At 73.7% G+C, this 56,603-nt stretch carries 50 protein-coding genes (1 of these 50 cut by a window edge); 15 read left to right on the top strand and 35 right to left on the bottom strand.

The genetic code is table 11. The features are described 5' to 3' along the window. Positions 1 to 4: 4 nt before the first annotated feature. A complete protein-coding gene (locus IE331_RS00515) occupies positions 5 to 1,228 on the top strand; it encodes an arginine deiminase (protein WP_192139469.1) in 1,224 nt (407 codons plus the stop codon). A gap of 170 nt (positions 1,229 to 1,398) precedes the next feature. Here the strand turns inward: IE331_RS00515 and IE331_RS00510 are convergent, their stop codons facing one another. Together IE331_RS00510 and IE331_RS00505 are read right to left on the bottom strand one after the other, a co-directional pair. Beyond that, positions 1,399 to 2,337: a DUF5926 family protein gene (locus tag IE331_RS00510; RefSeq protein ID WP_192139467.1), complete on the bottom strand. Its 939-nt coding sequence runs from the start codon at positions 2,335 to 2,337 to the stop codon at positions 1,399 to 1,401. 10 nt (positions 2,338 to 2,347) lie between these two features. Continuing rightward, positions 2,348 to 3,115: a glycerophosphodiester phosphodiesterase gene (locus IE331_RS00505; protein WP_192139465.1), complete on the bottom strand. Its 768-nt coding sequence runs from the start codon at positions 3,113 to 3,115 to the stop codon at positions 2,348 to 2,350. Between the two features lie 94 nt (positions 3,116 to 3,209). Here IE331_RS00505 and IE331_RS00500 point away from each other — a divergent pair, with 94 nt between their 5' ends. Then, entirely contained in the window at positions 3,210 to 3,863 is a 654-nt protein-coding gene (locus IE331_RS00500) for a hypothetical protein (protein ID WP_192139463.1), read from the top strand. Between the two features lie 50 nt (positions 3,864 to 3,913). Here the strand turns inward: IE331_RS00500 and IE331_RS00495 are convergent, their stop codons facing one another. After that, positions 3,914 to 5,128: an ATP-binding protein gene (locus IE331_RS00495; protein WP_192139461.1), complete on the bottom strand. Its 1,215-nt coding sequence runs from the start codon at positions 5,126 to 5,128 to the stop codon at positions 3,914 to 3,916. Positions 5,129 to 5,220: 92 nt separating this feature from the next. After that, on the bottom strand, positions 5,221 to 5,460 hold the full coding sequence (locus tag IE331_RS00490) for a hypothetical protein (RefSeq protein ID WP_192139459.1): 240 nt from the start codon (positions 5,458 to 5,460) through the stop codon (positions 5,221 to 5,223). An 88-nt stretch (positions 5,461 to 5,548) separates the two neighbouring features. On the opposite strand from IE331_RS00490, the gene IE331_RS00485 reads away from it, so the two are divergent. Then, on the top strand, positions 5,549 to 6,415 hold the full coding sequence (locus IE331_RS00485; RefSeq protein WP_192139457.1) for an Fpg/Nei family DNA glycosylase: 867 nt from the start codon (positions 5,549 to 5,551) through the stop codon (positions 6,413 to 6,415). Positions 6,416 to 6,431: 16 nt separating this feature from the next. Then, on the top strand, positions 6,432 to 6,764 hold the full coding sequence (locus tag IE331_RS00480) for a rhodanese-like domain-containing protein (protein ID WP_192139455.1): 333 nt from the start codon (positions 6,432 to 6,434) through the stop codon (positions 6,762 to 6,764). Between the two features lie 9 nt (positions 6,765 to 6,773). Here IE331_RS00480 and IE331_RS00475 read toward each other — a convergent pair whose 3' ends face one another. From IE331_RS00475 to aat, 4 genes are read right to left on the bottom strand one after another with little or no spacing between them, the layout of a single operon-like run. After that, positions 6,774 to 7,211, bottom strand: coding sequence for a hypothetical protein (locus tag IE331_RS00475; RefSeq protein WP_192139453.1), 438 nt, complete (start codon positions 7,209 to 7,211; stop codon positions 6,774 to 6,776). Between the two features lie 4 nt (positions 7,212 to 7,215). Continuing rightward, positions 7,216 to 7,659, bottom strand: coding sequence for a hypothetical protein (locus IE331_RS00470; protein ID WP_192139451.1), 444 nt, complete (start codon positions 7,657 to 7,659; stop codon positions 7,216 to 7,218). 52 nt (positions 7,660 to 7,711) lie between these two features. Beyond that, a complete protein-coding gene (locus IE331_RS00465) occupies positions 7,712 to 8,290 on the bottom strand; it encodes a hypothetical protein (protein WP_192139449.1) in 579 nt (192 codons plus the stop codon). Further along, entirely contained in the window at positions 8,287 to 8,973 is a 687-nt protein-coding gene (aat, locus tag IE331_RS00460; protein WP_192139447.1) for a leucyl/phenylalanyl-tRNA--protein transferase, read from the bottom strand. Before aat ends, IE331_RS00465 begins: the two co-directional genes overlap by 4 nt. A gap of 99 nt (positions 8,974 to 9,072) precedes the next feature. Between aat and IE331_RS00455 the strand changes: the two genes are divergently transcribed. After that, positions 9,073 to 9,765 carry an EcsC family protein gene (locus IE331_RS00455; RefSeq protein WP_192139445.1) on the top strand — a complete coding sequence of 231 codons (693 nt, stop codon included), beginning with the start codon at positions 9,073 to 9,075 and terminating at the stop codon, positions 9,763 to 9,765. Here the strand turns inward: IE331_RS00455 and IE331_RS00450 are convergent. Genes IE331_RS00450 through IE331_RS00420 form a run of 7 tightly spaced genes read right to left on the bottom strand, consistent with a single transcriptional unit; the run spans position 9,726 to position 19,654 of the window. Next, a complete protein-coding gene (locus IE331_RS00450) occupies positions 9,726 to 10,940 on the bottom strand; it encodes a hypothetical protein (RefSeq protein WP_201930815.1) in 1,215 nt (404 codons plus the stop codon). The genes IE331_RS00455 and IE331_RS00450 overlap by 40 nt on opposite strands. Next, on the bottom strand, positions 10,937 to 12,349 hold the full coding sequence (locus tag IE331_RS00445; RefSeq protein WP_192139443.1) for a serine/threonine-protein kinase: 1,413 nt from the start codon (positions 12,347 to 12,349) through the stop codon (positions 10,937 to 10,939). The genes IE331_RS00450 and IE331_RS00445 overlap by 4 nt, the downstream gene beginning before the upstream one ends. A gap of 10 nt (positions 12,350 to 12,359) precedes the next feature. Further along, a complete protein-coding gene (locus IE331_RS00440) occupies positions 12,360 to 13,448 on the bottom strand; it encodes a hypothetical protein (protein ID WP_192139441.1) in 1,089 nt (362 codons plus the stop codon). Continuing rightward, entirely contained in the window at positions 13,445 to 14,386 is a 942-nt protein-coding gene (locus IE331_RS00435) for a hydroxymethylglutaryl-CoA lyase (protein WP_192139439.1), read from the bottom strand. Before IE331_RS00435 ends, IE331_RS00440 begins: the two co-directional genes overlap by 4 nt. Beyond that, positions 14,383 to 16,329 (bottom strand): acetyl/propionyl/methylcrotonyl-CoA carboxylase subunit alpha, encoded by a 1,947-nt coding sequence (locus IE331_RS00430; RefSeq protein ID WP_192139438.1) that lies wholly within the window; start codon positions 16,327 to 16,329, stop codon positions 14,383 to 14,385. Before IE331_RS00430 ends, IE331_RS00435 begins: the two co-directional genes overlap by 4 nt. 5 nt (positions 16,330 to 16,334) lie before the next feature. Then, positions 16,335 to 17,948 carry a carboxyl transferase domain-containing protein gene (locus tag IE331_RS00425; RefSeq protein ID WP_192139436.1) on the bottom strand — a complete coding sequence of 538 codons (1,614 nt, stop codon included), beginning with the start codon at positions 17,946 to 17,948 and terminating at the stop codon, positions 16,335 to 16,337. Between the two features lie 59 nt (positions 17,949 to 18,007). Next, the gene (locus tag IE331_RS00420) at positions 18,008 to 19,654 is read right to left on the bottom strand and encodes an amidohydrolase (protein ID WP_192139434.1); all 1,647 of its coding nucleotides are present in this window, start codon (positions 19,652 to 19,654) and stop codon (positions 18,008 to 18,010) included. Positions 19,655 to 19,710: 56 nt separating this feature from the next. Here IE331_RS00420 and IE331_RS00415 point away from each other — a divergent pair, with 56 nt between their 5' ends. Both IE331_RS00415 and IE331_RS00410 read left to right on the top strand, forming a co-directional pair. Further along, on the top strand, positions 19,711 to 20,274 hold the full coding sequence (locus tag IE331_RS00415) for a TetR/AcrR family transcriptional regulator (protein WP_192139432.1): 564 nt from the start codon (positions 19,711 to 19,713) through the stop codon (positions 20,272 to 20,274). Next, on the top strand, positions 20,271 to 20,846 hold the full coding sequence (locus IE331_RS00410) for a class I SAM-dependent methyltransferase (protein WP_192139430.1): 576 nt from the start codon (positions 20,271 to 20,273) through the stop codon (positions 20,844 to 20,846). Before IE331_RS00415 ends, IE331_RS00410 begins: the two co-directional genes overlap by 4 nt. A 69-nt stretch (positions 20,847 to 20,915) precedes the next feature. On the opposite strand, the gene IE331_RS00405 is transcribed toward IE331_RS00410, so the two are convergent. Both IE331_RS00405 and IE331_RS00400 read right to left on the bottom strand, forming a co-directional pair. Then, the gene (locus IE331_RS00405; RefSeq protein ID WP_201930814.1) at positions 20,916 to 21,617 is read right to left on the bottom strand and encodes an SWIM zinc finger family protein; all 702 of its coding nucleotides are present in this window, start codon (positions 21,615 to 21,617) and stop codon (positions 20,916 to 20,918) included. Next, a complete protein-coding gene (locus IE331_RS00400; RefSeq protein WP_192139428.1) occupies positions 21,614 to 24,391 on the bottom strand; it encodes a DEAD/DEAH box helicase in 2,778 nt (925 codons plus the stop codon). The genes IE331_RS00405 and IE331_RS00400 overlap by 4 nt, the downstream gene beginning before the upstream one ends. A gap of 68 nt (positions 24,392 to 24,459) precedes the next feature. On the opposite strand from IE331_RS00400, the gene IE331_RS00395 reads away from it, so the two are divergent. Then, complete coding sequence (locus tag IE331_RS00395) at positions 24,460 to 24,945, top strand: glutathione peroxidase (protein ID WP_192139426.1); 486 nt, start codon at positions 24,460 to 24,462, stop codon at positions 24,943 to 24,945. An 88-nt stretch (positions 24,946 to 25,033) separates the two neighbouring features. Here IE331_RS00395 and IE331_RS00390 read toward each other — a convergent pair whose 3' ends face one another. From IE331_RS00390 to IE331_RS00360, 7 genes are all read right to left on the bottom strand, one after another. Beyond that, positions 25,034 to 26,920 carry a CocE/NonD family hydrolase gene (locus IE331_RS00390; RefSeq protein ID WP_192139424.1) on the bottom strand — a complete coding sequence of 629 codons (1,887 nt, stop codon included), beginning with the start codon at positions 26,918 to 26,920 and terminating at the stop codon, positions 25,034 to 25,036. A gap of 207 nt (positions 26,921 to 27,127) precedes the next feature. Then, positions 27,128 to 29,269, bottom strand: coding sequence for a DEAD/DEAH box helicase (locus IE331_RS00385; protein ID WP_192139422.1), 2,142 nt, complete (start codon positions 29,267 to 29,269; stop codon positions 27,128 to 27,130). Between the two features lie 262 nt (positions 29,270 to 29,531). Continuing rightward, positions 29,532 to 30,191, bottom strand: a complete 660-nt coding sequence (locus IE331_RS00380; RefSeq protein ID WP_201930812.1) for a 2-phosphosulfolactate phosphatase — start codon at positions 30,189 to 30,191, stop codon at positions 29,532 to 29,534. Between the two features lie 229 nt (positions 30,192 to 30,420). After that, positions 30,421 to 32,382, bottom strand: coding sequence for a M13 family metallopeptidase (locus IE331_RS00375; protein WP_318646747.1), 1,962 nt, complete (start codon positions 32,380 to 32,382; stop codon positions 30,421 to 30,423). 212 nt (positions 32,383 to 32,594) lie between these two features. Beyond that, entirely contained in the window at positions 32,595 to 34,349 is a 1,755-nt protein-coding gene (locus IE331_RS00370; RefSeq protein ID WP_201930810.1) for a BCCT family transporter, read from the bottom strand. A 149-nt stretch (positions 34,350 to 34,498) separates the two neighbouring features. Then, positions 34,499 to 36,553 (bottom strand): hypothetical protein, encoded by a 2,055-nt coding sequence (locus IE331_RS00365; RefSeq protein ID WP_192139418.1) that lies wholly within the window; start codon positions 36,551 to 36,553, stop codon positions 34,499 to 34,501. Positions 36,554 to 36,664: 111 nt separating this feature from the next. Then, on the bottom strand, positions 36,665 to 37,642 hold the full coding sequence (locus tag IE331_RS00360; protein WP_192139416.1) for an NADPH:quinone oxidoreductase family protein: 978 nt from the start codon (positions 37,640 to 37,642) through the stop codon (positions 36,665 to 36,667). 276 nt (positions 37,643 to 37,918) lie between these two features. On the opposite strand from IE331_RS00360, the gene IE331_RS00355 reads away from it, so the two are divergent. Further along, positions 37,919 to 38,818: an alpha/beta hydrolase fold domain-containing protein gene (locus IE331_RS00355; RefSeq protein WP_192139414.1), complete on the top strand. Its 900-nt coding sequence runs from the start codon at positions 37,919 to 37,921 to the stop codon at positions 38,816 to 38,818. Positions 38,819 to 38,841: 23 nt separating this feature from the next. On the opposite strand, the gene IE331_RS00350 is transcribed toward IE331_RS00355, so the two are convergent. The 6 genes from IE331_RS00350 to IE331_RS00325 all read right to left on the bottom strand — a co-directional run bounded on the left by IE331_RS00350 (position 38,842) and on the right by IE331_RS00325 (position 44,099). Then, positions 38,842 to 40,107, bottom strand: a complete 1,266-nt coding sequence (locus IE331_RS00350) for a M15 family metallopeptidase (protein ID WP_192139412.1) — start codon at positions 40,105 to 40,107, stop codon at positions 38,842 to 38,844. Positions 40,108 to 40,163: 56 nt separating this feature from the next. Next, complete coding sequence (locus IE331_RS00345) at positions 40,164 to 40,748, bottom strand: TetR family transcriptional regulator (protein ID WP_192139410.1); 585 nt, start codon at positions 40,746 to 40,748, stop codon at positions 40,164 to 40,166. Positions 40,749 to 40,793: 45 nt separating this feature from the next. After that, positions 40,794 to 40,985, bottom strand: coding sequence for a ferredoxin (locus IE331_RS00340; RefSeq protein WP_192139408.1), 192 nt, complete (start codon positions 40,983 to 40,985; stop codon positions 40,794 to 40,796). Continuing rightward, positions 40,982 to 42,436, bottom strand: coding sequence for a fatty acid desaturase (locus IE331_RS00335; RefSeq protein WP_192139406.1), 1,455 nt, complete (start codon positions 42,434 to 42,436; stop codon positions 40,982 to 40,984). Before IE331_RS00335 ends, IE331_RS00340 begins: the two co-directional genes overlap by 4 nt. 95 nt (positions 42,437 to 42,531) lie before the next feature. Next, entirely contained in the window at positions 42,532 to 43,143 is a 612-nt protein-coding gene (locus IE331_RS00330) for a hypothetical protein (protein WP_192139404.1), read from the bottom strand. A gap of 185 nt (positions 43,144 to 43,328) precedes the next feature. Continuing rightward, complete coding sequence (locus tag IE331_RS00325) at positions 43,329 to 44,099, bottom strand: maleylpyruvate isomerase N-terminal domain-containing protein (RefSeq protein WP_201930808.1); 771 nt, start codon at positions 44,097 to 44,099, stop codon at positions 43,329 to 43,331. Positions 44,100 to 44,369: 270 nt separating this feature from the next. Here IE331_RS00325 and IE331_RS00320 point away from each other — a divergent pair, with 270 nt between their 5' ends. From IE331_RS00320 to IE331_RS00310, 3 genes are all read left to right on the top strand, one after another. Next, on the top strand, positions 44,370 to 45,965 hold the full coding sequence (locus IE331_RS00320; RefSeq protein WP_192139402.1) for a M28 family metallopeptidase: 1,596 nt from the start codon (positions 44,370 to 44,372) through the stop codon (positions 45,963 to 45,965). 190 nt (positions 45,966 to 46,155) lie between these two features. Then, on the top strand, positions 46,156 to 47,712 hold the full coding sequence (locus IE331_RS00315) for a sodium-dependent transporter (protein ID WP_192139400.1): 1,557 nt from the start codon (positions 46,156 to 46,158) through the stop codon (positions 47,710 to 47,712). Position 47,713: 1 nt separating this feature from the next. Beyond that, on the top strand, positions 47,714 to 47,839 hold the full coding sequence (locus tag IE331_RS00310) for a methionine/alanine import family NSS transporter small subunit (protein ID WP_192139398.1): 126 nt from the start codon (positions 47,714 to 47,716) through the stop codon (positions 47,837 to 47,839). 233 nt (positions 47,840 to 48,072) lie between these two features. On the opposite strand, the gene IE331_RS00305 is transcribed toward IE331_RS00310, so the two are convergent. Together IE331_RS00305 and IE331_RS00300 are read right to left on the bottom strand one after the other, a co-directional pair. Continuing rightward, complete coding sequence (locus IE331_RS00305) at positions 48,073 to 49,455, bottom strand: NAD-dependent malic enzyme (protein WP_192139396.1); 1,383 nt, start codon at positions 49,453 to 49,455, stop codon at positions 48,073 to 48,075. A gap of 63 nt (positions 49,456 to 49,518) precedes the next feature. Next, complete coding sequence (locus tag IE331_RS00300) at positions 49,519 to 50,535, bottom strand: Gfo/Idh/MocA family protein (protein ID WP_192139394.1); 1,017 nt, start codon at positions 50,533 to 50,535, stop codon at positions 49,519 to 49,521. A 106-nt stretch (positions 50,536 to 50,641) separates the two neighbouring features. Here IE331_RS00300 and IE331_RS00295 point away from each other — a divergent pair, with 106 nt between their 5' ends. The 3 genes from IE331_RS00295 to IE331_RS16865 all read left to right on the top strand — a co-directional run bounded on the left by IE331_RS00295 (position 50,642) and on the right by IE331_RS16865 (position 54,485). Continuing rightward, on the top strand, positions 50,642 to 51,235 hold the full coding sequence (locus IE331_RS00295; RefSeq protein WP_192139392.1) for a TetR/AcrR family transcriptional regulator: 594 nt from the start codon (positions 50,642 to 50,644) through the stop codon (positions 51,233 to 51,235). 44 nt (positions 51,236 to 51,279) lie between these two features. Next, positions 51,280 to 53,589 carry an MMPL family transporter gene (locus tag IE331_RS00290; RefSeq protein WP_192139390.1) on the top strand — a complete coding sequence of 770 codons (2,310 nt, stop codon included), beginning with the start codon at positions 51,280 to 51,282 and terminating at the stop codon, positions 53,587 to 53,589. Positions 53,590 to 53,675: 86 nt separating this feature from the next. After that, a complete protein-coding gene (locus tag IE331_RS16865) occupies positions 53,676 to 54,485 on the top strand; it encodes a lipase family alpha/beta hydrolase (protein ID WP_192139388.1) in 810 nt (269 codons plus the stop codon). On the opposite strand, the gene IE331_RS00280 is transcribed toward IE331_RS16865, so the two are convergent. The 3 genes in view from IE331_RS00280 to IE331_RS00270 are tightly spaced (each overlapping or abutting the next) and all read right to left on the bottom strand, a layout consistent with a single transcriptional unit that may run on beyond the window. Then, positions 54,475 to 55,290 carry an ABC transporter permease gene (locus IE331_RS00280; RefSeq protein ID WP_192139386.1) on the bottom strand — a complete coding sequence of 272 codons (816 nt, stop codon included), beginning with the start codon at positions 55,288 to 55,290 and terminating at the stop codon, positions 54,475 to 54,477. The two genes, IE331_RS16865 and IE331_RS00280, sit on opposite strands and share 11 nt — an antisense overlap. Further along, the gene (locus IE331_RS00275) at positions 55,287 to 56,231 is read right to left on the bottom strand and encodes an ABC transporter ATP-binding protein (protein WP_192139385.1); all 945 of its coding nucleotides are present in this window, start codon (positions 56,229 to 56,231) and stop codon (positions 55,287 to 55,289) included. The genes IE331_RS00280 and IE331_RS00275 overlap by 4 nt, the downstream gene beginning before the upstream one ends. Beyond that, positions 56,228 to 56,603 carry the 3' end of a LolA-like protein gene (locus IE331_RS00270; protein ID WP_192139383.1) on the bottom strand. The gene runs 719 nt beyond the window's last position, so only the last 376 of its 1,095 coding nucleotides appear in the window; the start codon falls outside the window, past its right edge — the gene reads right to left on this strand; its stop codon occupies positions 56,228 to 56,230. Before IE331_RS00270 ends, IE331_RS00275 begins: the two co-directional genes overlap by 4 nt.

The raw sequence follows: 56,603 nt of genomic DNA, 5'->3' as shown, positions 1-56,603 counted from the left end.
CGGCATGGCAACGCACGGCGCCGACAGCGAGGTCGGCCAGCTCCAGACGGTCATGCTCCACCGCCCCGGACCGGAGCTGAAGCGGCTCACCCCGCGCAACAACGACAAGCTGCTCTTCGACGGCATCCCCTGGGTGAGTCGTGCCCAGGAGGAGCACGACGCCTTCGCCGAGGCGCTCAGCACCCGCGGGGTGGAGGTGCTCTACCTCACCGACCTGCTCACCGAGACCCTGCAGAGCGAGGTCGCCCGCAACCACGCCATCACCACCGCCCTGGCCGGGCTGCACCTGGGTGACACGCTCCGCGCCTACCTCGCCACCGCGCTGCGGGACCACTCCGCCGAGGAGCTGACGGAGTACCTGACCGCCGGCATCCGCAACGACGAGGTCCGCGGCGGGCACGGCCTGGTCACCTCGCTGCTCGCCCACGACGACTTCCTCATCGACCCGCTGCCGAACCTGCTCTTCACCCGCGACTCCAGCGTCTGGGTCCGGGACCGGGTCGCGGTGACCTCGCTGGCGATGCCGGCCCGGGCCCGGGAGACCCAGCTGACCGAGCTGATCTACACCGAGCACCCGCGCTTCCGCGGCACCCGCAAGATCCACGGCTGGCACCACGAGCACGTCGAGGGCGGCGACGTACTGCTGCTGGCCCCCGGCGTGATCGCGGTCGGTGTCGGCGAGCGGACCACGCCGGCCGGCGTCGAGCGGCTGGCCCGGCAGGTCTTCCACGCCCAGCTGGCGCACACCGTCCTGGCGGTGCCGATCGCGCAGGAGCGGGCGACCATGCACCTCGACACCGTCTGCACGATGGTCGACGTCGACAAGATCGTGATGTACCCGGCGGTCGCCGACTCGCTGCAGGCGTACGCCGTGACCGTGCCCGAGGCGACCGAGACCGAGGACTCGCTGCACCTCGACGTCTCCCCCGCCGAGCCGTTCCTGGTGGCCGCGGCCAAGGCCATGGGCATCGACACGCTGCACCAGATCGACACCGGACTCGATCCAGTCACCGCTGAGCGCGAGCAGTGGGACGACGGCAACAACACGCTGGCCCTAGCGCCGCGCGTGGCGGTCGCCTACGAGCGCAACGACGAGACCAACGACCGGCTCGAGGAGGCCGGCATCGAGGTGGTCCGGATCGCCGGCTCCGAGCTCGGCTCGGGCCGGGGCGGCCCGCGGTGCATGTCCTGCCCGATCAGCCGGGAGCCGCTGCCGACCGACGGCTGACCCGGGGGCCCCGACCGGGGCCGGGAAATGAAAAGAGCCCGGCCGCTGTTGACGGGGGATACAACAACGACCGGGCGAGGAAGAACCTACGGGATCGCGGGGGCGAACTCAACTGCAGAGGGCAAACTCGCGGGTCTGATTTGTCCCATTCTCCCCACCGGCCCCCCTGGTCAGCGAATCGTGACCTGACGGTTGGCCAGACCGGACCGCGCGGCCCGCTCCTGAGGCCCCAGATCGCCGCCTGCCGCCAGGGCGTCGGCCAGGGCGGCCGCGAACCTCCGGGCCGGCTCCTCGAGCACCTCGGCACCGGTCCCGACGGGCAGGTCCCACACCGGGGCCAGCAGCCCGTGCGCCCGGAACATGCCCACGAGCCGTCCGTCGTCGACCAGCGCGTCCTGGCCCGCGGCGTGCAGCCTGGCCAGGGCGGTGAGCAGGTCGTCCTCCGGCTCCGGCATCACCCAGCGCAGGTGCTCCTTGGGACCGACGTCGGTCCAGTACGCCGCCTCGACGCCGGCCAGCTTCGCGGTCGGGTTGATCGAGCCGTCGGCCTGCTCGAGCGCGGCGACCAGGTCGGGGTCCCGGGCCTGGTCGTCGTCGAGCCAGTAGGTGAACCCGTCGTGCACGGTCACCTCGAGCGGGGCGTCCACGACCAGGTCCTGCAGGCGGGGGCCCTCGCCGGGCGGGTCGGTCAGCCCGACCGTGCCCTCGTCGGCCGCGAGGGCGGCGGTCAGCACCGCCCCGAGGTCGCGGGAGGGGTCGCCGAAGCTGTGCAGGACCTGCAGCCCGAGCCACACCGACCCGTCGGCGCGCACCTGCGCCGGCGCCGCGCCGGGCAGCAGGCTGGCCAGGCGCACCTCCCGGTCCGGGGAGTCGCGCACCGTGATCGGGGCGGTCGCGGCGGGGACCAGCTCGCGCAGGGCGACCAGGTCGCACTCGCCTGCGAGGCCGGCGAACGGGCGGGCGACGTACACCGGGGGCGGACCGTCGGCGGCGCCGTGGCAGGCCTTGTAGCGGCGACCCGAGCCGCACGGGCAGGGCTGGCGCGGGCCGACCTCACCGGGTGCGGTGGTGGCGGCCTCGCGGCCCTTCGTGCGTGAGCGCTTTCCCATGTCGGGCAGGCTACCGACCGAGCTGCTCGAGGATGTACGCCGGGCGGTCGGTGATCACGGCCTCGACCCCCAGCGACTGGCACAGCTGGAGGTCCTCGGCGGTGTTCACGGTCCACACGTGCACCCGCCAGCCCTTGAGGTGCCGGCCGAGGCCGGGGTGCTCGCGGAGCTCGCCGATGCCGGGTCCGATGATCCAGTCCGGCTCGACCATCCGGCGCAGCATCGGCCAGTGGTGCGCCTTGTCGACGAGCTGGACGACCGGCACCTCCGGGGCCAGCCGGCGGGCCCTCTGCAGCGCCGTGTGCGAGAAGCTCATCACCCGCACCGGCGACCCGGCGCGATCCCAGCCGAACTCGCGCAGCAGCTGGATCAGGCGGCGCTCCACCAGGCCGCCGTACCGGGTGGGGTGCTTGGTCTCGATCGCCACCTCGACCCGGCGGTCCAGGCCGGCAGCGGTCTCCAGGAGCTTGCGCAGGGTCAGCACCTTGCCGTGCTCGGGGTCGACGTCGGGCGCCTCGTCGTCGAGCTCGGCCCAGGGGTTCTTCCAGATCGAGAAGTCGAGCTCGTTGAGCTCCTCGAGCTCCATGGTCGAGACCGTGCCGCGGTTCGCGGCGGTGCGCCGCAAGGTCCGGTCGTGGACGCAGACGAGGTGACCGTCGGCGGTCAGCCGGACGTCGCACTCGAGGCCGTCGGCGCCGTGCTCCAGTGCGGCCAGATAGGCCCCCAGGGTGTGCTCGGCCTGCTCGTGGCTGGCACCGCGGTGAGCGACGACCTGCATGGGTCCATCCTGCGCAGATCCGGTGCCCGTTCGCCAGCAGGCGTCCCGGGCGCCGTGGCACGATCGTGGGCACCACCTCGGGAAGGAGCCGCGCATGGCGGCCACACAGGACACCGGGCCGACCGCCGCCCGGACCGAGGACGCCGCAGTGGCGGCGAGGCCGTGGCACCGCCGACGTGGCCTGTGGCTGGTCCTGCTGTCGGCGCTGGTGCTCGGTGTGGCGGCGAGTGGCTGGGTGCTCGCCGGAGCCAGGGCCCGCTCGGCGGTGGAGATCGTCCCCGTGCGCGAGGTGCGGTGCGAGGACTCCTCGGTGCGGGTACGGCGCTTCGCCGGCAGGCGGATCCCGACCATGGCGATGCGACCGGGGATGCGCTGCCGGTGGAGGCTGAGCGTCGAGAACGCCTCGTTCGCAACGGTCACGGTCACCGAGGTGATCCTCCCGTTCATGGGCCCGGGCGGGGGTGCCGCCGTGCGGGTCCGTGAGCTCGACGGCGAGGAGCCTGTCCTCGGCCCGGACGGCGACGGCATCGACGCCCGGTTCCCGGTCGACCACCGGCTGGCCCCGGGTGCGGACCTCCTGATCGACGTGGAGTTCAGGTTCCGGCCGCGCGGCTGCTCGGGGGCCGATCTGACGACCGTCTGGGGGTTCCCGACCCTCACCGTGGACTCGCTGCTCACGTCGGGGTCCGTCGTCGCCGACCTCGGCGTCGGCTTCCGCGGCACCCCGGAGGGCACCTGCGACACCTGACCTCGACGCGACTCCGCGTCCTGGTCCGCCCGCCGGCCCTAGGTGCGCCCTCAGCCCTGGTCGCGCAGGTAGCGGCCGAAGTGCGGCACGGTGAAGGCGATCCGCCCCCGCTCGCCGGAGTAGATCAGCCCCTTCTTCAGCAGGGCGTCCCGGGCCGGTGAGAGCGACTGCGGCTTCTTGCCGAGCACCGCGGCCACGTCGGCGGTCGGCACCGAGCCGATGTCGTCGACCTCCTCCTCGCCACGCTCGGCGATCGCCACCGCGGCGTCGGCCATCGCCCGCAGGTAGTCCCGCTCCCCCGGCGTGGCCCGCTCGTAGCGGCTGCCGAAGAAGCCGACCGCCAGCTCTGCCTCCGCCTCGGGTGCGGCCACGGCGACGTCCTCCGCGGTGATCGGGGACCGTGGGGCCAGGTCCCACACCGCCTTGCCGTAGGCCTGGATGAAGTACGGGTAGCCGCCGGTCGCCGCGTGCATCGCCCGCAGGGCGTCCTCGGCGAAGGCCGCGTCCTCGTCCTCGGCCGGCGCGGTGAGGGCACGGTCCGCCTCGGGCCGGGCCAGGCGGTCGATCCGCTGGTAGCGGAACAGCCGCTCGGAGTAGGACTTGCTGGCCGAGAGCACCGCCGGCAGGTGCGGCAGCCCGGCGCCGACCACGATCACCGGGAGGCCGGACTGGCTGATCTCGTGGCAGGCCGCGCAGAGCGCGGAGACGTCGTCGGGGCCCAGGTCCTGCATCTCGTCGAGGAACACCGCCACCCCCTTGCCGACGTCCGCGGCCAGGCCGCCGAGGTCGGTGAACAGCTCGACCAGGTCGATCTCGATGTCGCCCGAGTCGGCCCGGCCCTTCACCGCGGGGGCGTCGATGCCGGGGTTCCACTGGTCGCGCAGCCTCGCCCCGGTCCCGGCCTCGCGCTGGGCGAAGGCCTTGAGCACCCCCAGCACGTGGTCGACGTCGTCGGGCTGCGGGTGCCCGAGCTCGCGGACCGCCTGGTGCAGGGCGCCGGCGAGCGGGCGGCGCAGCCCCTGGTCCGGACGGGCCTCCAGCTTGCCGGTCCCCCACCCGCGGCGTACGGCCGCCGAGCGCAGCGCGTTGAGCAGCACGGTCTTGCCGACCCCGCGCAGGCCGGTCAGCACCAGCGAGCGCTCGGGGCGGCCACGGGCGATCCGCTCGAGCACCACGTCGAAGGCCCGCAGCTGCTCGTCGCGACCGGCCAGCTCGGGCGGGCGCTGCCCGGCGCCGGGGGCGTAGGGGTTCCGGATCGGGTCCACGATCGCAGCGTATCGGGGGATCTAGTCGATCCCGTAGATTTGCGTATCCCCGCCGAGCCGAGGCGAGCCGCCGGGCCGAGCCCTGCGGGCCGTCAGGACGCCGGCGACCGGGTCGCGTCGTACGTCGCGCCCAGGCCGGCGCGCAGCGCGTCGATCAGGTCCGGCACCTCGTCCACCGCGAGTCGGAAGCTGCCGGTGCAGACGTTCTCGCGCCACAGGGACAGGACGACCAGGTCCGCCTCGTGGTGCCAGGTCACGCGCAGGGCGCGGTCGTCGCCGCGGGCGTCGAGGACGATGACGCCGCCTCGAGGGAGCCGCGGGACGGACTGCACGCCTTCCATCATGCTCCGGGCCCCCTGATCTGTCACCCGGCCCGACGAACCCGCGCACCCCGGCCGGTGGCGGTCTAGTCTGGGCGGCGTGCCGGAGCTGCCCGAGGTGCAGGCGCTCGTCCAGGACCTGGGCGGCCGCCTCGACGGTCGCGCGATCGTGCGGGTCGACCTGGCCGCGTTCAGCGCGCTGAAGACCTACGACCCGCCGCTCTCCGCCCTCGAGGGGACCTTCGTCGACGGCGTCTCGCGGCACGGCAAGTTCCTCGACATCGAGGCCGGGGGGCTGCACCTGGTCCTCCACCTGGCCCGGGCCGGCTGGATCCGGTGGCGCGACGAGGTGCCGCGGCTCCCGCCCAAGCCCAGCAACCGGTCGCCGATCGCGGCCCGGGTCGTGCTCGACGACGACTCCGGGCTGGACATCACCGAGGCCGGCACCAAGAAGTCGCTCGCGATGTACGTCGTCCGGTCGCCGTCGGACGTGGAGGGCATCGCCCGGCTCGGCCCCGACCCGCTCGCCGACGCCTTCACGCCGGAGACCCTCGCGGAGATCCTCGCAGCCGCCGGCCGAGCGCAGGTCAAGGGCGTCCTGCGCCACCAGGGCACGATCGCCGGCATCGGCAACGCCTACTCCGACGAGGTGCTCCACGCCGCGCGCATGTCGCCGTTCAAGCCGGCCAGCGGCCTGACCCCCCAGGACGTGGCGACGCTGTACGCCGCCATCCGCGACGTCCTCGGCGCGGCGGTGGCCCGCTCGAGCGGTCTGGCCGCGAGCGAGCTGAAGGGTGAGAAGAAGTCACACCTGGCCGTCCACGGGCGGGCCGGGCAGGCGTGCCCCGTGTGCGGAGACACCGTGCGGGAGGTCTCGTTCGCCGACTCGAGCCTGCAGTACTGCCCCACCTGCCAGACCGGCGGCAAGCCGCTGGCGGACCGCAGGATGAGCAAGTTGCTCAAGTAGTTGTAACTTGGAACACATGCAGGTCCCCACCGTGAGCATCGCCGGCCTTCCCGACCCGGTGCCAGACCACCTCGCCGTGCTCGACGTCCGCGAGCAGGCCGAGTGGGACCACGGGCACATCGAGGGCGCCCTGCACGTGCCGTTGTGGGAGCTGCCCGGGAGGGTCTCGGAGATCCCACGGGGACAGGTGCTGGTCGTGTGCCGGGTCGGCGGCCGCTCCGCCCAGGCCGTGGCCTGGCTCGCCGAGCGGGGTCACGACGCCGTGAACCTCGCCGGGGGCATGCTCGACTGGGCCGGCGCGGGGCGACCGATGGTCAGTGCCACCGGCCGCCCACCGCAGGTGGTGTGACGGCCCGACTCAGGGCGCGGGAGGCGTCAGGCAGGTCTCGCTGCCGTACTGGAAGAAGGAGGCCACCTTCGCCTGCTTCTTCGCGGGCACCTTCTTGCCCAGCCTGTTGAGGTCCTTCTCGTCCTCGGACTTCGCCAGCACGTCGACGAAGATCCGCAGGCCGTCGGCCGCCCCGGCCGGCGCGCCGTCCGGCACCCCTATGGAGACCAGCTCGTCGAAGGGGCGCTGCATGCCCTCGAACTCATCGACGTCGCCGACCGACACGAACGCCTCGCAGAACGCGGCCGACTCGGGGTCGCCGGGCGCCGAGCCCTCGGGCTCGGCGGCGGTCGGCGACTCGCTCTCGGCGGCGGTGGCCGGGTCGGCCGCGGTCTCCTCACCCTCGTCACTCCCGCACCCGGCCACGAGGGCGGCCACCAGCAGGGGCGCGGCGATCCTGGTCAGCACCGGATCACTCGGTGGGCTCGTCGGTGGGCTCGTCGGCGGGCGACTCGCCGTCCTCGGGTGCGGGCTCCTCGGCGCAGGTGGTGGCCGAGTACTCGAAGAACGCCTGGACCGACGCCTGGCCCTCGGCGTCGATGTCCTCGCCGAGCTTGTTGGCCTCCTTCTCGTCGTCGGCCTCCGCGGCGAGGTCGGTCAGCACCTCGAAGCCGGCGACCGCCTCCTCCGGGGCCTCCTCCGGAAGACCCTGGTCGGCCATCTCGCCGATGGCGGACTTGGTCGACTCGAAGTCCTCGGTGGTCTCGATCGCGGTGAAGGAGTCGCAGAACTGCTCGGAGGTGACGCCCTCGTCACCCGAGGCGGACTCGCTCCCACCGTCGCCGCCACCGTCGCCGCCGCAGCCGACCGCGAGGGCGGTGAGCAGGACGAGGGGTGCTGCCAGTCGTGTGCGCATGGCACGGTCTCCTTGTCTGCCGGACCGTCGGACCGGCGGGGGGATCAGAGCACTACTCCGACGGAGCGAGCTCGGTCGGCAGCTCCGAAGGAAACCCTGACGGTAGCTCGGAGAGCAACTCGGACGGGAATCCTGGGGGCAGCCCACTGGGCAGCACAGTGGGCAGCACAGTGGGGAACCCGCTCGGAAATTCGCTCGGCAGCTCGGTCGGCAGCTCGGAGCGGAACCCGGACCCGAGGTCCCCCGGCAGGCCTGAGATCGCGGTGCACGTGGTCACCGTCCAGGCCAGGAAGGAGCCGAAGAGCCGGGTCTCCTCGGCGCTGAGCGCCTCGACCAGCCGCGTCGCCTCGGCCGCGTCCTCGGCCCGATGGGCCAGGTCGACGGCCAGCTCGAAGCCCCGCCGGGCGTCGTGGGTCATGTCCATCGGAGTGCCCACCGCCGCCAGGTCGGCGAAGACCTGCTTGCTGTGGGCGATGTCACCCTCGGAGACGACCAGCCGCTGGAAGACCGCGCAGTACGCCTCCGTGTCGGCGTCGTTCTGCGCCTCCTCCGACGCGCCGCCTCCGCAGCCGCAGGCGAGCCCCCCGAGCAGGGCCAGGCCGGGTGCCAGCCCGGCCAGGGAGCACCTCATCGCACGGCCCCCGACTCGCGCCGATCCCCGATCGGCGCCGCGGGGAGTGCCAGCGCGGCCGCGAGCCGGGTGAGGTACGCCGGTCGCGGGAGCTCGACCACCCCGAGCGAGGCCAGGTGGTGGGTGCGCCACTGCACGTCGAGCAGCCGCCGGTCGCGGTGCTCGTCGGAGAGCAGGTCGACGAGCGCGCAGAGCGCCACCTTGGACGCGTCGGTCTCGTGGTGGAACATCGACTCGCCCGCGAAGAGGCCGCCGATCGCCACGCCGTACAGCCCGCCGACCAGGCACCCGTCCCGCCACGCCTCGACCGAGTGCGCCCACCCGGCCTCGTGCAGGCGCAGGTAGGCGGCGGCCATCTCCGCGTCGATCCACGCCCCGCCGTCGCGGTCCGGGGCACCGCAGGCGGCGACCACGTCGGCGAAGGCGGTGTCCACGCGCACCTCGAAGCGCCGACGGGAGCGCCGCAGTGACCGCGAGACCCGCAGCCCGTCCAGGGGCAGGACGCCGCGGTGCCGCGGGGACCACCAGCCGAGCTCCCCCTCGACCGGCATCGGGAAGTAGCCGCCGCGGTAGGCCGCCAGCAGGGTGCCGGGCTCGAGGTCGGCACCGAACGCCACCAGGTCGTCGGGCGCGGCGGTGGGATCCGGGAACTCCCAGGGGCTCGCGGGCGGCTCGGTGGGCACCCCCTCACGATAGGCCGGTCCTGCCCGCGCGACCACGGTGCGGGCCGTCGTCCCGGGCGGCCCTGGGGTCGGCAACCCGGGCCCTCCTAGGATGGCGACATGGGATTCGGCAGCAGCGTCGGCAAGCGGCTCGCGCCGAAGCTCGCCCCCCGGATCACGGCGGCGGCGCCGGAGCTGACCACCGGGTTCGTCCGGCAGGCCCTGGACCGCGCCATCCGCGGGGTGGGGCCGCTGCCCGCCGCCGACGTGGCCGCCCGCAAGGCGCTCGAGGCCGAGGGCGGTGACGTCGAGGCGGCGATCAGCCAGATCGTCGAGACCCACGTCCGGTACGCCGGGGCGCAGGGCTTCGCCACCAACCTCGGCGGACTGGTGACGGCCACGGTGACGATCCCCGCGAACATCACCGGTCTGGCCCTGATCCAGTGCCGGATGGTCGCCGCCATCGCCTCCCTGCGCGGCCACGACCTGGCCGACCCGAGGGTCCGCAACGCCGTGCTGGTCTGCGTGGTCGGCGAGGACGCGGTCACCGAGCTGGTCCGCCGGAAGAAACTGCCGGCACCCCCGATGGCGCTGGCCACCGCACCGGTCCACGACCCCGACCTCGACAAGGTCGTGGCCGCCGAGGTCGCCTCCGAGCTGATCACGAAGGTCGCCGGCAAGCGGCTGGCCACGACGATCGGGCGCCGGGTGCCGGTCGTCGGGGGACTCGTCGGACTGGGCGCGGACGGCATCGCCACCTGGCGGATCGGGCGCTACGCCGGGCGCGAGCTCCTGCCCCGCAGCCGCCGGTAGAGCCGCATCAGGCGGCGCCCGGCGCCCCGGCCCTCGGCCGAGCGGACGATCCGCTCCCGCGCCTTGTAGCTCGGCCGGAGGTACGCGCGCTCCAGCGCCCGGTGCGCCTCGTCCAGCTCGGCCCGCAGGTCGGACTCGACCCGGCGGAGGCGGGCGGCCTCCCGCACCAGGGCCCGGATCGCGTCGAGCGCCGCCCGGTTGACCAGCCGCTCCCGCGGCCGGTCGGGGTCGCTGAACTCCACGCTCCCGGGCTCGGGCAGCAGCTCGCCGAGGTCCCCGACCACGTCGTACCCGCGGGCCCCAAGGTCGGCGACCCAGGCCTTGGAGAGCTCCTCGGCCCACGCGTGCGCCTCCGGCGGCAGCGACAGTCGTGGCGACCGGGTGCGACGGGAGAGCGTCTGGTGGGCCAGCAGCTCGCGGACCAGCGGCCGGTAGTCGGCCGGGGGCACGGTCTTGTTGACGGCGCGGTTGACCCGCCGCAGCAGGGCGGTCTCCGGCGCACCGAGCGAGGGGTTGGCCCGCTCGTCGTGCAGATCGAGCTCGACCTCGCCGAGGCCGAAGGCCTCGACGAAGCGCTCCCACAGCAGCGTCGGCGCCGCCCCGGCATGGGGGACGGTGACCAAGTGCACGCGGCCGGGGTCGAGTCGGTCGCCCCAGCGGTGCAGGATGTCGGGGATCTCCTGGACGCCCCAGAACCAGGTGGCGATCGCCCCCGAGCGCTCCGGGTCCCGGATCTGGTCGAGGAACGCGTGGTAGCGGATCGTGCGCCGGTGCTTGACGTTCTCCTGCCACTCGGCGGGGATCTGGCGCACCAGGTCGCGGGCCGAGACGAGCACGTGCACCTCGGTGTCGGGGTGGCCCAGCGAGCGCATCGCCCGGCGGACCTGCGCCCGGGTGGCGGTGGCCAGGATCTCGTGGCTGATGATCACCGTGCCGTCCCAGGCGCGGACCTGCTCGGCGAGCGCGTCCCAGGCGCCCACGGCCTCGGTCTCCAGCCCGCCCCAGGGCAGCCGCATCAGGTCGAGCGCGGCGAGGAAGTGCGCGTCGAACCGGTCGGCCGGGTAGAGGATGCCCTGTCGGGCCAGCACCTCGCGGTTGCGGAACAGGACGTCCTGGAGGTACGACGTGCCGGTCTTGGGTGTGCCCACGTGGATCAGCACCCGCTTCGGGCTCACCGACCGGCCTCCTTCGCGCTCAGCAGCGTCCGTAGCGCCACGTCGAGAACCGCCTCGTCCATGGATCCGCCCCCGGCAGGCCCGCCTGCGGGCCCACCGGGCCCACCGGGTCCGGCGGGCCCACCAGGATCGTCGACGGCCCTCGGCAGGAGCGCGTCGGGATCGCCGTGCACAGGGTAGCGAGCAGCGGCGATCTGGGAGCGCATTCGCTCGGCCCGCGCGCGCACCCACTCGCGGACCTCGTCCGGCAGGGCCGGCGGAGGCCCGGTCTCGGCCGCCAGCCAGGTCGCGGTGACCCGGCCCAGCACCTGCTGGTGACGTGCCGGCGGCACCAGCACCCGCAGCACGCGGTTGAGCTGGCGGACCAGCTCGACGGCGGCGGCCGAGAGCCCCTGGTCCGCCTGGTCCGCCGAGTACGCCCGGTCGGCCGAGTCCGCCCGGTCCGCACGGGAGGACAGGCCCGACGGGGCGAGCGGGCCGCGGTGGCCGAGGAGCCGGCCCGCGTCCGCGAGGGGGTCCGGTCCGACCAGCAGGTGCACCCGGCCCGGGCCGACCCGTGCGGCCCACCGGTCGGCGATCGCGGTCAGGTCGGCGCGCGGTGGCAGCTGGTCCCGGGCCGCCCAGTGCCGGACCCACCAGTCCCAGGTGGGCGTCACCCCCCGGCTGGTGACCCGCCAGCGCCACACGTCGGCCAGGACGCGGGACAGGTCGTCGCCGAGCACCAGCACCACGGGCGGCCGCAGGCCGCGCCGGTGGCCGGCGACCTCCAGCGCCGAACCGGTCACCCGGGCCAGGTGCGGGTCTCCGGCGAGCCGGTGGTCGCGACGCCACGGGACCGGCCGCCGCCCCGGCACCGGGTCGGTGCCCGGGCCGGAGCCCGGGCCGGAGCCCGGGCCGGAGCCCGGGCCAACATCCGGGACAGAGTCCGGGTCGGCATGCACGTCGGCATCCATCTCGGGGCAGGCCCCGGCGGCGACCTCGGCGAGCACGCCGGCCGCCAGCCGCACCAGCTCGGCGGCCGGCACGGCGGTCGGGTCCGCGGGCGGCGGGCCGAACCGGGTGCCGTCGCCGACACCGACCAGGGCACGGTCGGGGAGTCCGCGGCCGGGGGCGCTCGTGGCCAGCACCCGGTCCACCAGCGGCCCCGGGAGCGGTCCGGCTCCGGTCGGCCGAGCGGCGTTCAGACGGCGCACCAGCTCGAGCTGCCCGGCCGCGGGCAGCCCGGCCGGACCGGTCGGCCACTCCCCGGTCGGCCACTCCCCGGACGTCCTGCCCCCCGTGGCCCCATCCCCGGGCGGCCACTCCCCGGGCGGGCCTCCCGGGGAGCCGGACCCGAAGTCACCCCACGGGGTCGTTCCCCCGGCCCGCAGGTGGGCGACCCAGGCGGTGGCCAGCGCACGCTCGGTCATCCGGTGCGGCTCATCGACTGCGCCACTCCTGCGCACGTCTCTTGATCCGCGCCCCCAGCTCGCGCTCGGGATCGGGCCGCTTGGCGGCCTCCTTGGTCATCACCGCGAGCGCCTGGAGCGCGGCTCGGGAGAGCGCCTTGTTCGAGACCGTGTCCGGGTTGCGCCACCGGACGCCCTCGCCCCGGGGGCGGGGACGCAGGTCGTCCACGTCGCCGATGACGTGCACGCCCGACCCGCGCACCCAGTCGATCCACCGCTCGGCCTGCTCGGCGGCCCAGGCCTCCCGCTCGGGTGGCAGCTCCACCCGGCGGGAGCTCGTCGAGACCAGCTCGTTGGACGCGAGCAGCCGGCCGATCAGCTGGTCGTGCGGGGCCGAGCGCCGGGTGCGGCGGTCGATGCGTCGGTTGAGCTGGCGCAGCAGCTGGGTCTCGGCGATCCCGAGCGACTCGTTGGCCCGCTCGCTGTCCAGCGGAGCCCAGGCCGGGTCGATGCCGAACACGGTGCAGAAGCGCTCCCAGAGCTCGGTGGGCGCCGAGCCGGACGGGGGCACGGTCACGACGTGCACCCGCTCAGGGGGCAGGTTCCTCGTCCACGTGTTCAGCACCGTGGGCAGGTCGAAGGCCCGCATGAACCAGGCGTCGCCCTTCTCGGCCTTGTCGAGGAAGGTCCGGAACTTCCACCGTCGGCCCTGCTTGATGCTCTCCTGCCAGGCGGCCGGCAGCTGCCGCGCGAGGTCGCGGGCGCTGTAGACGATGTGCACCTCGGAGCCCTGCAGGTCGTTCATGAGCTTGGCGATCTTCGTCGCCGGCGCGGGAGCGAAGATCTCGTGGCTGACCACGACCGTGCCGCTGCGGCGGCGTACCTGCTTGACCAGGGCCGGCCAGGCACCCTCGGCGTGGCCGGGAGCACCGCCCCAGTCCTGGTCGAGCAGGTCGAGCGCGGCGCGGAACTGGAACAGCGCCGGCGAGACGAACATCGACCCGGTCGGGACGTGGACGTCGTGCTGGGCCAGGGTCCGCACGTTGCGGCTCAGCCGGTCCTGCAGGTACGTCGTCCCGGTCTTGGGAGCGCCGATGTGCAGGTAGACGGTGCGACTCATGCGCCAGATTGTGCCTGAACCACCCGCGAGGGACTCGGGCGACCGAGCCGACCGGCCATCCACACGCTGGCCTCGGTCAGTGCCGCGAGGTCGACGCCGGTCCCGATGCCCAGTCCGTGCAGCATCCAGACCAGGTCCTCGGTGGCGAGGTTGCCGGTGGCGCTCTCGGCGTACGGGCAGCCACCGAGCCCGCCGGCACTGGCGTCGAACGTGGTGACGCCCTCCTCGAGGGCGGCGTAGGCGTTGGCGAGGGCCTGCCCGTAGGTGTCGTGGAAGTGCACCGCCAGGTGCTCGACGCCGAGTCCGGCGGTGGTGAACGCCCGGAGCAGCGAGCGGACGTGACCGGCGGTGCCGACGCCGATCGTGTCGCCGAGACTCAACTGGCTGGCGCCCAGGTCGAAGAGCCGCCGGCCCACCTCCACCACCTGCTCCACCGGGACCGCCCCCTCCCAGGGGTCGCCGAAGCACATCGAGACGTAGGCGCGGACGTCCATCCCGGCCTCCCGGGCCCGGCGCACGGTCGGCTCGAACATCGCGAACTGCTCGTCCAGGCTCCGGTTGAGGTTGCGCTGCGCGAAGGTCTCGGTGGCCGACCCGAAGATCGCCACGTGTCGCAGGCCGAGCTCGAGCGCCCGGTCCAGGCCGCGCTCGTTGGGCACCAGCACCGGCAGCTCGCGCGCGGCGTCGCCGAGGTCGGCGACCAGGCTCGTCATCAGCTCGGCGGCATCGGCCAGCTGCGGCACCCAGCGCGGGTGCACGAAGCTGGTGGCCTCGACGATCGGCAGCCCGGCGGCCAGCAGCCGGCGGACGAACGCCGCCTTGTCCTCGGTCGCGACCGTGCCCTGCTCGTTCTGCAGCCCGTCCCGCGGGCCGACCTCCCAGATCGTCACCCGCTCGGGCAGGTCCGCCCGGTCGGGGACGACGTGCGGCTCCCTCATGACGTCTCCTCCTCGGGCGGGTCGACGACGAACAGCGCGGCCCCGAGGGCGACCTGGTCCCCGGTGCCCGCCCCGACACTGGCCACGACCCCGGCGAACGGCGCCTTCAGGGACAGCTCCATCTTCATGGCCTCCAGGACCCCCAGCAGCTCCCCCTCCGCGACCGACTGTCCCTCGGTCACCGCCACGTCGAGCACGGTGCCCGGCATCGGCGCCAGCACGGTGCCGTCCCCGGCGACGGCGGAGCTGTCGGCGAACGGGTCCGGGCGTCCGAAGACGTGCCGGTGCCCCTCGAGGACGACCTCGATGGCGTGCCCGCCGAGCGCGACCACGGCACGGTGCCGGCGGCCCTCGACCTCGAGCACCACGAGGTGGTCCGCGCAGCTGAGCTCGCGCACCGGCACCCCGTCGACCTCGCCGCGCGCACGGTCCACCCGGACCGGCCGGTCCAGCTCCACGATCGTCGCGGCCGGGTCGGCTCCCAGCCGCCAGCCGTCCGGGACGAAGGGGTGTGGCTCGCCGGCGGTCAGGGTGCGGACCGCGACGTCGGTCCAGGCCGCGACCAGCCGGGCCAAGTCTGCTCCCGGCGGGTCGATCGTGGCGCCGTCCAGCCAGGCGGTGTCGATCGTGGCGTCGCGGAACTCCTCGGAGGCGACCAGCGTCCGCAGGAACCCGGCGTTGGTGGTGAGGCCGAGGATCGCGGTGTCGTCCAGGGCCGCCACCAGCGCCCGGCGAGCGGTCTCCCGGTCCGGGCCGTGCACGATCACCTTGCCCAGCATCGGGTCGTAGGCCGTCGAGACGACCTGACCGGTCTCCAGCGCCGCGTCGACCCGGGCGTGCTCGGGCCAGCGCACCAGCGTGGCGGTGCCGGCCTGCGGCAGGAACCCGGCGAACGAGTCCTCGGCGTAGACCCGCGCCTCGATGGCGTGCCCGTGCAGCGCGACGTCCTGCTGGGCGAAGTCGAGCCGGTGCCCGCCGGTGACCCGCAGCTGCAGCTGCACCAGGTCCAGCGGCTGGCCCGCGACCCGGACCGCCAGCTCGGTGACCGGGTGCTCCACCTGGAGCCGGGTGTTCATCTCGAGGAAGTAGGCCTCGCCGGTGTCGGTGTCGAGCAGGAACTCGACGGTGCCGGCGTTGACGTAGCCGACGTGCTCGGCCAGGGCGACCGCCGCCCCGGTCACCCGGTCCCGGACCTCCTGGCCGATGGTCGGCGCGGGGGCCTCCTCGAGCACCTTCTGGTGCCGACGCTGGGTCGAGCAGTCCCGCTCGAAGAAGTGCCGGACGTTGCCGTGGCCGTCGGCGAGCACCTGCACCTCGATGTGCCGCCCGTGCTCGACGTACTTCTCCACGAGCAGGGTGTCGTCGCCGAACGACGAGGCCGCCTCGCGACGCGCCGAGGTGACCGCGGCGTCGTACTCCTCGGCGGTGCGCACGATCCGCATGCCCTTGCCGCCGCCGCCGGCGGCGGCCTTGACCAGCACCGGCAGGCTCATCGAGGAGACCGGGTCCTCGACGGAGTAGGACGGCACGACCGGCACCCCCGCCGCGACCGCGATCTCGCGGGCCGCGTCCTTGCGGCCCATCTGCTCCATGACCCGGGCCGAGGGCCCGACCAGCCGGAGCCCCGCGGCCTCGACGGCGGCCGCGAACGCCGCGCGCTCGGAGAGGAAGCCGTAGCCCGGGTGGATCGCGTCGGCGCCGGCACCGACGGCGGCGGCCACGACGGCGTCGATGTCGAGGTAGCTCGGCACCGGCACAGAGTCGTCGGCGGCGATCACATGCGGCGCGTGCGCGTCCAGCTCGGAGTGGATCGCGACGCTGCGCAGGCCGAGGGCGCGGCAGCCACGCACGATCCGCAGCGCGATCTCGCCGCGGTTGGCGACCAGCACGCAGCCCAGCCCCCGGTGGTCCCTGATCTCGTGGTCCCTGATCTCGTGGTCCATCGTCATCACATCCGGAAGATGCCGTAGGAGGGGCCGGGGATCGGCGCGTCGGCCGCGGCGGCCAGGCCCATGCCGAGGACCCGCCGGGTGTCGGCCGGGTCGATCACGCCGTCGTCCCAGAGCCGGGCCGTGGAGTAGTACGGCGAGCCCTGGGCCTCGTAGGTGTCCCGGATCGGCGCCCGGAACTGCTCCTCCTCCTCGGCCGACCAGGACCCGCCCCGGGCCTCGATGCCGTCGCGGCGCACGGTGGCGAGCACGGCCGCGGCCTGCTCCCCGCCCATCACCGAGATCCGGGCGTTGGGCCACATCCAGAGGAAGCGCGGGTCGTAGGCACGCCCGCACATGCCGTAGTTGCCGGCCCCGAACGAGCCGCCGATGACCACGGTGAACTTCGGTACGACGCTGCACGCGACGGCGGTGACCAGCTTGGCACCGTCCCGGGCGATGCCGCGGTTCTCGTACTCCCGGCCGACCATGAAGCCGGTGATGTTCTGCAGGAACACCAGCGGGATGCCGCGCTGGTTGCACAGCTCGATGAAGTGCGCGCCCTTGAGCGCGGACTCGCTGAACAGGATGCCGTTGTTGGCGACGATCCCGACCGGGTGGCCGTGGATCCGCGCGAAGCCGCAGACCAGTGTCTCGCCGTAGAGCTCCTTGAACTCCTGGAGCCGGCTGCCGTCGACGATCCGCCGGATCACCTCGCGCACGTCGTACGGCGTGCGGGTGTCGGCCGGCACCACGTCGTAGAGCCCGGCCGGGTCCTCGTGCGGCTCCTCGATCTCCCGGGGCGGTTGCGGGCGGCGGCCCGTGCCGGTCTCGAAGCCGGCGCCCACCTCGAAGGTGTCGACGATGCTGCGGACGATCGCGAGCGCGTGCGCGTCGTCCTCCGCGAGGTGGTCCACCACGCCGGAGCGGCGGGCGTGGACGTCACCGCCGCCGAGGTCCTCGGCGGTGACCACCTCGCCGGTCGCGGCCTTCACCAGCGGCGGCCCGCCGAGGAAGATCGTGCCCTGGTCCCGGACGATCACGGTCTCGTCGGACATCGCCGGGACGTAGGCGCCGCCGGCGGTGCACGAGCCCATGACCGCCGCCACCTGCGGGATGCCGCGGGCCGACATCGTGGCCTGGTTGAAGAAGATCCGGCCGAAGTGCTCCCGGTCCGGGAAGACCTCGTCCTGGAGCGGCAGGAACGCGCCGCCGGAGTCGACCAGGGCGATGCACGGGAGCCGGTTCTCGGCGGCGATCTGCTGGGCGCGCAGGTGCTTCTTGACGGTGATCGGGTAGTAGGTGCCGCCCTTCACGGTCGCGTCGTTGGCGATCACCATCACCTCGCGGCCGCTGACCCGGCCGATCCCGGTGACGATGCCGGCGCTCGGCACGACGTCCGGGTCGTCGGGCGAGGCGTCGGGGCCGGCGTACATCCCGGTGGCGGCCAGGGGGCTGAGCTCGAGGAACGGCGAGCCCGGGTCGAGCAGCCGGTCCACCCGGTCGCGGACCAGCAGCTTGCCGCGGTCGGTGTGCTTGGCCCGGGCGGCGTCCGAGCCGCCCGCGCCGCCCTCGCGCGCCGCGGCCAGCCGGGCTCGCAGGTCCGCGGTCACCGTCCTGAGGTCCTCGGCCATCCCGCGCCCACCTTCCCAACTCGCTCGTTCCCGGTCCCGACCGACAAGGTTAGCGACTGTTAACCGCCCCGTCCATCGCGCTCGAAGACCAGCCGGCCCTCGGTGTAGGTCCGCATCACCCGGGTCCGGCCGAGCTCCTCGTTGGGGAGCGCGCAGAGGTCCTGGTCGAGGACGACCGCGTCCGCCCGGGACCCGACCTGGATCATGCCCGCGTCCGTGCGGTGGTTCACCCAGGCCGAGCCGTGCGTGTAGGCCTCCAGGGCCTGCTCGATGGTGATCGCCTGCTCCGGCGTGAGCGGGTCCTTGGCGTCCTCGTCGGAGCCGTAGGCGCAGCGGTTCACCAGCACGTGGATGGCGGCGATCACGTCGGGAGGGTTGATCGGCCAGTCGCTCCCCCCGGCGACGTGGCCACCGGCCGCGAGGATGTCGGCCACCGGGTAGTGCCATTGCATCCGGCGGTCGTCGAGGTGCGGCGCGAGCAGCTCCACGGCCGGGGTCATGCTGCTGGCCCACATCCCCTCGATGTTGGCCGAGACCCCGAGCGAGCGGAACCGGCCGCGGTCCTCGGGGCGGACCAGCTGCAGATGCGCCACCTGGTGCCGACGGTCGTTCATGCCGTTGGCCCGCCGGGCCGCCTCGACCGCGTCGAGGGCGTGGGTGACCGCCAGGTCGCCGATGGCGTGGAAGTGCACCTGGAAGCCGGCGTCGTCGAGGGCGGTCACGGCCTCGATCGCCTCGTGGCGGCTGAGGAAGTTCAGCCCCGAGTCGCCGCACGGGCAGTGCAGCTCGCCCACGTAGGGCTCGCTCATCGCCGCCGTGAAGGTCTGCGTGACGCCGTCCATCATCACCTTCACCGATCGGGCGTCCAGGCCCGCCTCGGCCAGCCGGTCCCGCTGGTCGCAGAGGTCCTGCACCTGCTCCAGGCCCCGGTCCCGGTCCCACCACTGCGAGGTGTGGACCAGCGAATTGAGCTCGCCCGCGGCGATCAGGTCCAGGTAGGCCTGGGTCGGGTCGTCCAGCCCGGCGTAGCCGCCGATGAGCGCGTCGTGCCACCCGGTGATCCCCCACGAGTACAGGTGCTGCTGCGCCGACCGCAACGCGTCGGCGTACTCCTCGCGGGAGGTGGTGACGTGGTCGCCGACCATGGCCATCGCGGCCTCCCGGACGGTGCCGGTCGGATTGCCGTCGGCGTCCCGGACGAACCAGCCGTCCGGAGGGTCGGGGGTGGCCGAGGTGATCCCCGCGATCTCCAGCGCGCGGGTGTTCACCCAGGCGTCGTGGTGGTCGGTGCTCGGCAGGAACGCCGGCCGGTCGGAGACGATCTCGTCGAGCATGCTCGCGGTCGGCCCCTCCGGGCCGAACATGTCGACCGACCAGCCGCCGCCGCGGACCCACTCGTCGTCCGGCCGCTCGGCGACGTGCCGGCGCAGCGCCGCGACGTACTCCTCCCGCGAGCCGAGGCCGGACAGGTCGCACCGCAGCTGCTCGAGGCCGCCGATCATCGGGTGCACGTGGGCGTCCTGGAAGCCCGGCACGAGCATCCCGCCGGCGAGGTCGACCTCCTCGGCGTCGGGACCGGCCTGCTCCCGGGCCACGTCGAGGTCGCCCATCGCGACCACCCGACCGTCGCGGACGGCGACGGCCTGCCTGCCACGGTCCCGTTGGCCGTCGAAGACGCGGCCGTTCACGAAGAGGAGTCCGGTCATGGGCTCATCGTGCCAGCCCGGGGAAGGGTTAACGCCTCCTCACCTAGGCTGGGCGGGTGACCAGCCGTCGTGAGCAGATCCTCGCCACCGCCGCCGGCCTCTTCGCCGAGCGTGGCTTCCACGGCGTCTCGGTGGGCGAGCTCGGCGCCGCCTGCGGCATGAGCGGCCCCGCGCTCTACAAGCACTTCCCCGCCAAGGACGCGATCCTGGCCGCCATGCTGGTCTCGATCAGCGAGGAGCTGCTCTCCGTGGGCCGGACCCGGGTCCAGGAGGCGGGCGCCCCGGAGCCGGCGCTGATCGCGCTGGTCGACTGGCACGTCTCGTTCGCGCTCTCCAACAAGGCCCTGATCATCGTCCAGGACCGGGACTGGGCCTCCCTGCCCGTCGAGGCGCGGGAGCGGGTCCGGCAGCTGCAGCGGGAGTACGTCGGGCTGTGGGCCGGCCAGCTCCGGGCGCTCGACGACGGGCTCTCCGAGGTCGAGGCGCTGGCCCGGGCGCACGCGGCCTTCGGGCTGCTCAACTCCACGCCGCACAGCGCCTTCCTGCCCGAGCCGGAGATGCGGGCGATGCTCACCGAGATGGCGCTGCGCGCCCTCGGCCGGACCGGGGCGTCGGTGTGACCCGCTGGTTCGCCGAGTGGTCCGAGCGGGACCGGGCCGCCTACGCCTCGCGCTTCGAGAAGCTGGCCGCCGCCGGCCACGACATCGACGGTGAGGCCCGCCTGGTCGACGCCCTGGCCGCCCGCGGGAGCCGGATCCTGGACGCCGGCTGCGGGGCCGGCCGGGTCGCCCACGCCCTGGCCGTCCGCGGCCACGACGTCCTGGGGGTCGATGCCGACCCGGGGCTCATCGAGGCCGGCCGCGCCCAGCACCCCGGCCTGCCGCTGGAGCACGGCGACCTGCTCGAGCTGACCCCGGAGCACGGGCCGTTCGACCTCGTCGTCGCCGCCGGCAACGTGCTGGTCTACCTCGAGCCTGGCACTGAGCGGGCCGTGCTCGCAGCGCTGGCCGCGGTCCTGCGACCCGGCGGTCGGGCGGTCTTCGGCTTCGCGACCGACCGCGACTACACCCTCGACGCCCTCGACGCCGACGCCCGGGCGGTCGGCTGGGCCCTGGAGCACCGGTTCGCGACCTGGGAGGCCGACGCGTGGACCGACTCCGCCGACTGGGCGGTCTCGGTCTTCCGCGCCTGACGCCCGGTTGGGTCCGCTGGGCTCGGCAGGCTCAGAGGGCTCAGAGGGCTCAGAGGGCTCAGAGGCGGCTCAGAACAGGTGGTCGGGGACCTCGGCACCGCGGTCCAGCCGGTCGAGGATCCGGGCGGCCCGCAGCGCCGCGTCGTGCGCCGTCTCGACGTCGGCGTCCGTCTCCTCGTCCGGCCCGCCCTCGGGGTCGGCGCCGCGGACGCGGGCGTGCAGCCCGGCCAGCAGGTCCTCCCGGGGCAGGCCGCGCAGCAGCAGGAGCGTGAGCGGGTCCCGGTCGAGCAGCCAGCCGGCCTGGCTGAGCAGGGCGATCGCGTGCGGGCAGGGCGGCGTCCACGCCGCGCAGGTGCACTCGGCGGCCAGCTCGCCGCCGTACGGGAGCAGCTCGACTCCGGACTCCTCCGCGTCCTCGACCAGCTGGTGCGGCAGGTCGCCGGCGAGCAGCCCCGGCAGCCGGCCCGCCTCGGCGGCGACCAGCTCGACCAGGATCGCGACCTCGTCCGGGGCCAGCACCGGCACCCGGACCGTCGTCGTCCACGCGTCGTCGCCCTCCCGGACCGCGGCCAGCAGCCCGCCGGGCGCCGCCGTGACCTGGCCGACCGCCCCCGCGCGGGCCAGCGACCGGCCGGCTCGGAGGTCCGCCTCGCCGTAGGCGGACTCCTCCACCGCCCGCTGCCAGGCGCGGCCCCACCACGAGGCCGGCCGCGGCACCGACCGTCGGGCCGGGAAGCGGGGGTGGGTGACCGCACCCGGCACCTCGGTCACCGCTGGGGCCGCAGCGTGACCAGGTCGCGCAGCTCCGCGTCGTCCAGCTCGGTCAGCGCCCCCTCGCCGCGGGCCAGGACCGAGTCGGCCAGCGCCCGCTTGCGGCCCAGCAGCTCGGCGACCCGCTCCTCGATCGTCCCCTGGCAGACCATGCGGTGCACCTGCACCGGCCGGGTCTGACCGATCCGGTGCGCCCGGTCGGTGGCCTGGTCCTCGACCGCCGGGTTCCACCACCGGTCGAAGTGGACGACGTGGTCGGCGGCGGTGAGGTTGAGTCCGGTGCCGCCGGCCTTGAGCGAGAGCAGGAAGACCGGAGGCCCACCAGCCTCCCGGCCGGCCTGGAAGCGACGCACCATGGCCTCGCGCTCGCGCACTGGGGTGCCGCCGTGCAGCAGCTGGGTCGGTACGCCGCTCGCGGCGAGGTGGGCCTCGACCAGCCGGGCCATGGCGACGTACTGGGTGAACACCAGCACCGCGCCGTCCTCGGCGAGGACGGTCCCCACCAGCTCGTCGAGCAGGTCCAGCTTCTCCGACCCCCCCGCGAGCCGGCCGCCGGGCTGGCGCAGGTAGTGCGCCGGGTGGTTGCAGATCTGCTTCAACCCGGTCAGCAGGGCCAGCACCAGACCGCGCCGAGTGTGCTCGTCGGCCCGCTCGATGCGCTCCATCGAGTCCCTGACCAGGGCCTCGTAGAGCACCACCTGCTCCCGGGTCAGCGCCAGCAGGTGGTCGGTCTCGGTCTTGGCCGGCAGCTCCGGGGCGATGCCGGGGTCGGACTTGCGGCGCCGAAGCAGGAAGGGGGCGATGAGCTCGGCGAACCGCCGGGTCACCGCCGGGTCGACCCCGGCCTCGATCGGGGCCGCCCAGACCTTGCGGAAGGCGTTGCGGGAGCCGAGCAGCCCGGGCACCGCCCAGTCCAGGATCGCCCAGAGCTCGGTGAGGTCGTTCTCCACCGGGGTGCCGGTGAGCGCCACCCGGCCGGTCGAGTCGATCCGGCGCAGCGCCTTCGCCGTCCCGGACCGGGGGTTCTTGACGTGCTGGGCCTCGTCGGCGACGACCAGGTCCCAGCCGGGTCCGGTCTGCAGGGCCCGGGCGCCAGCGGCGTCGCTGCGCATGGTGCCGTAGGTCGTGAGCACGAACCCGCCCTCGACGCCCTCCAGCGACCGCTCGCCGCCGTGGAAGCGGCGCACCGGCACCCCGGGGGCGAACCGCTCGATCTCGGCCTGCCAGTTGCCGAGCAGCGAGGCAGGGCAGACGACGAGGACCGGTCCGGTGGCCACCCCGGCCTGCACCCGGTGCAGGTGCAGCGCGATCACGGTGACCGTCTTGCCCAGGCCCATGTCGTCGGCCAGGCACGCGCCCAGGCCGAGGCCGGTCATCTCGGCCAGCCACGTCACCCCGTGCCGCTGGTAGTCGCGCAGCGTCGCGGCCAGCCCCGCCGGCGTCGGGACCGGCTCCCGCACGGCCGCCGTGCGCAGCCGCTCCCGCACCTGGTGCAGCGTCGCGCCGACGACCACCTCGGTCTCCACCTCGTCCACGGTGACCACGCCGGTGAGGGTGGCCGCCAGCGCCTGCGCCGGCTTGGCGGTGCGCACCAGCCGACGCTTCGCGCGGCGCGCGGTGGCCGGGTCGACCACCACCCAGTGGTCCCGGAGCCGGATCACCGGGCTGGCCGCCGCGGCGAGGGCGTCCATCTCCTGCTCGGTGAGCGGGTCGCCGTTGAGGCTGAGCTGCCAGCTGAACGAGAACAGCGAGGCCGGGCCGAAGAGCCCGTCGGTCAGCGGCTCGTCGCGCCCGCTCCCCGGCCGCAGGACGGTGCGCGAGGTCAGGTCGGCGCCGAGGCTGCGCGGCCAGAGGACGTCGACACCGCGGCGCTTCAGCCCGGTCAGACCCTCGTCGAGGAGCGAGGCCAGCTCGACGGCGTCCAGCGTGAGCTGGTCCGGCACCCGCAGCTCGAGGAGGCGGTCCAGCACCGGCCACTCCTCGGCCGCCGCCCGCAGGGCGATGGTGGCGTGGGTCCGGGCCCGGTCGCCGAACCCGTGCGTGGCGTCCGGGCCGGACTCGGTCCACAACGTCGCGGCGTCGCAGAAGTGGAGCGGGTTCTGCTCGTCGTGCACCTGCAGCACGATCCGGACGAAGCCCCCGACCAGCTCGTCCTCGTCGGCCTCGACCCGCAGGCTCAACGTGACCAGCTGGGGTCGCTCGTCGGGCTCGGCGTGCCCGGCCAGCCGGGCCTGCAGTCTGGCCGCGAAGCCGGGGCTCCCCGTCCGGGCCCCGGCCGAGCGCGGAGCGAGGCCGGCCCCGGTCACCTCGCCCGGCCCGGCCACACCGCTCGGCCGGGCCGCCCCGGAGGTGCGGGTCGCGGCCGTGCGGTGTCCGGCGGCGCGCGGCGCGGAGCGCGGCAGCGCGTCGGCCACGGCGTCGACCACCCGGCGTACCAGTGCCTCCGGGTCGGCCTCGCCGGCGTGGGCGCGGGCCACCGCCAGCAGCCGCACCCGCTCCTCGTCGTCGGGGTCGAGCGGACCGACCCGCCACCCGTCGGCGACCGGCTCGAGGTGCCCGGCCGCCACGAACCGCATCCCGAGCAGCGCGGCCCCGGCCAGCAGCCCGACGCTGGGGTGGACGTCGTCGCGGGTGTGGGCCCGGGTCAGCACCGGGAGCGCCGCCCGCACCGGCAGGGTGACCGTCCGCCGGCCGTCGGTGAACTCGACCTCGCTCTCGCGGGCCGGGACCGCCGCCCGGAAGGTGGCCGGCCCGGTGACGGGGACGAAGCTCACGTGGTGCTGCCTCCTCGGGGTGGGGTCCTGACGCTAGCGCGGCCCACCGACATCCGTAGGCTCGGACCATGAGCATCCTCGACTCCACCATCGCCCGCCTCGACGGCACCCCCGCCACCCTCGGGGAGATCACCGAGGGCCGGCCGGCGCTGCTGGTCAACGTGGCCTCGAAGTGCGGCCTGACCCCGCAGTACACCGCCCTCGAGAGGCTGCACGACCAGTACGCCGACCACGGCTTCACGGTCGTCGGGGTGCCCTGCAACCAGTTCGGCGGCCAGGAGCCCGGGAGCTCGGAGGAGATCGCGGAGTTCTGCTCGGCGACCTACGGCGTGAGCTTCCCGATGACCGAGAAGGTCGCGGTCAACGGCGAGGAACGGCACGAGGTGTTCGCCTCGCTGGTGCGCACCCCGAACGAGGCCGGCGAGGCGGGCGACGTCACGTGGAACTTCGAGAAGTTCCTGATCGCCGCCGACGGCAGCGTCGTCGCCCGGTTCAGCCCGGGCGTCGTGCCCGACGACCCGCGGATCGTGGACGCGGTCCGGGGTCTGGTCTGAGCCCAGCCCGACCCGTCACCCGGGTCGGCGGCGGGTTCCGGCGGATCGGCAGCGTCCTTGAGCCGTCCGCATCTGCGGACCGGCAGGCTCAGCGGACCGGCAGGCTCAGCACCTGGCCCGCGCCGGCCTCGACCGTGACCGGCTGGCCCACCAGGTTCCCGCGGTAGTTCGTCGACCCGCCGGAGAGCACCAGCCTGATCCGGTGGCCGGCGGCGAAGCGGTAGGCGACCGCGGGCAGGGTGACCGTGAACGGCTGCGACGGGTCGGCCACCCGGACCGGCGCCACCAGGTTGCGCAGCACCGTCGCGGAGCCGTCCGGCGCCACGTCGACCAGCTTCGCGAACAGCACCAGCTGCCCGGCCGGGTCGCCGGACTGCGGTCCCGCCGCCAGCGGCGCCTGCACCCGGACGTCGAGCTCCGGGCTGCCCACCACCCGCACCGCCCGCTCCAGCGGCTCGGTGGCCCACTGGGCGAAGGTGCCCGGTGCGTCGGTCTCCGGCAGCGGGGAGGGGACGCCGGCGAAGCCGATGACGTCCGGCTCGTCGGCCGAGGACGGCAGGCCGGAGACCGGCGTCACGAAGCTCTGGCTGCCCGGGGTGACCGGATCGCCCTCCGGCTCCAGCCCGGAGCCGGACAGGCGGTATCGGGCGCGGACGCCGACCGGGTAGCTCTTCGAGGTCGCGTAGGCCGGGTCGGCACGACCCTCGTAGTCCACCCAGTCCCGGAAGTAGGCGAACCGGGGTCCGGTGCCGACGCTGCGGTCCTCGAGGTGCCGGGCGAACCAGCGCACGATCCGCCGGGTGAGGTACTGCGTCCGCGGGTCCGGGTCGTCGAGATCGAGCTCGCCCGGCGCCGGCTGGCCCAGCGAGTGGCCCCACCACTGCCAGATCATCTTGACCGGCGTGCCCTGGCGGCGCAGGGCCCGGTAGTTCGCCACCCCCTCGTTGAGGTTGAACAGGGTGTCGTTCTGGCCCTGGATCAGCAGGGTCGGCACCGTCACCCGCTCCATGTACGACGCGGCCGACGCGTGCCGGAAGTGACCGATCGAGGTGTCGTCGAAGCCGCCGGTCACGCCGGCGTACGCGAGGGTCGGGCAGACGAAGTCGGCGAAGTTCGGGCACGGGGTCAGCCGGGCCGGGTCGGCGCCCGCGTGCTGGAGCCCGTTGACCACGCCGAGACCGGAGAAGCCCAGGCCCCAGGTCAGCTTCACCGAGCCGGTGACGGCGCTGCTGACGCCGGTCTGTCCGGTGTTGTTCGGCGCGAGCGAGTAGGAGAGGTCGTTCCAGGTGATCAGCGGCACGAGCGCGTCGATGCGCGGGTCGACCGAGGCCGCGGCGAACTGGATCGCGCCACCGTAGGAGCCGCCCACCATGCCGACCCGCGGGTCGTGCCGCGAGCGCCTGCCCTCGGCGTCACGGCGGTCCCGCCGGACCACCCGCAGCCGCGGGGCCGGCTCGCTGTGCTCGGCGTCGCGGAAGGCTATGCCGCGCCGGCCACCGAGGTAGCCGACCAGCTGGCTGGCCGCCCGGCCGTCGATGTCGGGGTCGTCCAGGGTGATCTTGCAGCCCGAGCCGCCGAAGCCGAGCCCGGAGTAGCTGAGCACCACGTAGCCGCGGTCGGCGAGGAACCCCGCCATCCCGGCCTGGTCGTCCTTGGAGCCGCCGAAGCCGTTCGTGGTGAGCACCGCGGGTGCCCGGTCCTCCCGGCTGGCGCCGTCGGGGCGGTAGAGGTCGCCGACGATGTCGCAGACCCGGTCGCCCTGCTCCCCCACGCGGACCCGGAAGTGCAGCGTGGTCACCGAGTGCGAGGGCCCGGCAGTGATCCGCGGCGCCACGCCAGCCGGCGCGGCCGTCGTCCCCGGAGCAGCCGTCGTCCCCGGCGCGGCAGTCGTCCCCGGCGCGGCAGTCGTCCCCGGAGCGGCGGGGAGCACCGCCAGCGCGGACCCGACCAGCACGGTGGCCAGGAAGCGGAGCATGAGGTGACGCGGGCGGTGGCCCGGGACGCTGCGCGGGCGATGGGTCCGGCGGAAGGGCATGTGGACACAACGACCCAGCCCCGCCCGGGGTACGCCGCCTCACCGCCGACCCGTCGCTTGTGTCGGCCCCCAGACCGCCGACCCGTCGCTTGTGTCGGCCCCCAGACCGCCGACCCGTCGCTTGTGTCGGCCTGACGGCTCCGGGTCTCAGCCGGTGCTGCCCAGCGCGAGCGGATGTACGTCGCTCGCGCCGGCCTCGCGGAGCGCCCGGGCCGCGAGCGTCATGGTCCAGCCGGTCCCGACCAGGTCGTCGAGCAGCAGCACCGGCCCGGCCGGCACCTCCGCCTCGAGCCGGTGTCGTCGCAGTACGGCCGCCACCCGCTGCGCGGAGTTCGCGGCACCCTGCCCGGGGCCGACGCCGGCGTCCGCGATCGCGTACCGCCCCACGACCGGGATCCGCAGGAACCGCGAGAGCCCGTCGGCGAAGTCTCGGACCAGGGTCGGGCGACGGGCGGACTCGACGTGGACGATGGCCTGTGCCCGAGGCTGCCAGTCCTCGAGCACCGCGATCACCGCCCTGACCAGCGGCACCGGCACCGGCCCGTCCGGCGTGCCCTCGCGGAACAGGTCGCGCAGCTGCTGGCCGTAGCCGAGGTCGGTCAGCCGGGCCACGACGCGCCCCTCACTGGGTGGGTCCGCGATCTTGCCCTTGAGGTCGATGCCGAGGTTGACCAGGGCCGTCGGCCACATCTTGCGGGGCGGCACCGGCACGCCGGGACGGCTGAGCCGGTCGTGCGCCAGGCTCACCGACGACTCCGACACCTCGGCGCTGAAGCTCACACCCCCGCAGTTGTCGCAGCGACCGCAGTCCTGGCTGGCCGGGTCGTCGAGCTGGTCCCGCAGGAAGCGCATGCGACACCGGTCGGTGCCGAGGTAGTCCAGCATCGCCGCCTGCTCGCGCTCACGGGCCTCGGCGACCCGGGCGTACCGATCCCGGTCGTAGGCCCACTCCTGCCCGGTCGAGACCCAGCCGCCCTGGACCCGGCGGACCGCACCGTCGACGTCGAGCACCTTCAGCAGCATCTCCAGCCGCGAGCGGCCCAGGTCGACGTACGTCTCGAGGGCGGGGGTGGCGAGCGCGCCGTCGGCGCCGTCGAGGACCGAGAGGACCTGCCGCACCAGGCCCTCGGGCGGGAAGGCCAGCGAGGCGAAGTACGCCCAGATGTCGCGGTCCTCGCGCGCCGGCAGCAGCACCACGTCGGCGCGGTCCGTGCCGCGCCCGGCGCGGCCGACCTGCTGGTAGTAGGCGACCGGGCTGGACGGCGCCCCGACGTTCACGACGAACCCGAGCGTCGCGTCGAAGCCCATGCCCAGGGCGCTCGTGGCCACCAGTGCCTTGACCCGCCCCTCGGCGAGGTCGGTCTCGAGGGCGGCGCGCTCGCCGGCCTCGGTCTGGCCCGAGTACGCCGCCACCGTGTGGCCGCGCGCCCGGAGGAAGTCGGCGATCTCTTGGGTCTGCGCGACCGTCAGGCAGTAGATGATCCCGGAGCCGTGGAGGTCGCCGAGGTGGTCGGCCAGCCAGCCCAGCCGCTGCTCCGCGGTCTTGAGCCGGACCACCGCGAGGTGCAGTGAGGCCCGGTCGAGCTCGCCCCGCAGGACGACGACCTCGCCGTCCGGCCGAGCCGGCCCGTCCGGAGTCGCCGTACCGGTCGGGACCAGCTGCTCGGCGACGTCGCGGGTCACCCGTTCGTTGGCCGTCGCGGTGGTCGCCAGCACCGGGATGCCTTCGCGGAGCTCGCCGAGGAGGGTGCGGATGCGTCGGTAGTCCGGCCGGAAGTCGTGGCCCCAGTCGGAGATGCAGTGCGCCTCGTCGACCACGACGAGCCCGGCGGTGGCCGCCAGCCGCGGGAGCACCTGGTCGCGGAACGACGGGTTGTTGAGCCGCTCCGGGCTCACCAGCAGCACGTCGACGTCCCCGGCGCGGATCGAGTCCTCGATCCGGCTCCAGTCCTCGTTGTTGGTGGAGTTGATCGTCACGGCGTGGATGCCGGCCCGGTCCGCGGCGGCGATCTGGTTGCGCATGAGCGCGAGCAGGGGGGAGATGATCACGGTGGGCCCGGCGCCCTGGGCGCGGAGCAACGCCGTGGCCACGAAGTACACGGCCGACTTCCCCCACCCGGTGCGTTGCACGACCAGGGCCCGGCGGTGGTCGACCGCGAGCGCCTCGATCGCGGTCCACTGGTCCTCGCGGAGCGTGGCGTCGTCCCGTCCGACCAGGGCTCGGAGGTGCTGCTCGGCGGCCTCCCGGGCGGCCACGCGGGCGGGGTCGTCCTGGGTCGCTGCAGTCATGGGCTCTGTCTACCAGCGGCCGGACCGGCGCCGCCCGGCGCCCGGTGCCGTCTGTGGACGCGGGCGGGCCGCCCGGGTCGCTCCGGTGCGCCGACCCGTCGCTTGTGTCGGCGCCCAGCCCGCCGACCCGTCGTTACTGTCGGCGCCCAGCCCGCCGACCCGTCGTTACTGTCGGGTTCGAGCAGGACACAAGCGACGGGTCGGCAGGTCCGAGGCCGACACTGGCGACGGGTCGGCGCGGGTCAGCCGGGGTCAGCCGGGGTCAGCGGGGGACGAAGCGCTCGCCCTCCAGGATCGGGACCACCTCGCACGAGTCGACCTCGCCGGCGATGGCCACGTCGTCGGCGTACCCCTTGCCGATCAGCTCCGCGCCGCTCTCGCACGCGACCAGGGCCCGGCCGAGCTCGTCCCGGACGGAACGGAACGCGCGCTCGGCCGTCCGCGCCTCCTGCGCGAAGCCGCCCACGCCGCGGTCGTCGAGGGCCGCCAGGATCGCGCCGGCACCCCAGAGGTCCTCGTCGGCCGGCCGCAACGAGTCGTCCGGCCACCGTTCGCCTGCGGCCACCACGGTCAGCGGGCCTCGTCCCTCGTCCAGCAGGTCGGCGACCGACCGGGCCACCGACGCGGCATTGCGCAGGCAGCCGCCCAGGACGGTCGTCCCCGACGAGGCCAGAGCGCTGCTGATCGTGGAGCCGTTGGGGCTCGGCAGCACCAGCCGGTCGACGTCGACCGCCCTCCGGACCGACGCCGGCGACAGGCTGACCTCGCCATCCCGCGCCTCGGACCGCCCGACGGCCAACACGGCCCCGCACTCGCTCGCGTACGCCGCCGCGCGCGCATCGGCCCACCGGAAGGGGAACACCTCGATCCCTCGCTCGACGGCCACGGTCAGCGTGGTCGAGAACGAGAGCACGTCGACCACGACGGCAAGGTCGCCGCCGCACGCCCGCGCGCCCGCCTCTCCCCAGGCGAACCGGACACCGGCATCCCGTTGCCCGCTGACACTCACGACGGGTCGCGGCTCTCAGACCCGACACAAGCGACGGGTCGGCGTGCGCGGGCCCGACACAAGCGACGGGTCGGCGCGTGCACGCCCGACACAAGCGACGGGTCGGCGCGTGCAGGGCCGACACAAGCGACGGGTCGGGGGGTCACCAGATGCGGACCCGGTCGGCGGGGTCGAGCCAGAGGCCGTCGCCCTCCGCGGTGCCGAAGGCGGTGTGGAACTCGTCGAGGTTGCGGACGATGTTCGCCCGGAACTCCGGCGGCGAGTGCGGGTCGATGGTGAGGTACTGCCGCTCCTGCTCGACGCGACGCTTGGTGCGCCAGCAGTAGGCCCAGCTGAGGAAGACCCGCCGGGAGTCCTCCTCCGACAGCGGGGCACCGCCCAGCGAGATCCGGTACGCCGTGTGCCCGATCGTCAGGCCGCCGAGGTCGCCGATGTTCTCGCCGACGGTGAGCGAGCCGTTGACGTGCTCCCCGGGCAGCGCGCGCGGCGAGAAGCCGTCGTACTGGGCGACCAGCGCCTTCGACTTCACCTCGAAGGCCGCCTTGTCGTCCGGGGTCCACCAGTCGTTGAGGTTGCCGTGGCCGTCGTACTGCGCCCCCTGGTCGTCGAACCCGTGCCCGATCTCGTGCCCGATGACCGAGCCGATGCCGCCGTAGTTCTCCGCCGGGTGGGCGTCGGGGCTGAAGAACGGCTTCTGCAGGATGCCCGCGGGGAAGCAGATCTCGTTGGTGCCCGGGTTGTAGTAGGCGTTGACGGTCTGCGGCAGCATGAACCACTCGTCGCGGTCCACCGGCGACCCGATCTTCGCCAGCTGCCGGTCGGTCTCGAACGAGGCGGCCGCCGCGACGTTGCCCATGAGGCTGTCCGCGGTCACCCGGAGCGCCGAGTAGTCGCGGAACGTGTCCGGGTAGGCGATCTTCGGCCGGAAGGTCGCGAGCTTCTCGTATGCCTTCTGCTTGGTGGCCTCGGTCATCCAGTCCAGGTCGGCGATCGACTGCCGGTAGGCCTCGAGCAGGTTGGCCACGAGCTCGTCCATCATCGCCTTCGACTCCGGCGGGAAGTGCCGGGCGACGTACTCCTCGCCGACCGCCTCGCCGACGGCGCCCTCCACGAAGGCCACCGCGCGCTTCCAGCGGGCCCGCAGCTCGGGCGTCCCGTTGAGGGTGCGGCCGTAGAAGTCGAAGTTGGTCTCGACGAACTCGTCGGTGAGGTACGGCGCCGCCGAGCGCAGCACCCGGGTCAGCATCCAGTCCCGCCACTGCTCGATGGGCACCTCGCCGAGGACCGTCGAGAGGTGCGCGAAGTACGACGGCTGCCGGACGCAGGTCTCGAAGAGGGTCTCGTCGGAGCCACCGAGGTTGCGCACGTAGGCGTGCCAGTCGAACTCCGGAGCGAGTGCGAGGAGCTCCTCGAAGGTGGTCAGGTTGTAGGTCTTCTGGACGTCGCGGGTCTCGGCCCGCTCCCAGTGGCCGGCGGCCAGCCGGGTGTCGACGGCCAGCACAGTGGCGGCCGCCTCGTCGGGGCTCGGGTGGTCGGCCAGGGCGAGCAGGCGGCTGAGGTAGCCGACGTACTTCTCGCGGGTCTCGGCGAACTTGTCCTCGCGGTAGTAGGACTCGTCCGGCAGCCCGAGCCCTCCCTGGGTGAGGTGGACGAGGTACCGGTCGGAGAACTTGTCGTCGGTGGCGATGTAGGACCCGAACAGGCCCGCCCCGCCGACCCGCTCGAACTCGCCCAGGAACGCCGCCAGGTCGCGGACGTCGCGCAGACCCTCGACGGCCTGGATCAGCGGCTGCACCGGCGCCAGGCCGCGCCGGTCGATCTCGTCGGTGTCCATGAAGGAGGCGTACAGGTCGCCGATGCGGCGGGCGTTCTCGTCCAGCTCGGCACCGGGTCCGGCCGCGCGGACCCGCTCGGCGAGGTCGAGGATGATCTCCCGGACCTGCTCCTCGGCGGTGTCGGCGAGCTGCACGAACGGCCCCCAGCTGGAGCGGTCGCCGGGGATCTCGGTCTCCTCCAGCCAGGTGCCGTTGACGTGACCGAAGAGGTCGTCCTGGGGACGGATGTCGGGGTTCATGCCGGGTCGGGCGTCGTCGAGAGTGCTCACGGAGAACGACCCTAACCCGTGCCACCCACCGAGCCGTCCGCACTCCGCCGACCGCTCACCGGCCACCCACCCGGCCAATCGCCGGGACACCCACCGGGCCAGGCACCCGGGACAGGCACCCGGGCCAGGACGCACGCGGGGCCCCACCGGTCCTGCCGGTGGGGCCCGCGCGGGAGGTGGCCGGGCCGACTCCGTGGTCGGCCCGGTCCCACCTACGGCTTGCGCTTGCGGCCGCGCCTCTCGGTGCGCTCGAGGACGTCGACGACCGTGCGCTCGACGGGCTCGGCGAAGTGGTCGTCGAAGTTGTCCGTCAGCTCGTCGCCCACCTCACGGGTCAGCTCCTCGCGGCGCTGCCGGCTCTCGGCCCGCAGCAGCAGCCGGTGCTCGGCCTTGAGCGCTCGGTACGTCGCCAGGCAGATGCCGATCATCACCAGGCTGAACGGCAGCGCGGTGAGGATCGCCCCGGTCTGCAGCGCGATCAGACCGCCGGCCAGCATCAGGCCGATGGCCACGAGCCCCTCCATGGAGGCCCACAGGATGCGGCTCCACTTCGGCGGGTCGGCGTCGCCGCCGGAGGCGAGCATGTCGACGACCAGCGACCCGGAGTCGGAGGAGGTGACGAAGAAGATCGTCACCAGGATGATCGTGATCCCCGACAGCAGGCCGCCCAGGGGCAGGCCCTCCAGCAGGTTGAAGAGCACGTTCTCGCTCACGATGCTGCCGTCCTCCTCGAGCAGCGTCTGGCCCTCCTGCATCTGGGTGTAGATGGCCGTGCCGCCCAGCACCGCGAACCACAGGAAGGTCACGAACGTCGGCACGAGGAGCACGCCGGCCACGAACTCGCGCACGGTGCGGCCACGGGAGATCCGGGCGATGAAGACACCGACGAACGGCGCCCAGGACATCCACCAGCCCCAGTAGAATGTGGTCCACGCGGCCTGCCAGGCCTGGCCGTCCTCGCCGGTGTAGGCGCTGGTGTCGAACGTCAGCGACAGCACCTCGCTGAGGTAGACGCCCAGGCTCTGCACGAACTCGCGCATCACGAACAGGGTCGGACCGAGCAGCAGCAGGGCCACCAGGAACACTCCGGCCAGCACCAGGTTGGCGTTGGAGAGCCACTTGATGCCGCGGCCGACGCCCGAGACCACCGAGACGATGGCGAGCATGGTGATGGCGATGATCAGCCCCACCATGAGCGGCTTCCCGGCCTCGTCGAAGACGCCGACGCTGACCAGTCCGGCCGAGATCTGCTGGACGCCGAGGCCCAGCGAGGTGGCGACACCGGCCACCGTGCCGACGATCGCGACGACGTCGATGACGTCGCCGAACCGACCGCGGACCCGCTCCTCGCCGAGCAGCGGCTCGAGCGCCCAACGGATCGAGATCGGGCGGCCCTTGCGGTGGATGGCGTAGGCGAGCCCGAGCCCGACGACGACGTAGATCGCCCAGGCGTGGAAGCCCCAGTGCAGGAAGACCTGGGCCATCGCGGACTGCGCCAGCTCGCCCGAGTCGCCCTCGACGCCCGGCTTGGGGTTGGTGAAGAACGTCAGCGGCTCGGCGGCCCCCCAGAAGACCAGGCCGATGCCCATGCCCGCGGCGAAGAGCATCGAGAACCAGGCGGGGAGGCTGAACTCCGGCTCCTCGTCGTCCTGGCCGAGCGTGATGTCACCGAACCGGCTGAAGCCCATCCAGAGCGCGAAGCCGACGAACCCGGCCACCAGCAGGACGTAGAACCAGCCGAAGCCGCCGATCACGTCCCCCTGGACGGCGGCCAGGGCCTCGCCGGTGCCCTCGGGGAAGGCGATCGCCAGACCGGAGGTCACCAGCACGATCGCCAAGGCCGGCCAGAAGACACCGGGGGCGACGCTCGAGAACAGTCCCCCCTGACTGCTGGGCGGGGTTCCCGGCGGCGGTGCGGACCGTCCGGACGGGTCCGTGGGCGGGGGTGGACTCTTCGTGGTGCTCACGATGATTCCTTCTCTTGTCTCGAGTTCAAGAACCCTACGAGACTACGGCTCCGACCCCCCTCGTGGCCACCGCCGGCGATGTGCCTCGGGGCGTCCCGTGAGGGGGAACACAGACCTGTCGCACTGGCCCGATCGTCCGCCCGGAGGAGTCAGGGGGCCAGGTCGCGGAACGCCTCGGCGAGTACGTCGGCCCCGGCCTTGCGCCGCTCGACGTACCCGGTGAAGTTCCACTCCGGCCAGGTGAAGTCGATCGCCTCGCCGACGCCGTCGGCGGCGACCTCGAAGTCGATGCCGTCGACCGTGACGAGCTCGGCCGGATCGCCCTCCCCGAGTGCGGTCCGGCTCGAGGGGTCGGCGAAGCCGAGCATCGACCAGGGGACCCGCACCTCGACCCGGTCGTCGTCCTCGAGGACCTGCCAGGTGGCCAGCGAGTCGTAGTCGGGGTCCTCGGGGTCCCAGGTGCCCTCGACCAGGTCGCCGACGTCGAGGTACTCCGCCGGCCGCTCGCCCTGCGGTCCGGTGGTGCTGCGGTTCGTCAGCAGCCGGAACAGGTGCCAGTCCTCGCCGGCCTCGGGGTGGTAGGGCCGGGTCAGGGTGTCGAGGCGGATGGGGTCCAGCGCCCGGCGCACCTCGGCGCGGGCGGTGCCGGCCGCGGCGTCGATCCGCACCCGGTAGTCCTCCCGCTGCGGACCGGGCAGCACGTCCGCGCCGATGTCGAGGGTCTGGGGTACGCCGTCCCGGAACGTCACCTCGAGGTGCACCCAGGAGGCGTCGGCCCAGACCAGGGCGTACTCGATCGGGCCGCCCTCGGGGCTGATCTCGGTCGCGGCGTCCGCCACCGGCTCGGGGTCGGTGGCCACGATCCCGAAGTACTGCTCGTTGGTGAGCGGGTCGTGCCAGAGCTGGCGGCGCTCGCCGACCTGGTGCTGCACCGTGTTCCAGGTGCGCTTGAACCACTCGTCGGTCCACTCGAAGACGAACCCGCCGCCGACACCGAGGTCGGCCATCATCCGGAGCATGTCGGCGTTCATCGCCATCGCCTCCTGCTCGGTGTGGTCGCCCTGGTCGCGGCCGGCCGGCGCGAGGTGCGCCGAGCCGAGCGAGGCGGGGACACCGAACTCGGTGACGAGCAGCGGCATGGTGCCGGCGAAGTGCTCCTGCAGCGAGGCGAGGTAGCCGGCGTACCGGTCCGGCTCGCCCTGCCAGGTGGTCTCGTCGAGCCCAGGCTCGTCGCGCTGGAAGTCGGGGTAGTAGGGGTAGGCGTGGAAGCTGGCGAAGGTGCCGCCCGGCCAGGCGTCGGTGGGCAGCACGTGCATCGCGTCCACCCCCACCAGGTCCTCGTACGGCGACGGCTCGGTCGGGTGGTCGAGCGGGTCCGCGGTCGGCCAGTTGGCGAGGGCGACCGGCGCCGAGGTGCCACGGTCCGCCTCGTACGCCGCGAGCTCGTCGAGGTGCGTCGCGATCCAGCGCTCGGTGGCGGTGGCGTCGTCGGTGGCGGCGAAGAACTCGCCGGGCTCGTAGGGCGCGTCGGCCTCGGCCCGGTCGGTGCGGAGGACCGCGGGCGGCTCCCACTCCACGCCGAGGATCCACGCGGCCACCCACTGGGAGACGTCGGCGTCGTAGTCGCCGCCGGCCCGGCCGGGGCGCTCGGGGCGGGACAGGTCGCCGTGGACGGCGTCGGAGAGGTCGGCGAGCTCGGCCGAGAACGCCTCGTCGACGGCGGGGTCGTAGAGGGTCCGGCCGGCCTCGACGTAGCTCTCGTCGGGCAGGTAGGCGCCCTGGACCAGGTAGATCGGGGCCTGCGGGTGCTCCTCGTTCCAGCGCTCGAGCTCGGTGTAGAAGGCCGGCGGGTGCAGGGTGTAGACCCGGACCGCGCGGATGCCGGTCTCCGCCATCCCCTCGAGCCAGCGGCGGTAGGTCTCGGCCTCGATGGTGCCGACCTCGCCGGGCTGGTGCAGCGGCGTGGTGCTGCCCAGGTTCACCCCGGGGAGGAAGGTCTTCGTGCCCGAGGAGGTGTGCAGGCGGAAGCCGTCGCCGTCGGACTCGGCCAGCACGGTGAGGCCGCCGCGGTCCACGGGTGCCGGGCTCCAGTCGCTGCCGGCGTCGGGCCCGCCCCTGTCGCCGTCCCGGTCGCCGTCGCCGTCCTGCCCCGAGCACCCGGCCAGGACCAGGGCGGCGACCAGCAGCGCGACGGTCGCGCGCACGCTCCGGCGCCTCGGGTTCCTCACCCGGGAAGGATAGGCGACCGCACCACACGCCCCACCAGGAACGCGGGCAACGGCCGGGCCCGGGTCCGGGCCTGGCCCGGGCCTGCCTCAGCGGACCCGGACGACAGACTTCCCGAGCGCCTTGCGGTCGGCCAGGTCCTGCAGGGCCTGCCCGAAGTCCACCAGGTCGTACGTCGCGCCGACCGGTGGCGCGATGACCCCGCTCTCCATCAGCGGCACCAGGGCGTCCCACTGCTCGACCATGTAGCCGGGCCGGACCATGGCGTAGGCGCCCCACCCGACGCCCCGGACGTCGACGTTGTTGAGCAGCAGCCGGTTCACCTTCACCTCCGGGATGCCCTGACCGGAGGCGAAGCCGACCACGAGCAGGCGCCCCTGCGGCGCGAGGCAGCGCAGCGAGTCCGTGAACACCTCGCCGCCGACGACGTCGAGCACGACGTCGACCCCGTGCCCGCCGGTGACCCGCTTGACGGTGTCCTTGAACCCGTCGAGCAGCACCACCTCGTCGGCACCGGCCGCCGCGGCCACCTCCCCCTTGGCGTCGGTGGAGACGACGGCGATGGTCCTGGCCCCGAGGCCCCGCGCGACCTGGATCGTGGCCGTGCCGACTCCGCCCGCGGCACCGTGGACGAGGACGGTCTCGCCGGCCCGCAGGCCGCCGCGCTCGGCCAGCGCGAAGTGGGCGGTGAGGTAGTTCATCGGCAGCGCCGCGCCCTCGTCGTACGACATCGCGTCGGGCAGGGGGAACGCCGAGACCGCCGGGCAGGCGACCAGCTCGGCCGCGCCGCCGTACGGCAGGACCCCGGCCACCCGCTGACCCGCGGCGAAGCCGCCCGCGCCGGAGGAGGCGGGCTCGGCCACGGTGCCGGCGAAGTCGACGCCCAGCGTGAACGGCGGCTCGGGGGTGAGCTGGTACTGCCCCTGGCTGAGCAGCAGGTCCGGGAAGGAGATCCCGACCCGGTGCACCTCGATCAGCACCTCGTCCGCACCGGGGGTGGGCTCGGGGACGTCGTTGACGACCACGTGGGAGGGACCGCTGGGAGTGACGACCTGGGCTGCGCGCATGGCCGCGAGCCTAGCCGTGGGTCCCACCCCCGGTGGTTGAGGAGCGAGCCCCAGCGAGCGTCTCGAAACCACCCCACCCGGTGGTTGAGGAGCGAGCCCCAGCGAGCGTCTCGAAACCACCCCGGCCCCCCGCTGGTTGAGTAGCGAGCCCCAGCGAGCATCTCGAAACCACCCCGGCGCCCCCGGTGGTTGAGGAGCGAGCCCCAGCGAGCATCTCGAAACCACCCCGCCCCGCCCCCCGCCCATCTGCCCGGCCCGCCGCGCCGAACTCCCTGCATGAGGCCCACGGACCGCGCCCGCGCCTGGCTGCTGCAGAGGACCGCGCCGTGGACGGTCCGCTACGGCGAGGAGCTCCGCTTCGCCGGCAACGACCTGCCGGCACCACGACGGACGACGGCACCGACCCGGCACGGCCCGGTGCCGGTCCACGTCTACCGGCCGGCCGACGCCGGACCCGGCCGGGCCGAGGGCCTGCCGGGCTACGTCCACTTCCACGGGGGCGCGTTCTTGATGCGCTACCCGCAGATGGACGACTTCTGGTGCCGCTACCTGGCCGCCGAGGCGGGCGTCGTGGTGGTCAACGTCGACTTCTCGGTGGGCCCGCAGGTCCGCTACCCGGTCGCCCAGGAGCAGTGCCACGACGTCGCCGCGTGGGTCGCAGGAGACGGCGGCCGGCTCGGCGTCGACGGCCACCGGGTCGCCGTGGGCGGGCTGAGCTCCGGCGGCGGCCTGGCCGCCTCCGTGTGTCTCCAGGCGCGCGATGCCGGTTCCTTCGCCCCGCGGCTGCAGATCCTCGGCGTTCCCGCGCTGGACCTGGCCGCCGAGATCGACCCGCGAGCCCCGGGGATGATCGACCCGGCGCTGCGCGGCCTGGTCCGGCGCGTCTACTTCCCCGACGTCGAGCGCCGCCGGGAGCCGTACGCCTCGCCCCTGCTGGCGCCCGACCTGTCCGGGCTGCCGCCGGCGGTGGTGCTCACCGCCGAGCGGGACGTGCTCAGGCCGGAGGGCGACCGGTACGCCGGCCGGCTGCGGGCCGCGGGCGTCGACGTGCGCCACGACGTCACGCCCGGCGCCGACCACTACTTCCTCTCCGCCGACCTGCGCAGGGCCAGGACGACGATGGCGATGACGGCCGCGGAGCTGCGGCACCGGACGGCTCCTGCCGCCGCCCGCTGAGGACGCCGCCGCCCGCTGAGGACCTAGCGCGGCTCGACGATCGCGTTCATCTCGAAGTGCATGGGGTCGGTGTAGTTCCAGTCCCCGCCCCACGCGAAGCCCCAGCTCTTGAAGATCGAGACCACGGTGCGGTCCATCTCGCCGACGGTGCCCCGCTGGTTGCCGGGGGTGTTGAGGTCGAGCGCGATCCCGAACGAGTGCAGCGAGAGCTTGGTGCTGCCGGCGATGAACCGCGGGTAGTAGCAGCCGGCGTACTCGCCGGGGTTGATCGTGTCGGCGAGCCCCCGCTCGACCACCTCGGACAGGGCCGAGCGCAGCTGCGGCAGGACCGCCCGGTGGCAGGTGACCGACCCGAGGATCGGCACCCGCTCGGTGCGGATGTTGGCCGCCACCCAGGCCGGGTCGGGCGCGATCCGACCGCCGCCCAGTGCCCGGTAGGAGAACGACCCGACCGCCTGGGAGACCGAGCCGCCGGTGAGGAACGCGGTCTGCTTCGCGTCGAGGTCGAGGCCGTAGCGGGCGACGGCGTCGAGGTTCTGCACCGAGGCGGCGGCGCCGACGATCCGCTCCACCGGACTGCGCAGCGACTGCGGCGCGACCGGCCCGGTGGAGATCAGCAGCGCGTTGCCCGGGGTCATGCCGAGCTCCTCGCCCCACTTCTCGTTGACGACGGCGTCGACCTGCAGCGCCTGGTCGGCGTACGCGCCGATGTGCACGCGCGGCGCGTCCTTCTCGTTGCCGAGCCCCACGAAGGCGTCCTCGTCCTGCAGCCGCTTGCCGAGCCTCGGCGGGATCGCCAGCTCACCCCCGGCCACGCGCTGCCAGATCTCCTCGTTCTGGGCGCTGTTGGGCGGGGTGAACCGCCGGTACGACGCAGGGTCGACCGCCGCCAGCACGAGCAGCCGGTTCTCCACGGGGACCTGGGCCATCGCCATCGTGGTGGTGCCCTCCACGCCGTCGAGGGAGGCGATCCGGCGCAGCGTGCGAGGTGGGATCTCCTCCTGGCTGTAGACCAGCAGGTCGGCGGGGAGCAGGGACTCCTCGAGCGGGGGCGGTGGATCCACGGCGAGGTCCGGCTCGGCGACGGGAGGGCTCTCACCGTCGTCCGCGGCGCCGCTCGGGTCCGCCGACGAGGGCTCGGTCCCTGGTCGGGCCTCGCCCGCCGAGACCGGATCCGGGTCCGCGTCGGAGCCTGGTCCGGAGCCTGGTCCCGAGGGTGCGCAGGCGGTGCCGACCAGCAGGAGGCAGCAGGCGACGACGGCCGGCACCCGCCGTACCCGTGCAGCCATCCGCCCTCCCCCACTCCGGACCCTCATCGTACGCCGGGGCTCCGCGGCGGACCCGGTCAGCGGCGCAGGACCCGGGCGGCGATCCAGGCGATGTCGTCGGCCGTCTGCGCGGGCGTGGCCGAGGGCTGCATGACGTGGCTGAGCACGACTCGCACGACCATGTCGATGGCGGCGTCGAGCTGCCGGCCGTCGAGGCCGAGGTCGAAGGGCCGCAGCCGCTCGGCGATCACCTCCTTGGCCACCGCGAGGAGCGACTCCGCGTGCGTGGTCAGCAGGGGCAGCAGCTCGGTGTCGGCGCCGTGGGTGGCGGAGACGACCGCATGCAGCAGCCGGTTGTCCTGGGCCCGCTCCAGGCAGGCGCGGGAGGCGGCCCGGATCGCCTCCACCACGTCGTCGGCGTGGGTGTCGAAGGCGCCGCGGACCACGGTGAGGAAGCGGTCCAGCTCGTGCAGGGTCATCGCCTCGGCGAGGGCCGGCTTGCCGCCGATCTCGTTGTAGACGGTCTGCCGGCTGACCCCGACCTCGTCGGCCAGCCGGGCCATGGTCACCGCCGACCAGCCCTCGGTCGTGGTGAGGGTCGAGGCGGCGACCACGATCCGCTCCCGCAGGGGCAGGACGACCGAGCCGGTGGGAGGGGGCATGCCGCCAGTCTAGGAACAGCCCCCCACCCGGTCCTCGCCCGGCGCTCAGCCCTCCAGCGTCAGGGCCAGCACCGGGCAGGAGCTGACGGCCGCCGCGACCTGCGGGCGGTGCTCCTCGCCGGGCTGCTCGTCGAGGACGTGCATGACGTCGTCGTCGTCGACCTCGAAGAACTCGTGCGCCATCGACTCGCACATGCCCAGGCCCTCGCAGGTGTCGCGGTCCACGTGGATCCTCATGCCGACCGCCCCCCGACCGGCTCCACGGAGACCGCGACGAAGTCGCTCTTCTCCCGCACCCCGCAGTCAGGGCAGCACCAGTCCGCGGGGACGTCGGCCCAGGCGGTGCCGGCCGCGAAGCCCTCGTGCTCGTCGCCGGCGGCGACGTCGTAGGTGTAGCCGCACCCGGGGCAGCGCGCCGCCAGCACCTCGTCCGGGTCCACGGCCGGCCCGCCGGTCCCGGGGCGCCCGGGGTCGGTGCGCTCGGAGCGCGGGGCGGGGGCGCCGTACGCCGCGAGCAGGCCGTCGCGCTTGCGGGGACAGAGGTTGGCCAGCGTCAGGTCGCCGTCGAAGTGCGCGACCACGCGCGGGTCCATCACCCGGCGCCAGAGCGGTGGGACCAGGGCCAGGACGATCATCCCGGCGTACCCGGTCGGCAGGACCGGGGACTCCTCGAAGTCGCGCAGGGTCTGGTAGCGGCGGGTGGGGTTCGCGTGGTGGTCGCTGTGCCGCTGCAGGTGGTAGAGCAGCACGTTGGTCGCGACGTTGTTGGAGTTCCAGCTGTGGCTGGGGGCGACCCGCTCGTAGCGCCGCCGACCCTCGGGGCCGACCTTCTGCCGGAGCATCCCGTAGTGCTCCATGTAGTTGACCACCTCGAGGAGCGAGAAGCCGATCACCGCCTGGACGAGCAGGAAGGGCACGATCTGCACGCCGAGCCAGGCCACCAGCGCCCCCCAGAGCACCAGGCTCATGGCCCACGCGTTGAGCACGTCGTTGCCGATCCGGAAGGGGTGCTGCCGCTTGCGGGCGTACCGCTTGCGCTCCAGGCGCCAGGCGCTCCTCAGCGAGCCGCCCACCGTGCGCGGCCAGAACCGGTAGAAGCTCTCGCCCATCCGGCTGCTGGCCGGGTCCTCCGGGGTGGCGACCCGGACGTGGTGGCCGCGGTTGTGCTCGATGTAGAAGTGGCCGTAGAAGACCTGGGCCAGGGCGATCTTCGAGAGCCAGCGCTCGTGGCTCTCCTTCTTGTGGCCGAGCTCGTGGGCGGTGTTGATGCCGATGCCGCCGATGCAGCCGATCGACACCGCGAGACCGAGCTTCTCGAGGGTGGACAGCTCGGGGCCGGCAATCAGCCAGAACGCGCCGACGAAGCCGGCGTACTGGATGGGCAGGAAGAGGTAGGTGATCCACCGGTAGTACCGGTCCTCCTCGAGCGCCTCGATGACGTCGTCGGGCGGGTTGGAGCGGTCCAGCCCGGTCAGCAGGTCGATCACCGGGACGACACCGAGGATCACGACCGGGCCGATCCAGAACCAGCCGCCCCAGCCGGTGAGCCACCAGGCCCCGACCGCGACGAACGACAGGGACGGTACGACCAGGCCGATCAGCCAGAGGTAGCGCTTCCGGTCCCGCCACTGCTCGGTCGAGCCGTGCGGAACGGTGCCGGCCGGGGGGTGCTGGGGTGTGCCGTCCATCGGTGGACCTCCTCGCGTCAACGCGGTTTACAGAACCATAGGGTTTGTAAACCGCATTGACAAGAGGTCGCGCTTTGTAAATTCCTGCGTGTTGCTCAGCCGTAGTGGGCGGCGTCCACCTTGCGGTGGTAGTTGCGCCCGACCTTGCCGCCCGCGGCCGCGGCCAGCGCGGTGACCACGAGCACGATCACGCCGGTGATGATGCCGGCCGTGGTCACGTCCTGCCGGGGCAGCGGGATGTTCGGCAGGTCGACCCGGTCGAGCACGTTGTACTGGTCGCCGGCGACGGCGCCCAGGACCGCGGCGACCACCGTGATCACCAGCCCGAGCAGCCAGACCGCGACGCCCTGGCGGGCCCCGTCGAAGCGCGACATCCGGCCGGCGACGTAGCCGCCGGCGTAGTAGGCCAGGGCGAGCACGACCAGGAGCACGATCCCGGCCACCAGCCCGATCGTGCCGGAGTCGAGGTCGGCGTCGGAGAGGGTCACGTTGGCCTCGCTGCTGACGGCCGCGGCCAGGGCGCCGATGATCCCGGTGAGCAGGATCGTCATCCCGATGGCGACCAGCCAGCCGAAGAAGGCGGCGCCGAGGTTCACCCCGCCGTACTTGTCCTTGGCCATCTCGCGGTCCGTCGCCGCGCGTGCCTCCGGGTCGGCGTGCGTGCCGACGGTGTCGTCGGTGGTGGTGGTGCGCTTGCGCGAGAACATCGCGGGCCTCCTGTGGTGGGTGGTCCAGGCCGAGGGACGGTACCCAGCCACGCGCGCCTTCAATCCTCGCCGTCGTCCGGTCCGGGGCCGCCAGTCGGGCGGATGCCGGGTCCGCCCGTCGGGCGGGTGCCGGGCGGGTGCGGGCGGCCCCGGCGGCCCGGGCGGCCCTGGGCGGCCCCGGGCGCTCAGTCCCAGGTGATCGCCGAGGCGTCCCGCCAGCCTTGTGACACGTCGACCTCGTCGGAGCGGTTCCACAGCGACAGGTAGAGCGCCACGGGAGTCCCGCGCAGGACGACGTCCGCCCCGGCGCGCCGCCGGTCGTCGACCCCGTCCGGCGGCCCGCAGCGGGTCACCGCGGGGCCGGGGCCGACCTCGACCCGCCAGGTCCGGCCCGACCCGTCCGGTCGGACCTCGATCGTCATCGGCTCCTCGGCCCGCAACCGGGACCGCGGGCGGGTCAGGAAGCCACACAGCAGCTCGTCGATGCCGTCCAGTGCCAGCTCATCACCGATCTCGATGTCCGCGGCCCGAGGCAGCCGACCGAGCACGGCCGACAGCGCGTCGACCGCGTGCACGGTGGTCTCGTGACACTGGCGCCGGGCCCAGAAGCAGACCGGCGCCGGTGCGTCCGCCAGGAACACCACGACGTCGAGATCGTCCGGCGCCTCGTGCAGGGCTGCGGCCAGGTCGACGGCACCCTCGCGCAGCCACTCGACCGGGTCCGGCGCCGCCAGGCCCTCGGCCCCGAACGCGTCCGGAGCGGCCGGCTCACCGCGCAGGATCCGGGTCGCCCACCGGTGCACCATCCCCTGATGGGCGAGCAGTCGCCGCACCGTCCAGTCCGGCGTCGTGGGCACCGGCGCACCCAGCCCGGCCCGGTCGGCGTACCGGGCCAGCGCGACCGTCGCGGCCCGGAGTCCGTCCAGGTGCTGGGGCATCGTCAGCAGGGTCGGCACGCGGTCAGCGTCGCAGGTCGAGGGCCCGGAGGGCGCCTGATTTTCCGCCCCGCCGGGGCACCGCTCGCGCCGCCTCCGGCGCCGCGACGCCGGCGTGGCACCGACCCCGGGATCGGGGCGGTCTTCGACCCTGGGGGTATTGACCCGGCCGTCCCCCGGGGCTTGTATGTCCGGTGGTGGGAGCGACAGCCGGCCCGGCTGACCTGGTGCGGGGCGGACGCCGTACCCGACCGTTCGCAATCCGTTCCGGTCGACAAGGAGCACCACACGATGTCCAGCCGTACCCCGTCCTCCAGGCGCCTCGCGCGCCCAGCACCGGCGCTGCTCGCCGGGCTCGTCGTCGCACTGGCGGGGCTGCCCGCGGTGGGTGCGGCGACCGCCACCGCGGCGCCGGCCAAGGCGCCCAAGTGCGAGCAGCGCACCAACAACACCCTGCCCAAGCTGCTCGAGTGCGTGACCCTGGACGGGGTCCGTGAGCACCAGCAGGCCTTCCAGGACATCGCCGACGCCAACGACGACGAGTTCTACCCGGGCTCGCGGGTCTCCGGCACCAAGGGGTACGCCGACAGCGTCGCCTACGTCGCCGACACGATGCGCAAGGCCGGCTACGACGTCACCCTCGACCCGTTCGAGTTCGACTTCGTCTTCCCGGCGCTGCTGCGTCAGCTGACCCCGGTGTCCGCCGACTACGAGACCGGGACCTACACCGGGTCGGGTGACGGCGACGTGACCGGTGGCGTGATCGGCGTCGACCTGGCGCTCGACCCGCCGCGGGCGAGCGACTCCGGCTGCGAGGCGGCGGACTTCAACGGCCTCGACTTCAGCGGGCCCAACGACATCGCGCTGATCCAGCGCGGCACCTGCGCGTTCGCCGTCAAGGCGCTCAACGCCGAGGCCGCCGGCGCCGAGGCCGTGGTCATCTTCAACCAGGGCAACGACCCGACGCGCGAGGGCCTGATCGTGGGCACGCTGGGCGACGCGGACGTGAACATCCCCGTGGTCGGTGCCAGCTTCGCCGACGGCGTGGCGCTCTCGCAGGCAGGGTCCACCGCCCGGGTCCGGGTGCTGCCCAGCGAGACCCGGACGGTCCACAACGTGATCGCCGAGAAGCAGGGCAAGACGAACCCCGACAACATCGTGATGAGCGGCGCCCACCTCGACAGCGTCGAGTCCGGGCCCGGCATCAACGACAACGGCTCCGGCTCCGCGGCGCTGCTCGAGACCGCCCAGCAGATGTCCAAGGTGAAGCCGGTCAACACGATCCGGTTCGCCTGGTGGGGCGCCGAGGAGGCCGGGCTGCTCGGCTCGCAGGCCTACGTCGACGGCCTCTCGGACGCCGAGAAGGACAACATCGCGCTGTACCTCAACTACGACATGGTCGGCTCGCCCAACCACGTCCAGATGGTCTACGACGCCAACGAGTCGACGTTCCCGGCACCGGCCGGCGTGCCGATCCCCGAGGGCTCGGAGGCGATCGAGAACCTCTTCGAGCGCTTCTACACCTCGGTGGGTGAGCCGTACGACGACGCGCAGTTCTCCGGTCGCAGCGACTACCAGGCGTTCATCGAGGCCGGGATCCCGGCCGGTGGCCTGTTCACCGGCGCCGAGGTGATCAAGACCGAGGAGCAGGCAGCCATCTGGGGTGGCACCGCCGGGGACCAGTTCGACCCCTGCTACCACTCCGCCTGCGACACGATCGACAACGTCAACCTCGACGCGCTCGACGTGAACAGCGACGTGATCGCCTTCGCGCAGCTGGCGTTCTCCTACTCCACGGAGTCGGTGAACGGCGTGAAGGGCAAGGACGTGCCCGGTGGCTCGGAGCTGCCGGAGCCGGCCGGTCCGGAGGGCACCTTCACCCCCTGACGGGGCGTCTGACCCGGCCCTGGTGGCCGGCGTGATCGATCGGCCGGTGCGTCCTGCGGGGCGCACCGGCCGACCCGTTCCCGGGTGTCCTCCGCCCCGAGTGGCGCCGGTCACGTGATCTCCGGCATGCTGGATCGGCTGGTCCGGTTCCGGGATCCGGCGGCGCGACGTACCGGGAGGCGAGAGCGACATGAGTGCAGGGACACAGGCCACTGACGAGGCCCGTCGGGGGGCGTTCACCTCGCGGCGGGTGTTCATCCTGGCCGCGATCGGCTCGGCCGTCGGGCTGGGCAACATCTGGCGCTTCCCCTACGTGGCCTACGAGAACGGCGGCGGCGCGTTCATGCTGCCCTACCTCGTGGCGCTGCTCACCGCGGGGATCCCGTTCCTCTTCCTCGACTACGCCTTGGGGCACCGGACCCGCGGCTCCGCGCCGCTGGCCTTCGCCCGCACCGACCGGCGTACCGAGGGACTGGGCTGGTGGCAGGTGGGCATCTGCTTCCTGATCGCCGTCTACTACGCGGCCGTGATCGCGTGGGCGGTGCGCTACACGTTCTTCTCCGTCGACAAGGCCTGGGGCGACGACCCGGCGACCTTCCTGTTCGCGGACTTCCTGCAGGCGGGCGACCCGGGCGTCACCCTGGACGTCGTGGCCGGCGTGGTGATCCCGCTCGCCGTCGTCTGGCTCGCCGTCATCGCGATCATGGCCCTCGGCGTGCAGAAGGGCATCGGCGCCACCGCGATGGTCTTCATCCCGGTGCTGGTCCTGACGTTCCTGGCGCTCGTGGTCCGGGCGCTGTTCCTCGACGGAGCCGGCACCGGCCTGGACGCGCTCTTCGCCCCGGACTGGTCGGCGCTCGCCGACACCGGGGTGTGGGCGGCGGCCTACGGGCAGATATTCTTCTCGCTGTCGATCGGCTTCGGGATCATGATCACCTACTCCTCCTACGTCGGCCGGCGCACCGACATGACCGGCTCCGGGCTGGTGGTGGGCCTGTCCAACTCGGGCTTCGAGCTGCTCGCCGGCATCGGCGTCTTCGCCGCCCTCGGCTTCATGGCCCAGGCCAACGGCATCGCCGTCGACGAGGTGGCCGGGGAGGGCCTGGGCCTGGCGTTCGTCGCCTTCCCGGCGATCATCAGCGAGGCGCCGGCCGGCGCCCTCATCGGCGTCCTCTTCTTCGGCTCGCTGGTGCTGGCGGGGGTGACCTCACTGGTCAGCGTGATCGAGGTCGTGATCTCCGCGGTCCGCGACAAGTTCGAGCTGTCGCGGGTCGCTGCTTCGCTGGTGGTCTCCGTGCCGGCCGCCGTGATCAGCCTGGTGCTCTTCAGCACCACCAGCGGCGTCTACGTGCTCGACATCCTGGACAACTTCATCAACAAGTTCGGCATCCTGCTGGTCGCCGTGGTCAGCATGCTGGTGCTGGCCTGGGGGGTCCGGGCGCTGCCCGCGCTCGCCGCGCACCTGAACGCCGACGGCTCGGTGCCGATCGGCGCCTGGTGGCGACTGCTGCTCGCGGTGCTGGTCCCGGTCGCCCTGACCTGGATCCTGGTCCAGGAGCTCGTCGGCGCCGTCGAGGAGCCGTACGAGGGCTATCCGACGTGGATGCTGTTCACGTTCGGCTGGGGCGCGGCCGTGGCCGTCATCGTCTTCGGCTTCCTCGCCGCGCGCGTCCCGTGGCGGCCGGAGACCTCGCTGGAGGTCGACGGGATCGACCGCAGCGGCTCGACCGGAGAGGAGGTGCGCTGACATGAGCGGTGCCGCCATCGTGATGATGCTCGTGGCCATGGTCGTGATCTGGGGCGGGCTGGCGTTCGCGATCCTCCACCTGAGCCGGAACTCCCCCACCATCGACGAGGTCCACCGGGACCTCTGAGCCGGGGTGCCGGGGGTGCTGGCCGGTGCGCTGGTCGGTGTGCTGGTCGGTGTGCCGCGCCGTTGTGCTGACCCAAGGGCCACGCCGTCTGCTGGTCCAAGAGCCGCAATTGCGGCCGAATGACAGTGTTTCGGCCAGAAAACATGTCACACGCCCGCAATTGCGGCCGAATGACAGGTCCAGGTCGGGGACGGGCCGGGGTCGGGGTCGCCCACGTACGCCGCGGGCCGGGGTCAGTCGCGCGGCTTGCCGCTGATCGCCGAGGCGACGGCCTTCGGGACGTCGGGGTGGAAGACGCTCGGGATGATGAATGAGGCGTTGAGCTCCTGGTCGGTGACGACGTGCGCGATCGCCTCGGCCGCGCGGAGCAGCATGTCGAGGGTCACCTCGTGGGCCCGGGCGTCGAGCAGCCCCCGGAAGACACCGGGGAAGGCGAGCACGTTGTTGATCTGGTTCGGGTAGTCCGACCGGCCGGAGGCGACGACGGCGGCGTGCTCGGCGGCCGCGGCCGGGTCCACCTCGGGGTCGGGGTTGGCGAGCGCGAACACCACCGCCTGGTCGGCCATCGTGGCGATCCAGGCCGGGTCGAGGATGCCGGGGGCGGAGACGCCGACGAACACGTCGGCGTCGACCAGGGCCTCCTGGAGGCTGCCGCGGACCCGGCGCGGGTTGGTGCGGCTCGCAAGGTCGGCGTGGGCGGGTGAGAGCGAGTCGTCGTCGGCGGAGAGGGTGCCGTCCCGGTCGCTGACCACCACGTCGCGCGCTCCGCCGGCCAGCAGCAGCGTGACGATCGCGGAGCCGGCGGCGCCGGCGCCGGCGACGACGATCCGGACGTCCGCGAGCTCCTTGCCGACCCAGCGCAGCGCGTTCGTCAGCGCCGCCAGCACCACGATCGCCGTGCCGTGCTGGTCGTCGTGGAAGACCGGGATGTCCAGGCTCTCGCGCAGCCGCGCCTCGATCTCGAAGCACCGAGGGGCCGCGATGTCCTCGAGGTTGATGCCACCGAAGCCGGGGGCGATCATCTCGACGGCCTTGACGATCTCGTCGGTGTCCTGGCTGGCCAGGCAGATCGGCCAGGCGTCGATCCCGGCGAACTTCTTGAACAGCGCCGCCTTGCCCTCCATCACCGGGAGCGCGGCGCCGGGGCCGATGTTGCCCAGGCCGAGCACGGCGGAGCCGTCGGTGACGACCGCCACCGAGTTCCCCTTGATCGTCAGCCGGGGCACGTCCTCGGGGTTCGCGGCCAGCGCCGCCGAGACCCGGCCCACGCCGGGGGTGTAGGCGAGCGACAGGTCGTCACGGGTCTTGAGCGGCACCTTCGAGGAGACCTCGATCTTGCCGCCGATGTGCAGCAGGAACGTCCGGTCGGAGACCTTGTGCACCTCGACCCCGGCGATCTGCTCGACCACCGCCACGAGCTCCTTGGCGTGCGCCTCGTCGGCGGCCGAGCAGGTGACGTCGACGACGAGGAGGTCGTGCTTGGAGTCGGTGACGTCGATCGCGGTGACCACTCCCCCGGCGGCGGCGATGCCGGTCGCGACGGTCCCGACGACGCCGTGGTCGGGAGCGGTGTGGAGCCGCATGGTGATCGAGTACGACGACGCGGTGGCGGGCATGGGCTCAGCCTCCCGCCTCCGGGCCCCTACGGACAAGTAGCAGCCGGGGCGACCGAGCCGGGCTCAGAGCCCGGGGACCGCGCCCTCGGCAACCGGACAGCCGAGCTGGTCGAGCACCTCCTGGAGCACCCGCTGCACGCCCAGGGTGTCGCGCAGCGGCATCACCTCGCTCTCGGCCAGCCCACCGGCCAGGCACCGGTGCACCTCCTCGACCTCGTGCAGGTAGCCGGCGCCGCGCACCGGCTCGCGGATCTCCTCCGGCGGGTGCCCGTTGCGCCGCAGCACGAGCCGCTCGGGGTGGTGGAAGCGGGGCATCAGCTCGATCGAGCCGGCATCCCCGAGCAGCACGGCCCGGGCCGGCGAGGCGGCCTCCAGGCTGCAGGTCAGCGTGGCCGACCGGCCGTCGTCGTACCCGAGCAGGATGCCGACCGAGGCGTCGGTCCCGTTCGGGTACGTCGTTCCCGCGGCGTGGACCCGGTCCGGGTCGCCGAGGAAGTGTTGCGCGATCGAGACGACGTACACGCCGAGATCGAGGGTGGCGCCCCCGCCGAGCGCGGGGTCGAACAGCCGGCTCGTGGGGTCGTAGGTGCGGTAGGCGCCGAGGTCGGCCTGGACGGTGCGGACCGTGCCGATCGCCCCGTCGGCGACCAGCTGCCGCGCCCGGACCACGGCGGGCACGAACCGGGTCCACATCGCCTCCATGCAGAAGGTGCCGGTCTCGCGTGCGGTCCGCACCACCTCCTCGGCGCCGGCCAGCGTCGCGGTGAAGGCCTTCTCGACCAGGACGGCCCGGCCGGCCCGCAGGCAGGCCAGCGCCAGGTCGCGGTGCTGCGGGTGCGGGGTGGCGACGTAGATCGCGTCGACGCCGTCGTCGGCGACGAGTCCGGCGTAGTCGTGGGCCCGGGCCTCCCCGTGGGTCCCCTGGAGCCCGTCGCGCCCGACAGCCTCCGCGAAGGCACGCGCGGTCTCGGGTCGCCGGGAGCCGATCGCCACGAGCTCGGCGTCCGACACCCGGGCCAGGTCGGCCGCCATCGCCTCGGCGATCCCCCCAGTCCCCGCGATCCCCCAGCGCACCGTCATGCCGACCACCCTAGGGCGTCCGGACCGCCGCCCGAGCCCGTCCTGAGGTCCAGATCACAGCCCCACGACTTTGCACTCTTGCCAACAGAGTGCAAGACTGCACTCCATGAGTCAGAGTGCAAACACCCTCGAGGGTCGGAAGGTGACCACCGCGCACCGCATCAACGTGTGCGCGCTGGGGCTGACCGACGCACACGGGCTCGACGGCTTCACGATGGAGGACCTGGCCGACGCGGCCGGGGTCTCCCGCCGGACGCTGTTCAACTACTTCCCCAGCAAGGTCGACGCGGTCCTCGGCCGGGAGCCGGTCATCGAGCCCGCGCTCCTGGAGCGGTTCCGGGCCGGGGGTCCGCACGGCACCCTGCTCGACGACATCGAGGTCGTCGTCGCGGAGCTCTTCGCCGGGGACGAGCTCACCCGCGACGAGGCCGACACCGCCCGACGCGTCGTCCGCTCCACACCCCGGCTGATCCTCGCCGTGCACGAGCGCTTCGAGGCGGCGGTCACCGAGTTCACCAGCGTGATCCTCGACCGGGAGGGCCCCGAGTTCGGGCAGTCCCGCGCGCGACTGCTGGTCACGCTGCTCGCCTCGCTGTACGACCTCGCCCTCGACGAGGTGCTCGACGACCCGACCGGTCGACGCACCATGGCCGAGGCGTTCCTCGACACCCTCCGCACCGCACGAGACCTGCTCGCCTGAGCACCCCGCCCACCGCTCGCCACCTCTCCAGGAGACACCGAACCATGGCAACGCTGCTGCACCGACTCGGCAAGACCGCCTACCGACGCTGGCCCCTGTTCCTCGCCGCCTGGCTGGTCGCGATGGTCGCGGTCGGCGCCGTGGCGGCCACGATGTCGAAGCCGATGACCGACTCGTTCTCGATCCCGGGCATCCCCTCCGAGCAGGCCGCCGACCTGCAGGCCGAGCTGTTCCCGGGCTCGGTCGACGCCTTCGACCAGGCCGGCGTCACCGTCGTCGTGGCCGCTCCCGAGGGCAGCACCCTCGACGATCCGGAGTACTCCGCCGCGGTCGACGCCCTCGTGGCCGACCTCTCCGACGGCCCGCAGATGCCGGCCGAGCCCCCGCTGGCCAACCCCGCCGTCGCCGCACCGCAGCAGTTCCAGGGCGCCGTCGAGGGTGCCGTCGAGGTCGGTACGCCGCGCGCGCAGGCCGAGGCGGACGCCGCGGCACTGCTCCCGCTGTCCGACGACGGCCGGATCGGCACCATCACCTGGGCCTTCGACGTGGACACGGTCGCCGACGTGGAGCCCGAGGCCCGCGACGCCGTGCTCGACGCGCTCGAGGGCGCCCGCGACGCGGGGCTGACCGCCGAGGTCAACGGCGCCGGCATGACCGTGATGGAGCCCCCGGGCGGCACCTCCGAGCTCATCGGCATCGCCGTCGCGCTGCTCGTGCTGGTGCTGACGTTCGGCTCGCTGGTCTCGGCCGGGCTCCCCATCGTCAGCGCCCTGTGGGGCGTCGGCCTGGGCATCACCGGGATCACCGCGATGACCGCGTTCATGGACATCGGCTCCAGCACCCCGATGCTGGCGACGATGATCGGCCTCGCCGTCGGCATCGACTACGCGCTGTTCATCCTGGCCCGCTACCGCAGCGAGCTCGAGCACACCGACGACCGCGAGGAGGCGGTCGGCATCTCCGTGGGCACCGCCGGCTCCGCGGTGGTCTTCGCCGGGCTCACCGTGCTGATCGCGCTCGCCGCGCTGGCCGTCGTCCGGATCCCGTTCCTCACCGCGATGGGTCTCGCGGCCGCCGCGACCGTGCTGATCGCCGTGCTGGTCGCGCTCACCCTGCTGCCCGCGGTGCTCGGGCTGACCAAGTCCAAGGCCTTCGGTGGCCGGGTGCGGAAGTACCGCCCCGCTCGCGACGAGGACGGCAAGGTCCTCAACAACGGCGTCCGGTGGGCCCGCCTCGTGGGCCGTCGGCCGGTGGCGGTCGTCCTGATCGTGGTCGTCGGCCTCGGCGCGCTGGCGCTGCCGCTGCAGAACCTGCGGCTGGCCTTCCCCACCGACAGCACGGCCCCGACCGACACCACCGCCCGACAGGCCTCCGACCTGCTCTCCGAGGGCTTCGGCCCCGGCCGGGAGGCGCCCATGCTGGTCGTCGTCGACGGCCGGGACGTGCCCGCCGACGACCGCGGGGCGGCGTACGCCGAGGTGGCCGGCTGGGCCGGCGCCATGGACGGCGTGGTCAACGCGCAGGTCGCCTTCATGAACGAGGACGGCACCGGTGCGCAGATCCTGGTCACCCCCGAGACCGGGCCCGACGAGGCCGCCACCGAGGACCTGCTCGCCGAGCTCCGCGACGGCCAGTCCTCGATCGAGGACGCGACCGGCACCACGACCGGCGTGACCGGCCTGACCGCGATCACCACCGACGTCTCGAAGCGGCTCAGCGACGCGCTGCCGATCTACCTCGCGGTGGTCATCGGGCTGGCCTTCCTGCTGTTGATGGTGGTCTTCCGCTCGATCCTGGTGCCCCTGACGGCCACGTTCGGGTTCCTGCTCTCGGTCCTGGCCACCCTCGGCGCCACCGTCGCGGTGTTCCAGGAGGGTGCGTTCGGCCTGATGGAGGGTCAGCCGATCGTCAGCTTCATGCCGATCTTCCTGATCGGTGTCGTCTTCGGGCTGGCGATGGACTACCAGGTCTTCCTGGTGACCCGGATCCGTGAGGCGCACGTCCACGGCGCCGGCCCGCGGGAGGCGGTGCTCGACGGCTTCCGCAACAGCGCCCGCGTCGTCTCGGCGGCGGCGGTGATCATGACCGCGGTGTTCGCGGCCTTCATGCTCCAGGACGACCCGATCATCAAGTCGATGGGCTTCGCGCTCGCGGTGGCGGTTGTCTTCGACGCCTTCGTGGTGCGGATGACGCTGATCCCGGCCCTGATGTACCTCATGGGCGAGCGGGCCTGGTGGCTGCCGCGCTGGGTGGACCGGATCCTCCCCGACGTCGACGTCGAGGGCGAGAAGCTGCACCGGCCGCACCTGGCCGCTCCCGCCTCCGAGCGGGAGCCCGAGCCGGCCGGCGTCTGACCGCAGTCCCCGGGTCGAGTGCTCAGGTGGTCGCCCTGGCAGCCACCTGAGCACTCGACGCGGGCAGGTGGGGGCACACTGGCCAGGTGCTCGACCACCTGGCCCCCGCCCGCCGCCGTGTCCTGCTCGGCGTGGCCGGGCTGGTCGCCGTCCTCCTGGTCGGCACCGCGGCGGGCCTGCTGCTCGGCGGTGAGGCCGAGGTCGAGCCGGTCGCGCAGGACGAGCCGGGTCCGGTCCTGCTGGTCCCCGGGTACGGCGGCTCGACCAGCGCCGTCGACGTCCTGGCCCGCGCCCTCGAGGACGCCGGGAGGCAGACCGAGGTGGTCCGCGCACCTGGAGACGGCCGCGGCGACCTGCGGGGGCACGCCGAGCGGCTCGCCGAGGCGGCGCTGCGGGCGGTCGAGGCCGGCGCCCCGTCGGTCGACGTCGTCGGCTACTCCGCCGGCGGCGTGGTCGCCCGGCTCTGGGTCGACGAGCTCGGCGGCGGCTCGCTGGCCCGGCGGGTGGTCACGCTCGCCTCCCCGCACCACGGCACCGATCTCGCCGCACTGGCCGGCGGCCTGGCGCCGGAGGCCTGCCCGGAGGCGTGCCGGCAGCTGGCCCCGGACAGTGAGCTCCTGCGACGCCTGAACGCGGGGGACGAGACGCCCGAGGGCCCGCGGTGGGTGGCCGTCTGGACCGCCGACGACCAGACCGTGGTGCCGCCCGACTCGGGTGCGCTGGAGGGCGCGGTGGCGTTCTCGCTGCAGTCCGTGTGCCCCGGGCTCCGGGTCGCCCATGCCGACGTGCCGCGGGTGCCCGCGGTCGCGGCGATCACCCTCGCCGCGCTGGGTCCCGCGGACCCGGCGGTGCCCGACGACAGCGTGTGCACCGGCCCGGAGGCGCTCAGTCGGTGATGTCCTTGGTCGCGAAGTTCGCCCAGGCCGCGGCGAGGAACACCACGACGTACGCCGCCTGCAGCAGCACGCCACGCTCCAGGTCGCGCCAGAAGATCGGGTCGCGGAACAGGTCGACGAAGGCCAGCCAGTAGCGCGTGGGCAGGAACGCGCGGAACGAGTCGGCCGCGTCCAGCGTTAGCAGCAGCGTGGAGGAGATCAGGATGCCCATCGTCCCGAGCGCGGCGGCCAGCGGCGAGCGCACCACCGTGGACAGGAACAGCGCGATCGCGGCCACACCGAGCATGGAGAGCATCGCGTAGGCCAGCGCCAGCAGCGTCCGCGCCACCAGCTCCGGGGTGGTCAGGCTGGTGCCGGACACGCTGGTCGCGCCGGTCGTCAGCTGCTCGTCGCCCAGCAGCAGCGCCCCCACGACGTACGCCGTGGCGCCGACCACGACCACCGTCAACGCGACGAAGGCCATGACGCTGACCAGCTTCGCGAGCAGGAGCCGGGCCCGGCCCACCGGCCGGACCAGCAGGTAGCGCAACGTGCCCTGCTGCGCCTCCCCGGCGATCGCCTCGCCGGCGGTGATCGCCACCACCAGCGGCAGGAACAGCGGCAGCACGATCGCCAGCGCCGCCAGGGGGAACAGCGTGCCGTCGGTCATCACCGCGGACAGGAACGCCGGACCGGTGCCGGGCCGGGGACCCAGGTCGGTCAGCGCCAGCAGCACCGCGACCAGCGTCGGCAGCGCGTCGACGAGCCCGATCGTCACCCAGGTGCGCCGGCTCCGCAGCAGCTTGCTCAGCTCGACCCGGATCATCCTCGGCCGCCTCGGTCCGGACCCGTCGGCGCAGCGGTGGCGGAGAAGTCGTCCGAGCCGGCCCCGGTCGCCTCCAGCACCACGCTCTCCAGCGTGTGCCGCTCGGGTCGCAGCTCGGCCACCCGGACGCCGGCACCCACCAGCCGTACGGCGAGCTCGGCGGCGTCGGCGGCCCGCACCACCAGCCGGTCGCCGTCGCGGTGCTCCACGTGCCCGTCCAGCAACGCGATCGCGCGCTCGGCGTCGGGGGTGCCGAGGAGCACCCTGCCGGTCGGCCGCTGCAGGTCGGCGAGCTGCTCCTGGAGGACGAGTCGTCCCCGGTGCAGCACCCCGACCCGGGTGCACATCTGCTCGATCTCGGCCAGCAGGTGGCTGGAGACGAACACCGTCGTGCCGGCCCGGTTGAGCTCCAGCAGCAGCGCCCGGATGTCGCGGATGCCCTGCGGGTCGAGCCCGTTGGTCGGCTCGTCGAGCACGAGGAGTCGGGGGGCCCGCAGCAGCGCGGAGGCCAGACCCAGCCGCTGCCGCATCCCCAGCGAGTACGCGCGCACCGGACGGCCGTCCACCCCGCCCAGGCCGACCCGGTCGAGCGCGTCGCCGACCCGGGTCGACCGGGTCGCGCGCACGCCCCCGGTCCCCATGCGGTCGAACAGGGCGAGGTTCGCGCGGCCGGACAGCTGCGGGTAGGCGGCCGGGCCCTCGACCAGCGAGCCGACGAACGGGAGCACCTCGCGGGCGGCGGCCGGCATCGGCCGGCCCAGCAGCTCTGCGGTGCCGCGGGTGGCGAGCACCAGCCCGAGCAGCATGCGCACCGTCGTGGTCTTCCCCGAGCCGTTGGCGCCGAGGAAGCCGTAGACGTCGCCCTCGCGGACGTCGAGGTCCACGTGGTCCACGGCCGTGATCGACCCGAACCGCTTGGTCAGCCCGGAGGTGCGGATCATCGCTCGCCCACGAACACGGCGTCGCGCAGCAGGTCCTGCCCGGCCCGGACCAGGACCGGCCCGGTCACGGTGCCGGCGACCAGCCAGCCGCCCTCGCCGTCGTCGCCGCCGAGGAACACCCCCAGCGGGCCGATCGCCACGCTGTCCCCACCGGGGACCCGCTCCGCCCCGGGGGTGGCGCGGACCTGCTCCCGGAGCGGGTCCGCCTCCCGGTCCCGCAGCGGGATCGCGATCACCTGCGTCAACCCGTCGCCGTACACGCCGACGGCGCCGCGCGCCGCCGAGGTCCGGGCCAGGCCGCCGGCCCGGTCGGGGGCCTGGATCGGCGCGTACTGGTTCACGGCGTCCGCGATGTCGAGCACCTCGTCGAAG

The sequence above is a fragment of the Nocardioides donggukensis genome (genome assembly GCF_014842875.1).
GTDB lineage: Bacteria > Actinomycetota > Actinomycetes > Propionibacteriales > Nocardioidaceae > Nocardioides > Nocardioides donggukensis.
This window is presented reverse-complemented; position numbering and strand designations above follow the sequence as displayed.

Excerpts from the sequence above, each read along its gene's own strand:
- IE331_RS00330 (WP_192139404.1), bottom strand. The coding sequence starts at position 43,143 with ATGTTCTCGCGCAAGCGCACCACCACCACCGACGACACCGTCGGCACG.
- IE331_RS00445 (WP_192139443.1), bottom strand. The coding sequence starts at position 12,349 with ATGACCGAGCGTGCGCTGGCCACCGCCTGGGTCGCCCACCTGCGGGCC.
- IE331_RS00280 (WP_192139386.1), bottom strand. The coding sequence starts at position 55,290 with ATGATCCGGGTCGAGCTGAGCAAGCTGCTGCGGAGCCGGCGCACCTGG.
- IE331_RS00295 (WP_192139392.1), top strand. The coding sequence starts at position 50,642 with ATGAGTCAGAGTGCAAACACCCTCGAGGGTCGGAAGGTGACCACCGCG.
- IE331_RS00465 (WP_192139449.1), bottom strand. The coding sequence starts at position 8,290 with ATGAGGTGCTCCCTGGCCGGGCTGGCACCCGGCCTGGCCCTGCTCGGG.
- IE331_RS00290 (WP_192139390.1), top strand. The coding sequence starts at position 51,280 with ATGGCAACGCTGCTGCACCGACTCGGCAAGACCGCCTACCGACGCTGG.
- IE331_RS00340 (WP_192139408.1), bottom strand. The coding sequence starts at position 40,985 with ATGAGGATCCACGTGGACCGCGACACCTGCGAGGGCCTGGGCATGTGC.
- IE331_RS00505 (WP_192139465.1), bottom strand. The coding sequence starts at position 3,115 with ATGCAGGTCGTCGCTCACCGCGGTGCCAGCCACGAGCAGGCCGAGCAC.
- IE331_RS00425 (WP_192139436.1), bottom strand. The coding sequence starts at position 17,948 with ATGGCCGAGGACCTCAGGACGGTGACCGCGGACCTGCGAGCCCGGCTG.
- IE331_RS00510 (WP_192139467.1), bottom strand. The coding sequence starts at position 2,337 with ATGGGAAAGCGCTCACGCACGAAGGGCCGCGAGGCCGCCACCACCGCA.
- IE331_RS00395 (WP_192139426.1), top strand. The coding sequence starts at position 24,460 with ATGAGCATCCTCGACTCCACCATCGCCCGCCTCGACGGCACCCCCGCC.
- IE331_RS00440 (WP_192139441.1), bottom strand. The coding sequence starts at position 13,448 with ATGAGTCGCACCGTCTACCTGCACATCGGCGCTCCCAAGACCGGGACG.
- IE331_RS00300 (WP_192139394.1), bottom strand. The coding sequence starts at position 50,535 with ATGACGGTGCGCTGGGGGATCGCGGGGACTGGGGGGATCGCCGAGGCG.
- IE331_RS00420 (WP_192139434.1), bottom strand. The coding sequence starts at position 19,654 with ATGACCGGACTCCTCTTCGTGAACGGCCGCGTCTTCGACGGCCAACGG.
- IE331_RS00430 (WP_192139438.1), bottom strand. The coding sequence starts at position 16,329 with ATGGACCACGAGATCAGGGACCACGAGATCAGGGACCACCGGGGGCTG.
- IE331_RS00455 (WP_192139445.1), top strand. The coding sequence starts at position 9,073 with ATGGGATTCGGCAGCAGCGTCGGCAAGCGGCTCGCGCCGAAGCTCGCC.
- IE331_RS00275 (WP_192139385.1), bottom strand. The coding sequence starts at position 56,231 with ATGATCCGCACCTCCGGGCTGACCAAGCGGTTCGGGTCGATCACGGCC.
- IE331_RS00435 (WP_192139439.1), bottom strand. The coding sequence starts at position 14,386 with ATGAGGGAGCCGCACGTCGTCCCCGACCGGGCGGACCTGCCCGAGCGG.
- IE331_RS00315 (WP_192139400.1), top strand. The coding sequence starts at position 46,156 with ATGAGTGCAGGGACACAGGCCACTGACGAGGCCCGTCGGGGGGCGTTC.
- IE331_RS00515 (WP_192139469.1), top strand. The coding sequence starts at position 5 with ATGGCAACGCACGGCGCCGACAGCGAGGTCGGCCAGCTCCAGACGGTC.
- IE331_RS00480 (WP_192139455.1), top strand. The coding sequence starts at position 6,432 with ATGCAGGTCCCCACCGTGAGCATCGCCGGCCTTCCCGACCCGGTGCCA.
- IE331_RS00500 (WP_192139463.1), top strand. The coding sequence starts at position 3,210 with ATGGCGGCCACACAGGACACCGGGCCGACCGCCGCCCGGACCGAGGAC.
- IE331_RS00345 (WP_192139410.1), bottom strand. The coding sequence starts at position 40,748 with ATGCCCCCTCCCACCGGCTCGGTCGTCCTGCCCCTGCGGGAGCGGATC.
- IE331_RS00390 (WP_192139424.1), bottom strand. The coding sequence starts at position 26,920 with ATGCTCCGCTTCCTGGCCACCGTGCTGGTCGGGTCCGCGCTGGCGGTG.
- IE331_RS00385 (WP_192139422.1), bottom strand. The coding sequence starts at position 29,269 with ATGACTGCAGCGACCCAGGACGACCCCGCCCGCGTGGCCGCCCGGGAG.
- IE331_RS00335 (WP_192139406.1), bottom strand. The coding sequence starts at position 42,436 with ATGGACGGCACACCCCAGCACCCCCCGGCCGGCACCGTTCCGCACGGC.
- IE331_RS00470 (WP_192139451.1), bottom strand. The coding sequence starts at position 7,659 with ATGCGCACACGACTGGCAGCACCCCTCGTCCTGCTCACCGCCCTCGCG.
- IE331_RS00305 (WP_192139396.1), bottom strand. The coding sequence starts at position 49,455 with ATGCCCGCCACCGCGTCGTCGTACTCGATCACCATGCGGCTCCACACC.
- IE331_RS00360 (WP_192139416.1), bottom strand. The coding sequence starts at position 37,642 with ATGCGCGCAGCCCAGGTCGTCACTCCCAGCGGTCCCTCCCACGTGGTC.
- IE331_RS00310 (WP_192139398.1), top strand. The coding sequence starts at position 47,714 with ATGAGCGGTGCCGCCATCGTGATGATGCTCGTGGCCATGGTCGTGATC.
- IE331_RS00320 (WP_192139402.1), top strand. The coding sequence starts at position 44,370 with ATGTCCAGCCGTACCCCGTCCTCCAGGCGCCTCGCGCGCCCAGCACCG.
- IE331_RS00350 (WP_192139412.1), bottom strand. The coding sequence starts at position 40,107 with ATGGCTGCACGGGTACGGCGGGTGCCGGCCGTCGTCGCCTGCTGCCTC.
- IE331_RS00355 (WP_192139414.1), top strand. The coding sequence starts at position 37,919 with ATGAGGCCCACGGACCGCGCCCGCGCCTGGCTGCTGCAGAGGACCGCG.